A 56,382-nucleotide genomic window follows, 5' to 3' on the forward strand; every position below is an offset into this window, starting at 1 on the left:
ACTTTGGTCAAACTGGGCGCCGATGGCCCCGAACAGGTTGCTTTGAAAGACCTGACTGCAGGACGCAAAGTTGTGATCTTTGCGGTGCCTGGCGCATTTACAGGCGTCTGCCATTCTGCCCATGTCCCAAGCTTTATCCGCACCAAAGATCAGTTTGATGCAAAGGGCGTGGATGACATTATTTGCATTGCTGTGAATGATCCCTTTGTCCTGAAAGCATGGGGTGAAGCCACGGGTGCCACAGATGCAGGTATTGCCATGCTAGGCGATGCCGAAAGTACATTTACCAAAGCGATCGGAATGGACTTTGACGCACCACCAGCAGGCTTGATCGGACGATCAAAGCGCTATGCCATGATTGTCGAAGATGGCAAAGTCACGCTTCTGAACGAAGAAGCAAACCCCGGCGAATGCGAAGTGTCTGCGGGCGAAGCGTTGCTGGAGGCGCTGTAGGTTATAAGAAAGGCCGCAGTGATATGCGGCCTTTCTTGATGATCATGCGACATTTTCTCCGTCTTGATCATCATTTTCCGTTTCATCCAGACCCGTGCGATCTTTCACTTGGCTTTGTCCAGTATTGTCTGTTGGCGTTTCCTGAACAATTGTACGTGTCGGAAAGGGAATATTGACATCGTTGGCATCCAGCGCCTCTTTTACCTTACGCTTCATATCGGCCTGATACTGAAAGTAATCTACGGATTTAACCCAAACCCGCACCAGAAAATCAACCGAGCTGTCGCCAAGATTGTTCACTTGAATAAAGGGTTCGGGATCTGACATGCTTCGGTCATCCGTCATGATCGCATCGCGAATGACATCTTCGGCTTTTTTCAGATTAACGCCGTACCCCACGCCAAACGTCCACTGGGCGCGACGCGTCTCGTACCCATTATAATTCTTTATGATGTTTCCCCAGACTTCAGAATTTGGGATGATAACCTGCACATTACCAAGATCTGCCAATTCCGTAAAATTCAGGGAAATGCTTTTGACGGTTCCCGTTTTGTCAGCAATTTCTACAAAATCACCCATTTTGAACGGGCGGAACAGAACGATCATGACACCGGCCGCAACGTTGGAAAGTGTTCCCTGCAAGGCCAAACCAATCGCAAGACCTGCAGCACCGATCACGGCCACGACAGATGTTGTCTGTACTCCAAAGGTGTTCAGAATGAATAGTACTGAAAAGGCAAGAACAACATATCGGGTGATGTTCCCTAAAAATGTGAAAAGCGTATCATCCAGATGCGCGTGCTTCTGACCAAGTTTGATGATCCGTCGCCGCAACCATCCCGAAATTATGAATCCCGCAAGCAAAATCGCGATTGCAGCAAGAACTGATCCGGCGAGAGTTGCAAGAAAATCCAGTGTCAAAAAATCCGCAACGGTCTTTCCGTTCCAGATTTCGGTATTTAAAAACTGTTCCATTCTACCCTATTAATTGGTCCATTTTACGAGCCAGCTTCAGATCAAGTGTGCTTAACCCACCAACATCATGGGTCGTCAGTGTCACCTCGACCGTCTTATAGACATTCGACCACTCAGGGTGGTGGTTCCACTTTTCGGCCCATATTGCCGCACGGGTCATGAACCCGAAAGCATCGATAAAGTTCCCAAACTCAAAGGTTTTTGCAATGGCGTCCCGGTCAGCGTCGTGCGTCCAGCCGTTATCCAGTAGGGTTGGTAAATCACTGTCACGTTCGGGTTGGGTTAATTTTTCGGTCATTCCTGTTCCTCGATATTGGTTTTCTTGAAGGGGCCGTATTGCGTTAGAATTTCGATTTCTTCGTTAACGGCAGCGCGTTCGGCGCGAAGATATTGTTCGATGGCATCGCGAAAGCCATCATCCGCGATCCAATGCAACGAATGGGTCGTTACAGGAACATATCCGCGTGCCAGTTTATGGCTGCCCTGCGCGCCTGCCTCAACGCGCGACAAGCTATGGGTGATCGCATAGTCAATCGCCCTGTAATAGCATAATTCAAAGTGAAGACAGGGATGATCTTCGCTGCAGCCCCAATAGCGCCCATAAAGCACATCGCGCCCAATAAAGTTTAATGCCCCTGCCACATAACGGCCATTGCGTTTAGCCAGAACCAGCAAGATATCATGGCGTAGTGTTTCTTGCGCACACTCAAAAAACCGCCGCGTCAGATAAGGTGTGCCCCATTTTCGGGCGCCAGTGTCCTGATAGAAATGCCAAAAAGCCTCCCAATGTTCAGGCTGAATATCATCCCCGGTCAGCGCAAGAATGTCACCACCAAAATCTTGGGCCCGTTCACGTTCTTTGCGAATGTTCTTGCGCTTTCGCGAACTAAGCGATGCCAGAAAGGCGTCAAAATCGGCATACCCTGCATTTTGCCAATGAAATTGTTGGCTAGCACGGGGCAAAAGACCCATTGCCTGGCCGGCCAAAGCCTCGTCTTCCGTGCAAAATGTAATGTGCAGGGATGACAGGCGATTGTCTGCGGTTAATTGGACTGCTCCTTGTACCAGCGCCGATTGGCCGACCGTGCCGTATCCTGGACGCACCAAAAACCTGCGGCCAGTTGCGGGTGTGAATGGCACGGCAATTTGCAGTTTTGGATAATACCGCCCACCGGCCTGTTGATAAGCACCGGCCCAATTGTGATCGAAAATATATTCGCCCTGACTGTGGTTTTTTGCATAAAGTGGAGCGACTGCGATTGTCTGCCCCTCTGACACGGCTGCCAGATATTGCGGCTGCCAACCTGTTCCAGTTCCAACAGAACCGCTGTCTTCTAGTGCTTTCAAAAACCGATAGGTTGTGAAGGGATCAAAGGCGCGTTGTCCATCCGACACCTCAGGACAGGCGCAGGCATCCCAGTCGCTTGCACCAATATCGGCCAGCGATCCATGCACATTTATTTCAATAGGGGTGCCGTCCATCATCAGGTTCCTTTGTTAACCCGTTACTTGGGTTGGGCTATGGTCTGGTCAAGCCAGATAGCCTTCAAAGGTTATATTATCGGCAATTTTGCGGGCTTCGGCCTCTTGTTCGGGGGACCTTATGGTCCAACACAGGATTGGGATGCTTTTGGTCTTCAGCGCAGCAACCTGGGACGATGCCAGATCATTCACAGCATGTGATATGAACGACGCGCCGACACGATGAAAATCGCCGATTGTAGCTAATTCTGTACGGCGATCTGTGGAAACACCCGGCCAATCTTCGGATTTGAAATCACATGTCACCAATCCGCGAGGAATATCTGGCGCAAGTTTTGACATGCGCAGAATGGAATGTGGGTTAAACCCCATCACCGCAACATCGCCGTGATATCCATCAAGTGCTTGCGTCACGGCGTTTTCCAAAGGCCCGATCTTGTCGCCCAACAGCCCATCCTGATCCTTGATTTCGACCAGTAATGGCACTTTGCCTTGTACAATTTCTAATACTTCCGGCAGATCGGGGATCGTTTCATCACTGTTGCGCAGCTGAATGTTTTGAAGGTCTTTCAGCGGACGGTTTCGTACAGGTCCAATGTGGTGTGTTAGCCGATCTAAAACATAATCATGAAACACTATGGCATGATTATCTGCGCTAAGTTGCACGTCAATTTCAATACCATAGCCTGCGTCAACAGCGACTTGCATAGCTGCGCGTGTATTTTCAGGCCGTTCCGCTGACCGATCATGCAGGGCACGGTGGGCAATGGGACGATCAAGAAAAGCCTTTGGCAACATCATTTAATCTGAAAAATGCCTTCGATTTCCACGGCAACGCCAAGGGGCAAGGCGGCTGCGGATACGGCGCTGCGCGAATGGCGACCCGCATCGCCCAATGCTTCGACCAAGAAATCCGAGGCGCCGTTGATGACCTGCGGTTGATTCGTGAAATCAGCGGTGGAATTCACAAAACCTGTTAATTTCACAACGCGTACCAATTTGTCCAGATCACCTTCACATGCAGCTTTAACCTGCGCCAACAGGCTGATCGCACAAAGCCGCGCGGCTGCTGCTCCGTCTTCTATGGACATAGTATCGCCCAGCTTACCGGTGACCAAGCCATCGGCCCCATTTGAAATCTGGCCAGACACAAACAACATTTCGCCCATTTTCACGAATGGTACGTAATTCGCCGCCGGTGCAGGTGCATTGGGCAATGTCACACCAAGGTCGGCTAGTTTTGCTTCAAATCCACTCATTTTTTGTCCTCCACTGAATTTGCTGTGACGCTAGCGGGGCGCAGCCAGAAGCGAAAGGGGCAATTAGCTTTCGCGGAACGCTTTGTTGAAATAATCAGCCAACGGTTTGATCAAATAAGCCATGGGTGTGCGGTTATCTGTGCGGATATATGCCTCGACCGGCATACCGGGGATTAGCGTTGCGCCAACGGGCAACCGTGCGATTTGCCCTTCGGTTAAGACGATTTCGGTGCGGTAATAGGGAATTTGCGTCGTCTCATTCTGAAAGGCATCTGCCGAGATTTGTGTTACACGGCCAATGAGTTCGGGTGTTTGGTTTGCATCCAAAGCAGACAAGCGCACTGTGACCTCTTGGCCGACATAGATCTGGTCGATGTGAACAGGTTCAACCTGTGCCGCAATAACCAAGGGCCGATCTTGTGGGATCAGAAAAAGCACCGGATCAGCTGCGCGGATCACCGAACGCGGCGCGAAAACCTGAAGACCATAAACAATGCCTGATACGGGCGCACGAATATCCAGACGCGACAGTTGTTCCTTAAGGCCGATGCGTTGTTCGGCCAACTCCAGTTCGCGAAATTGCAGATCGCGCAGCTGCGATATCGCTTCTTCGCGACGGCCTGTTCCCAATTTCAGGATTTCGATATCGATCTCGGTGATGCGTCCTTCGGCTTGGGCACTACTGGCGATCAATTCGCCCACCTCTCCTGACAAAGACGCTTCTTCGCGTTGTAAGGATAGCAGACGGCTGACCTGTGCCAGGCCGCGGTCAAACAGGGATTGCTGGCTGACAAGTTCTTGCTGGATTAATTCAAGCTGTCGGATCAAAGCCGTTTGCTGGGCGGTGATCCCGTCTATCTGATTGTCAATCTGTCCACGCCGTTTCTCAAGTTGTTCAATTTCATTTTCAAGTGAGGCATTCCGCGCGTTGAATAACCGGGTCTGACCCTCCATCAGTGATTTCGCATTGGTACCGCTTTCGGCCTGTTCGATCAAAATGGGATCGAATTCAATTTTATCCAAGCCATCGCGCTCAGCCTCAAGTCTGCCACGTCGGGCCATGATTTCGAAAAGCTGGCCTTCGGTCACAGTAAGCTGAGATTGCAAAATCGTAGGATCAAGCTGGATCAACAGATCGCCGGCACTGACCAGATCGCCTTCGTCCGCAATGATTCTCGCAACAATGCCACCATCAGGATGCTGAACGATCTGACGGTTCTGATCCACTTCAATTTGACCAGTTGCAATAATGGCCCCTGCAATCTGCGCGGTGAAACTCCAGGTGCCGAAGCCGCCGACAAGCAAAGCCAATGCGGCAAACCCGATAAACAAATGCCGTCGGGCAGACCAGGTTTTCGTACTCACGACACACCTCCAGGCGCTTTGCCGCCTTTGATTTGCTGATGATTGGTTACCATTTCACGCAGCACGTCATCTTTCGGACCAAAGGCCCGTTTGGCCCCGCCTTCCAACACAAGCAGCATGTCGCATTCCTGAATCGCGGCCGGACGATGTGCCATAATCAGAACAGCACCACCATTGGCTTTGGTTTGACGAATTGCGATGTTCAGCGCCTGATTGCCATCATTGTCCAGATTTGAATTAGGCTCGTCCAGAACAAGCAGCACAGGATCGCCATACATCGCACGGGCCAGTCCGATACGCTGAATTTGGCCCCCGGAAAGACGCCCACCATTTCCGCTGACCCGCGTATCATAGCCGTCGGGCAGCTTAAGAATCATATGATGCGCGGCCGCTTTCTGTGCAGCCTGCACAACTTTTTCGGCATCCGGGCTTGCAGCCATACGCGCGATATTTTCTGCGATAGTGCCTTCAAGCAGTTGGACGCGTTGCGGCAGGTATCCGATGTGACTGCCTAAAATATCTGGGTCATATTGATCAAGCGAGGCCCCATCCAGGCGGATTTTTCCACCAGCCGTGCGCCATACACCTGTCAAGGCCCGTGCAAGTGTTGATTTGCCTGATCCAGATGGCCCGATGACCCCCACAGCTTGGCCCGGTGCCACGCTAAAGCTGACCATACGCAGTGATGCCTGCTGTTCCCCAGGGGGAACAACGGTGGCCTGTTGAACATCCAGCTGTGCTTTTGGCGGGGGCAGTGCCGTTTTGGTCTGGCTCGGGGGAACCTCGGTTAGTAGTTCGGAAAGATTATCCCATCCCTTGCGTCCGCGTTGAACAACGGCCCATTGACCGATTGCCTGTTCGATTGGCGACAAAGCCCGCCCCATAAGGATAGACGCTGCAATCATAGCGCCGGGATTAAGGCCGTCTGTCAAAACAAGATATGCACCAAGGGCCAGCATGGCAGATTGCAAAAACAAGCGAAATGATTTGGTCGTTGAAGTGAAACCACCCGCCAGATCGCTGGATTTGATGGTTTGCTCAAGTGATTTGTCGCGTGCGATCTGCCAGCGATCAAATGTAGCACCCCGCATCCCCAAAGATTGGACCATTTCAGCCTCATTCCGGATCTGCTCTGACATCATTTCGGCGTGATAAGATGCGCTGTTCGCCTGATTGATCGGTTTTTGCGTCATAAACTGGTTCAGGATCGTGACGGTTATCAGAATAACACCCCCAAAAACAGCCAACATCCCAAGCCAAGGGTGGAAAATCGTGATGCCAATCAAAAAGACAGGCGTCCAAGGAATATCGAACACAGCCGTTAACGCGGGCGAGATCATGAACCGCTGCACTGCCTCAAGATCACGTAACCCTGTTGCGGCTGAACCGGATGTTTGCCCAAGGGATGATTTATGCATCACCGCCGAAAAGACACGACGATCCAGATCAGATTGAAAGCGTGCACCAACGCGCGCCATCACGCGACCGCGCGTGTAATCCAAAATACCCATGATGCCGTAAAGAAATGCAACAAGCAGGGACAGCGCGATCAGCGTTTCCTCGGACCGGCTGCTAAGAACGCGGTTATACACAGCAAGCATAAACATTGGCCCTGTCAGCATCAGCATATTTGCAAAAAAGCTGAAAATGCCGACCATCCAATACAAGCTGCGGCTGCGGCTGCGTGCCTGCCGCAGTTCTTCCAGACCGGGTGCGTTATCTTGTTTTTTCATCCATACTCGCTTGTGTTGCGCTAAGATTTTGCCGCTAAATGTCGCCTATTTGCCACATTATCAACGGCGAAAGGTTTCCTATACTTTGTTCCCGCTCTATGTCACCTACCTGAACAAAGTCACAACGATTGGGTTTTCACGATGCAATTCATTGATTTTAAAGCGGGGCGTGTATTTTTTGCCGCTATTTTAGGTTTGTCTGTGGCTGGATGTTCAGTCCCGGATCAGCCAACTGAGATACATGATCCTTATGAAAGTACCAACCGCCGTGTGCATGATTTCAACCGTAATCTGGATCGTACCATCGTACGCCCGATTTCTGAAGTCTACGGCGAAGGTGTTCCCGGCCGTGCGCAACAAGGCATCAGCAACTTTGCCGCAAACGCAAGTCTTCCAAGCGCATTCGTCAATGCGATCTTGCAGGGCGATATTGAAGGGGCAGGCCAAAATGGATTTCGCTTTGTTGTCAACACATTGATTGGGTTTGCAGGCATTCTTGATCCTGCAACTGAAATGGGTATTCCCGAAGAAAGTGCTGATTTCGGTGAAACTTTGGCCGTCTGGGGCGCCGCGGAAGGGGCCTATGTTGAACTGCCCGTTCTTGGTCCATCTACGCAACGTGATGCTGCGGGTCGTATCGTAGATATTTTTACAAATCCGCTAAGTTATGCCCTTGAAGCGCCGGTTAACGCATTGCCACCGATTGCGGGTGCTGCTTCAAGATTTGGTGATCGCTATAGATTTTCTGATACAATAGACTCAGTTCTATATGAAAGTGCCGATAGCTATGCGCAGGCAAGATTGTTATATTTACAGTCGCGCCGGTTTGAGGTTGGCCAAACAAATGATGATGCATTAATTGACCCTTACGAGGATCCCTATGACACAGTTTACGATGAATAATATATCTCGGCGTGCAATGCTGACCGGTGTGGCTGCAAGCTTTGCAGCGTTTGGCCTGCCGGGCATTGCGCGGGCACTGACGCCGGCGTCGGCATCGACATTGGTGACCAGTGTTGTCGACGACATCAACAGCATCATCAACTCAGGTCGATCCGAAGCGGCAATTTTGCGTGATTTCGAACGCATTTTTCTGACCTATGGCGATGTGAACACGATTGCACGTTATGCATTGGGCGCCGATGGGCGCAGTGCATCACGGGCGCAAATGGCAGCATTTACAGATGCCTTCACGCATTACATATCACGCAAATATGGTCGCAGGTTTCGTGAATTCGAAGGTGGTCGCATCGAAGTGAATGCTGCACGCGAAGTGAAAAACTTCTATGAAGTTCGCACCACCGCAAGGCTGCGAGGCGAAGCACCGTTCAGTGTTGTTTTCCTGGTTTCAGACAGATCTGGCCAAGGCAAGTTCTTCAATATCTTTATCGAAGGTATTAACATGCTGGCCAGCGAACGGACTGAAATTGGTGCAATGCTTGATCGTCGTCGTGGCAATCTTGATGCACTGATTCAAGATCTGAAACGCGCATAACACATCAATAAAAGCCGCCCATTTAATTGGGCGGTTTTTGTTTTTGCGAAAAACGCCCGCAAGGGCATGATGAGCATTAGGGGCGTCAGTTACGCCCCCCGCCCAGAATTTCATTTAGAACATCAAGCAGAACGCGTTCTGTATTATTGTTGCGATTGTTTCTGCGAGACGGCTGTTGCGTTTGAACGACGCGGGGTGGTTCAGGGTTGCTCATCGGTAATGGGTTTGCTGGCAGTCCTGCATGCACACGTTTCATCGTTTCATGCCATATTTCCGCAGGTAAACCACCGCCTGTCACGCCGCGTAAAGGCGTATTGTCGTCATAGCCCATCCATACGCCTGCAACATAATCCGCTGAAAAACCGATAAACCATGCATCCCGCAATGCGGTTGTCGTACCAGTCTTTCCTGCGACTTGCCGGCCGTCCAAAGCTGCGCGTCGTCCGGTGCCGTTTTCAACCACCTGATTCATCATGAAAATCAGATCTGCGGCAGCCCGTTCGGAAATAACGCGTTCGCCGATACCGCCTTCTGCGTTGTCCATCAAAGGCTCATTGTCGCCCTTCAGACGAAGCTGCACCAAACCGTAAGGTGTCACCGATGATCCGCCATTCAAAATGCCAGCATAGGCCCCTGTCATTTCGATCAAGGTGGCCTCAGACGTGCCAAGTGCGATGGCGGGTCCTTCGGCAAGACTGCTTTTGATCCCGAAATCACTTGAAACTTTTGCCACATTTTCACGACCGACAGCTTCGGATACGCGTATGGCAGGGATATTCAGGGAATCTTTCAGTGCATGGGTCAATGTCACCACACCGCGAAATTGACGGTCATAGTTTTCCGGTTTCCAAGGATCTGATCCGGGGATATCCATGACAAGCGGTGTATCTTCCACCCGGTCATAAGGGCCGTAACCAAGTTCCATGGCAGTCGCATAAACAAAAGGTTTAAAAGCCGATCCGGTTTGGCGCATCGCTTGTGTCGCGCGGTTCCAGCCGCCCGGAACATTGCTTTTGCGTCCACCCACCATGGCCCGCACCGCGCCATCCGCTGACATGACAATAATGGCAGCTTGTGCTTCTGATCCTTCTTTCACTTTATTTTCAAAGATATATGCCATTGCTTCTTCTGCAGCGCGTTGCATGTTCTGATCCAGCGTCGTGCTGATAATCACATCTTCGGTGGTGTCGCGGGTAAAGAATTCGGGCCCACTTTGCATGACCCAATCAGCAAAATATCCCCCTGCGCGGGCCTGTGCAGCTTGTGACAAGATCGCAGGGTTATTTCGCGCGGTATTGGCTGCACTGGCCGACAAATATCCCTGATCTTCCATCAGACTAATAACCACAGCAGCCCGGTTTTGGGATCGGTCCAGATTGTTGGTGGGGGCAAAGCGGGTGGGTGCCACTAGCAGCCCGGCCAACATCGCCGATTCCGCAGGCGTGACTTCTGCGGCTGATTTTCCGAAATATCGCTGGCTGGCAGCTTCGAAGCCACGGGCACCTGCACCCAGAAACGCGCGGTTCAGATAGATCGTCAGGATTTCGTCCTTGGTGTATTTGACTTCCATCGCCATGGCGTAAGCAGCCTCTTGTGCCTTGCGTGATAGTGTCCCACGGCGGCAGTCGGCCTCGTACTCGGCCTCAGTCATACCGCTGGAGGGGTCAAAAGGCACACCAAGACAAAGCAACTTGGCGGTTTGCTGGGTTAAGGTGGATCCACCGTGGCCCTGCCAGGGCTTGCGCCCTTCACGAATGTTGATCTTGATCGCACTTGCGATGCCGCGCGGATCAACGCCTGGATGCCAATAAAAGCGTTTATCTTCGGTTGCGATGACGGCGTGTTTCAGATGTTCGGACACACTGTTGGCGGTGATCATTCCGCCAAACTGATCGCCACGCCAGGCAAAGATCTTATCTTCGCGATCAAGCAGCGTCACCGATCCGCGCACGCGTCCATCCACCAGATCAGAGGCGTCTGGTAGGGTTGTCGTATAATAGCCCACAGCGATGGCCACAATCAGCATGACCACAACAGCGGACCGCCAGAACAGTTTCCAAATCAGGCGCAGAACAAAAAGTGCAATATGCTTAAGCCAGCCCAAAGGTCCCTTTGGCGCAACTTTTTTAGGCCGCGCCTTTCGTTTGCGCGGCTTTGCGGCAGGTTTTGATGCCGAATATCTTTTATCGGCCACAAGGGCCGGACGTTTTGTTCTGTTTGTGCTCATCTGCTCTGCCGCTGGCTTATTTGTTTAAGCAATCATATCCAATCTACATGGAAATGTAGAGTGCCAATACTGAGACCCGCCGACTTTTTAGTATGCACAATATTTAAACAACACTGCTTAATTGTTCAAATTTTGAGCAGAAAACGTGCAAACATCCTTTGAAAGACCCGATGTGGCGCTTGTTTCAGCGTCGTACCTGCGCCCCTTTGCAAGCGAGAAGCCGCGTAAAGGCTTCGTGAAATAGACTGCCACGGGGAAGGAAGGGACAACTGTGAAACTTATCATTGCAGCAATCAAGCCGTTCAAGCTGGAGGAGGTCCGCGAAGCACTGACCGCCATCGGTGTGCGCGGCATGATGGTGACGGAAATCAAGGGCTTTGGCTCGCAATCAGGCCATACCGAAATCTATCGCGGGGCTGAATACGCCGTGAACTTCGTGCCAAAGGTCAAGCTAGAGCTGGTCGTCAGCGCGGCCATGGTCGACCAGGTGGTCGAGACCATCGCAACGACGGCCAAGACCGACAAAATCGGTGACGGCAAGATCTTCGTGCTGGACGTGCAAAGTGCGGTTCGTGTGCGGACCGGCGAAACGAATGAAGAAGCGCTTTAAGGCGTGTCTGAGAAGGAATAAATCCGAATGAAACTTCTGAAATCACTCCCGCTTGCTGCTGCCGTGATCGCCGCACCAAGCCTGGGCTTTGCGCAAGATGCGGGTGCGGCGGCTGCCGAAACCCAGTTTATTTTCACAACCCTGCTGTTCCTGATGGGCGGTTTTCTGGTGTTCTGGATGGCCGCAGGCTTTGCCATGCTGGAAGCCGGTCTGGTCCGGTCGAAAAACGTGACCATGCAGCTGACCAAGAACATCGCGCTGTTTTCCATCGCCGCGATTATGTTTTGGTTGATTGGCTATAATATCATGTATCCGGGCGATTACGGCGATGCACTTGGTGATGGTGAAACCAGCAAATGGCTGATTGATGGCGTTCTGGGTAACTTCATGTCACCCAAAGACATCAAGACCGAAATTGACGCGGGCGGTTATTCCAACGCCTCTGACTTCTTCTTCCAGCTGATGTTCTGTGCAACGACGGCCTCGATTGTGTCAGGAACTCTGGCCGAGCGGATCAAGTTGTGGCCCTTTCTGCTGTTCGTCGTCGTTCTGACAGGCATCATCTATCCGATCGAGGCATCCTGGCAGTGGGGCGGTGGCTGGTTGGCCAACATGGGCTTCTCTGATTTTGCCGGGTCGACGCTGGTGCACGCCGCAGGTGGTTTTGCAGCCTTGGCCGGTGCGATCGTACTGGGACCGCGTCTGGGCAAGTATAAGGACGGTCGCGTCAATCCAATGCCTGGTTCGAACCTTGCGCTGGCCACACTGGGGACTTTTATCCTGTGGCTGGGTTGGTTCGGCTTCAATGGCGGATCGCAATTGGCCATGGGCACGTTGTCTGATGCCAACGCTGTCGCCGAGATCTTTGCCAACACCAACATGGCCGCGGCTGCTGGTGCTGTAACAGCGCTGATCCTCACGCAGGTCATGTACGGCAAGGTCGACCTGACCATGGTGCTGAACGGTGCGCTGGCCGGTCTGGTGTCGATCACAGCAGAACCTCTGGCCCCGTCGCTGTTCGACGCGCTGTGGATCGGTGCCGTGGGTGGTTTGATCGTTGTGTTCACTGTACCGCTGCTGGACAAGCTGAAAATCGACGACGTCGTTGGCGCGATCCCGGTTCACCTGATTGCAGGTGTCTGGGGCACGCTGATCGTGGCGTTGCATACGCAGGCGACATTGACCGACGCAGATGGCAACCCGGTCCTGGATGCCGAAGGCGCGGAACAAACCGTTGGCTTCTTTGCACAGCTGATCACACAGGCCATCGGTGTGATTTCAATCGGGCTGTTTGTTTTCGTCGTCAGCTTTGTGGTCTGGTATCTGATGAAACTGACTGTGGGTATCCGTGTCAGTGAAGAGGCCGAAGTAAACGGTCTGGACGTGTCCGAGCTGGGCATGGAAGCGTATCCTGAATTCTCAAAAGGCTGATTTTCCTTCCTTTCAGCTGACCTGAGATCACGACCCGGGCGTCCGCGCCCGGGTTTTTCATTGAGCATCGGCCGCGATCTGCGTACGGATGTGGTTAATGCATCGACCGTTGCGTAAGAGCGGCCAAAATACCCCCATCGTCACGCAGTTTTGTAAAATTTGCACACTGCTTTTGTACAAACTATTTTGTACAAAACTTCCGATCTGACCGAATATTCATGGAAAATTCAGACCTGTGACGACCGCACCCGGCATGTTCTGTTAAAGGATGCGATCGTGTTTACCTTTATGAAAGAAAGGTAAACAATATCTGATTTGTTACCACGACAGATTAGTTTTTACTGGTTACCAACTGGTATAATACAATCTGCATCTATCCGGTTGGTCTGCTTTGACTTCGGCCATCATGGCATCCCAGTCTGCTTCTGTCTTGATGGTGTCGCGTGCGCTTTTGACCCGGGCTTGCAGCGTTTCGCAGAGTTCCTTGTTGGCGGTGACTGCCATCAGGCGTTCTGTGACCGCGGCTTTGGTGCTGTCAGTGTCAACGCGGGCATAGGATTGATCGCCGAACACAACGATGGCATCCTTGTCTTCCTGATACAGGACGGGAACCGGATTGTTGGGAACTTGAACGGTAAATACACCATTGTCATATGTTCCGGGAAACTCGGTTTTTTCAAATGTACTGTCCCAGCTGCTGGGACGATAAACGGCGACCATATAGGCGTCGCCATTTGCTGTAATCTCAATATAATTTCTGTCGTCAGCCTTCCAGAAGCCGATTTGTGAGATTGCTTCATCTTTGCAGGCGGACAGGCCCAATGCAATGAACAGGATGAAGAACAACTTAGAGAAGGATGTCATGGAGTGCCCCCGTATTTTATAAAACCCGGCAACAATAGGCATTTTTTAAGTGATCTGTAAACTGATCATGCCGCAGCGGGCAGGGGACGTTCTTTGATGGGCAGGTGCACGATGGCCGAGAATGCGCCGACGCCGACTCCGATCCACCAGACAAGGGTGTAATCGCCATAGATGTCATACAGCCGCCCGCCCAGCCAAACGCCCAGAAAGCTGCCAAGCTGGTGGCTGAAAAAGACGATGCCGTACAGCGTGCCCATATAACGCAGCCCATAGATATGAGCGACCAAGCCACTGGTTAATGGGACAGTGGCCAGCCACAGCGACCCCATGGCGATGGAAAAGATGATCACGGACATGGGCGTGATTGGCATCAAAATGAACGCTGCCGCCACGACCGTACGGGCGACATAGATACCCGCCAACAGGTATTTTTTGGAATAGCGTTTGCCAGCCCATCCTGCGGCCAATGTACCGCCGATGTTGGCAAGACCAATCAGCGCGATAGCTGCCGCCCCAAGCGCCGAGGTTGTGGTGATGCCCATCGTATGCAACACGCCGCCGGGCGCGATGGGGCCGCACATTTCTGTGACAAAGGCGGGAAAGTGCGCCGTAATAAAGGCCAGTTGATAGCCACAACTGAAAAAGCCCAGAAAGATCAGTGTATAGCTGGGGTCTCGAAAGGCTTTGATCAGGACCTGGCCCAGACTTTCTTCTAGTTCTGCGCGCGTGGCAACGACGTTTGTCCGCATCATGGGCAGCATGAAAAGCGACAACAGGATGATCGTGGCAAAGGTGATAAAGACCATCTGCCAGCTCATCAATGTCATCAGAAATTCGGCTGTGGGCGCACCGACGATCTGGCCTGCGGACCCTGCAGCAGTGGCGATGGCCAACGCCATGGACCGGTTTTCGTCACTGGCCGCGCGTCCGACAACGGCCAGAATGACGCCAAAGCCGGTGCCAGCGATGCCGAAGCCCACCAGGATTTCAAGGAACTGATGGGCCAGCGGGGTTGTGGCGAAGGACGACAGCATAAGCCCCAGCGCATAGGTAATGGCCCCGATCACAATGGCTTTGCGGTCACCGATCTTTTCGGCAATGGCGCCAAAGATCGGTTGGCCAATGCCCCAGGCCAGGTTCTGGATCGCGATCGCCAGCGAAAATTCCGACCGCAACCAGCCGAATTCTTCGGCAATCGGGATCTGGAAAACGCCAAAGCTGGCGCGGACTGCGAAGCTGATCAGCATGATCACGCAACCTGCGATCAGGATCGGAGTGATAAGGGGCGTTTTGGCCATTGGGCAACAGTGGATAAGAAGTTGCAGCAGGTCAATTCAGTCTTTTTGATGTGTCGGATTATAGATTTTGATGTCGGCTCATTTTGACGGTATGGCGATGGCATGGATTTGATTGAGCTATATGACACCAAGGTTGCGGCAGGACAGTTAAACGCTGACCCCGCGCAACAGGCTGTTTTGCCCGAGCTTGAGCGTATTCGCGCGGCTTTGGCCCAGCCTGTGAAAAAGGGTCTGTTTCGCAAACCGCCTGCGCCGCCCAAGGGTCTGTATCTGTGGGGCGGGGTTGGACGTGGCAAGTCGATGTTGATGGATCTTTTTGCCGATCATGTGGGCGCGGGCTCTCGCCGGGTGCATTTTCATGCTTTCATGCAAGAGGTGCATCAGGGCATGCACGAGGCGCGCAAACGTGGTGTGGATGATGCGATTGTCCCTGTGGCGGATGCCGTGATTGCCAAGGTGCGGTGTTTGGCCTTTGATGAAATGCAGATCACCGATATTACCGATGCAATGATCGTTGGCCGGTTGTTTGAAAAGCTGTTTGAAGGGGGCGTCGTTGTGGTGACGACGTCAAACCGGGTGCCGGATGATCTGTATAAAGACGGGCTGAACCGGCAGTTGTTTTTGCCATTTATCGATCTTTTAAAGGATCGCATGGTCGTGATGGAATTGGCGTCACCTAAGGATTATCGTCAGGACCGGCTGGCGGGGGCGCAGGCCTATTTCACGCCGATAAACGCACAGGCCCGCGGGCAGATTGATGCGATCTGGGACCAGATGACAGGCGGGCAGGGCGCGCCGCTGGTGTTGCGGGTCAAGGGCCGCGATGTTGAGATACCAGCGTTTCATAACGGTGTGGCGCGGGCGGCATTTTATGATTTATGCGGGCGGCCGTTGGGGCCTGCGGATTATCTGGCGCTTGCGGATGCTGTGCGGGTGCTGATTTTGGAAAATATCCCCTGTCTGGGGCGGTCAAATTTTAATGAAGCCAAGCGGTTCGTGACGCTGATTGATGCGCTGTACGAGGCACGCGTGCGACTGATCGCATCGGCCGAAGCCACACCCGAAATGCTGTATCTTGAGGGCGAGGGGACGTTTGAATTTGAACGCACCGCCAGCCGCTTGCGCGAAATGCAGGCGGACGGTTGGGGGGGGCAAACGAATAAAGCGCGTTAAAGTGGTAATGAGGTATCTGATCATAGCGGTTCAGAATGTCGCGATTTAGAAGTGTTGATATGTTGAATTATGGCGTCCAACTGAAGAGAGAAGTATGACTTTGTTAAGTTCTGCAATGAACGATATGTCGAACAATGTTCATATTTACAGAGAATTGTTTGACACTGTGCCAAATGACAGATTTTCAGTGCTTGAGGTCAATTCTGGAGAAGAATTGCAAGGTTTTGCTTATGCTGCTGTGTTGGAAAAGCCGGTTCGCCTGTCTTTAAAGCGTGTTTTATCGCTTCTTTGGTCCCGTATTTTTGTTTTTAGCGAAGAATGGGACATGGATGGATCGAAGGATCTAGACAGGGTTTGGGAGTACGCATTGAGCGGAAACTATATGAACCAGGCGTTTCAGCGCTTTGTAACTAGGGGAAGGTTTTCTTCGATTGAGCCCATTTCAGCAAGAAAGCAAATCAGAAACCTGATGCATAATCTTCGCTTTGATGAGTCGACCAAGCAAAGCAGGCCGCGCCGAGGTTTTTCCGAACATTGTTTTGGTCAAATATCGTCTATTTGCGAATTTCATGACAGGTTGGCAGGAGCTGAATTTTTACAAGCTTTTGAGATTACAAACGATTGGAATGACGTCTCTTATTTTTTTGAAACGCCCAAGCATTTTGGATACTTTGAGTGGGGAACGTCAGCTTAAAGGCGCGCGCAGGAACATTGTTGTTTTGTACAACTATCAGACGTGGGCAACATCACGTTCCAGAGCGGGATAGCGGCTGCCCAGCGTGATGCCGCGGGCGATAAAGCTGATTAGTAGTGCGATCCACAGCCCGTGATTGCCGTACCAGGATGTCAGCACGATGGCGCTGGCGAAATAGATGACGGTCGTGATGATCATCATATTACGCATGTCGGCGGTGCGGGTGGCACCGATAAAGATGCCGTCCAGCATCCATGCGGCGACACCTAAAATTGGGGCCAGCACCATGTAGATCAGATAATCCCGCGCCAGTATGCGCACAGGTTCGGCGGTGGTCATGATGTCGATGATCGTCCCGCCTGCAATATAAAATATTGCGGCCATGCCGACACATATGCCGAGCCCCCACAGCGATGTCATGCCCGCCGCGCGCCTGAGTGCCAGGCGGTTGCGCGACCCAAGGGCGCGCCCCACAAGCGTTTCGGCGGCAAAGGCAAAGCCATCCAGCGCATAGGCCGTGATATGCAGAAATTGCAGCAGGATCTGGTTAGCAGCCAGTTCCAGATCGCCAAAATCCGATCCCCAAAACGTAAAGGACACAAAGATCGATAACAGCAAAACCGACCGGATCAGGATGTCGATGTTGACCAGCATCATGCGTGTCAGACGCTGGGCCTCAAGGATCTGATCCCAGTTGCGCCATGCGGTTCCGAGAAATGCGCCGCGACACAGCCAAATGGCCAGCGCCAACCCCGACCATTCTGCGATGAAAGTGGCCCAGGCCACGCCTTCTACGCCCCAATCGAACCCCAGCACAAAGACGAAATTCAGCACGATGTTCAGCACATTCATGCCCACCTGCAATACCAGAACGCCGCCTGTGCGTTCCTGCGCGATCAGCCAGCCGGTGACGCCGTAAATGGCAATAGCGGCGGGGGCGGAAAAGATACGGATGCCCATATAATCGCGCGCCAGGGTTTCGACTTCGGCGCTGGCAGGTGCGATCGAAAGCGCCTGATGGAAAATCGGGATCTGGAACGCAATCAAGACAGCGCCAGCGGCCAAGCCGATCAGCAGGGCGCGGGATAAAAGGGCCACTACTTCGGCCTGATCATCTGCGCCAAGGGCCTGGCTGGTCAGCCCGACGGTACCCATACGCAGAAAGCCGAAAATCCAATAAATCGACGTCAGGATGATTGCGCCGATCCCGACAGCGCCGATGGGGGCGGCCTGACCCAATTGCCCGACAACGCCTGTATCAACTGCCCCTAACAGGGGCACCGTGGCGTTTGACAGCACAATGGGCAGCGCGATTTTCAGCACGCGCCGGTGGGTCAATATATCAACCATCGCGGCTGGGCATCAGGAAATGCCCGGTGGCCTGTGCGAAGAGTTTGCTGCGATTGTCTTGCCACGCTTCGACATGCACACTGGCATAGCGGCGACCAGATCGGTTCACCCGCGCGCGGGCATAGGCATCGCGGGGCAGGCCGGACCGCAGATAATCCACTGTGAAATCAATGGTTTTCGGCAAGCGCGGCAGGGTGTCGGGCCCCAGGGTGTCAACATCAATCGTACCATTTTCGATATCGGTCCATAAGCTGGCCCAACTAAGTTCGATCACGGCTGTGACCTCAAGAAACGCTGCGGTGGCGCCGCCATGCAGGGCAGGCAGCATCGGATTACCGATCAGCTTGTCGTCATATTTCAGGGTCGATGTCAGTTCATCGCCGCGGCGTTCAAATTCGATACCCAGAAATTGCGCATAGGGGATGCTGGCGGCCAAAGCGGTCAGTGCACCATCGCGACGTTGTTTGACGACCTGCATCGGTTCAGGCTTTTTGCGGTTCATTCTGCGTGCTCCACAGTGAATGTTCCGGTTGCGGTTGCGACGGGGTTATCGCGATCATCGTCGGTTGCCGTTGCCCGGATAAAAGCCACAGTGCGCGTGACGTGATAGCATTCTGCGCGGGCGCGGATCGTTTGGCCGGGCGTGGCTGACCGCATGTAATCAATGCGCAGATCAATCGTGGCGGTACTGACCGGGTTTGATTTATGTGCGATCACGGCGGTGCCGCTGCTGGCATCCATCAGTGCATAGACGACACCCCCATGGATCACGCCGGTTTTGGGGTCACCGATAAAGCGTTCATCATAAGGCATTTCGGTTTCGACAACGCCATCCCCGACAGAAATCAGCTTCATGCCCAGGGCGTTATTGTGGGGAACGGCCTCCATAAACACTTTTGCGAATTCCGGTTTGTCTATCATGGATCTGCCTTTTGATTTGTTGGCACTGTTATTCGCCCTTGCAAAGCTGGCTTCAAGTGCTATCTTCTGCATTTGAGAACTATTCTCAATATCAAGAGTTGACGCACAAATGGCAATGACCCCCGATACCCTTTCCAAGACAAGTCCTGCACGGGCTATCTTTGGGTTGCCGGAAAAGCTGGGCCCGCTGCGCACCAATAGGCTGATTTTCACGCTGTTGATCATGATGGCCGCGGCAATGCCGGGGCAGTTTGGTGAGGTGACGCAAGGCACGCTATATGATGCCTATATCGGTGTGACTGTGTTTGTCGCAGGCACACTGCTGTTGTTCTATGGTGCTGAAAAGATTTTCAAATTCGACATTGGGGCCAGTTTGCGCAATGCAAAATGGGCCCAGGTTCCGGCTGCAGCCCTGATGGGGGCGATGCCCGGATGTGGTGGTGCTGTGGTTGTCGTTGCAGCCTATTCATCGGGCAATGTCGGCATGGGTGCCGTTGTGGCAGCGCTGACGGCAACGATGGGTGATGCGGCGTTTTTGCTGATTGCAACGCGGCCGGATGCGGCGTTAGTTTTGTTGCCGATTTCGCTGTTTGTCGGCGTAATCACAGGATGGATCGTGGATCGATTTGATCACACACATCTTCAGCGCAGTGCTGTAAAATCCGGCGATATCGCGCCGATTATCGGAAATACGCCCCGCAAGCGCGATTATCTTTATGCAGCACTGGTTTTGCCGGGCATTGTCTTTGGGATTATGGATTTGGCGCAGGTCGAGCTGACTGCGGCGCTATCCACAGGTGTGCATATCATGGCGATGGCCGCGATTGCGATTGGTCTTTTGATCTGGACGGTTTCACCGGTCAAAGCGACAACAAACCCGGCAGACGGCGCGATTGCGCGGATGACAGAAGAAACCAGCTTTATCACTGTTTGGGTGCTTGGTGCTTTTCTGGCCTATGAATATCTGGTGGTCTTTGGCGGGCTGGATTTACAGACGATTTTTTCATCCGTTGCGATGTTGTTACCACTGATCGCGATCCTGATTGGATTTATCCCGGGATGTGGCCCGCAGGTCCTGGTGACGACGCTTTATATCAACGGATTGGTTCCATTCGCGGCACTGATCGGGAACGCGATTTCCAACGATGGCGATGCGCTGTTCCCCGCGATTGCCCTTAATCCCAAGGCTGCGGTCGTCGCGACGGTCTATTCGGCGATACCTGCACTGATCGTTGCTTATGGTTTCTTTTTCCTCGCACCCGGCTTCATGAATTGATTGACTTGCCCCTAGGTTAGATTTGACGTTATCTTTCCTATGGGAGTGACCAATGACAGAAACTCGTCTTAATTTCAAAGAGATGTGCGCAAAGTTCGACGTAACACCGCGTACGTTGCGGTATTATGAATATATCGAATTGCTGACACCGGATCGCGAAGGTCGGTCGCGGTTTTATGGCGCGCGTGAAATTGCGCGCATGACGCTGATCTTGCGAGGTAGGCGTTGGGGCTTTTCACTGGAAGACGTCAGACAGTGGCTTTTGATCTATGAAAAAGAAGGCACAGACGCGCAAATGCGTGCTTTTGTCGAACTTGCAGACCGTCAATTGGCGGATTTAACAGAACAGAAAAAGCAGCTGGAAGAAACGATGGATGAGCTTCAATCGCTGCGCGACGACACCATCAAATCCTTGGGCTGATCGTGGTACGCCAAGATGTTTTGGCGAAAGTGTGGAACCAACTGACCCCGTATCGGGTTTATTTCCACGAAATAGATTAAAAGATTGGTTTCATGGCAAAACTAAAACCCCGGAATTTCGCAGTTATTGGGTTGGGCACCTTTGGCACAACCGTCGCCGAAGAACTGGCACGTTTTGGAAATTATGTCGTTGGGATCGACCGCGATGAAAAGGCGGTCAACCGACTGGCTGATACGTTATCACAGGCGGTGATTGCCGATGGTAAAGACGAAGATGCGCTGAAGGAACTGGGCATCGGCGATTTTGATGTCGTGATTATCGCGATGGGCCAGGATCTGGAAGGCAGTATCGTGTCTGCGATCACGGTCAAGATGACCGGCGTCAAGGAAGTCTGGGCTAAAGCTGTCAGCAAGATGCATCACCGCATTTTATCGAAAATTGGTGTTGACCGTGTGATCCACCCCGAAAAGGAAATGGGCCAGCATATTGCGCAGATGCTGCACAATCCGCTGGTTCGCGATTACGTCAGTCTTGGAAATGGGTTTCATGTGGTGAATATCGTCGTGCCCGAAAGACTTGCGGGGAAATCCTTGGACCAGCTTGACCTGCACGCCAAATTTGAATTGCGCTGCGTTGGCGTCATGAAGGGCAGTGAATACAAAGGCAGCGATTATGCCAGCTGCGATTTGGAGGAAGGCGACAGGCTGCTTATTCTAGGCGAACGCAGCAATTTGCGTCGCTTTACAGACAGCATCTGATCGCATGTCGCGTCGGGCACAATCTGCCAGTTTTTTTCTGGTCGCAACCATCAGCAGATTACCTGCGCCCGCTTTGTTGGCGTCGCTGTACGCGATCCTGATCGGTGTCGGCACGATATTACTGCGTCTGCCGTTTTCGCATTATGGCGATGTTGGCTGGATGGATGCACTTTTTACATCGACCTCAGCTGTGACGGTGACCGGGCTGGTCGTGGTTGATACCGGGTCGGCTTTTACCTTTGCCGGACAAGCCATCGTCGCTGTGCTGATCCAGATGGGTGGGCTGGGTCTGATGACTTTTGCAGTGCTTTTGTTGTCAGCACTTGGCATCCCCATCGGCATGCCGCAGCGGATCATTCTGCGCGAGGATCTGAACCAGACGTCGCTGTCCAATCTGGGTGTGCTGGTTCGGCGTATTTTCAAGATTGCGTTGGTGGTGGAAATTATTGGTGCGGCACTTTTGGCGATTGTTTTTGTGCCGCAGTTTGGCTGGGCTAATGGTATATGGCAGTCCGTGTTTCATTCGATATCTGCCTTTAACAATGCCGGATTTTCGCTGTTTTCAGACAGTTTATCGGGATGGGTGACGCATCCATTGATCAACTTTGTGGTCCCGATGATGTTCATTGTCAGCGGGCTTGGGTTTGTCGTCGTGGGCGACATAATGAAACATCGTACATGGCGACCGCTTAGCTTGCACACCAAACTGATGATCGTGGGCACTGTGTCGCTGATTATCTGGGGCACGGCCAGTTTTGCGGTGTTGGAATGGACAAACCCTGGAACACTTGGTGCGATTGATGGCTTTTGGGGCAAGCTGACGGCTGCATGGTTTCAGGGCGTGACACCGCGTACGGCAGGTTTCAATACGCTGGATACTGGCGCGATGCGCGATGAAACGACGCTGATGACGATATCGCTGATGCTGATCGGTGGGGGCAGTACATCCACGGCAGGTGGTATCAAGGTGACGACATTTATCGTGCTAATCCTGGCGACGATTGCGTTTTTTCGCCGTCGCACACAATTACACGCATTCGGGCGCAGTATCGAAAAAGACGAAGTAATGAAGGTCTTGGCCCTGACGATGGTCAGCATGTTTCTGGTTTTCGTGGCCTTGTTTGTGCTGTTGGTCGTCGAAGATCAGGATTTTATGGTGCTGGGCTTTGAAGTGGCATCGGCCTTTGGCACAGTCGGTCTGTCCATGGGCGCCACTGGGGAATTGGGGACGGTCGGCCAGTTTATCATCATCTTTGTGATGTTTTTGGGCCGTGTCGGGCCACTGACGCTTGGCTTTTTTCTGGCAACTCGCAGCATCCCCCGGGTACGTTATCCCGAGGGTCAGATTTATCTGGGTTAACGTGCTGCCGGGCGAAGGTGATATGCCATTTTGATTAGTCTTCGAGGTTGCAGATTGCGTTTAGTTGTATCAAGCCGTGACCGTAAATTTCGTCTTGACCTTCGTCCCCCAGATCCAATGCGCTGAATGTAATTTTTTCCCTGATTTCTTGTGGTGTGAGTTCGGGGTTTTGTGCTTTCAGAACGGCGGCAGCTGCGCTGACGAAAGGCGCTGCGAAAGACGTTCCGGTTTTGGGGCGCGCGCCGCGGATTGAGGCGGCTGTCCAAACCTCGACCCCGGGTGCAGCCATGGCAATATGTGCACCACGTCCGGCCCGGCGATAGATGTTGCTGTTGCGGTCTACGGCGGTCACAGCGATGACCTGATCATAGGCACCGGGATAGGCGGGTTCGGCGCGTGGGCCGCCATTTCCAGCAGCCGCAACAATGACGATACCGGCATCGGTCAGCTTTTGAACCATTTCTTCCAGCAGATCATTCGGTGGACCGGCAAGGCTCATGTTGATCACAGATACACCTTCGTCTGCCAAACGCTCCATCGCGTCGATTAGCATGAAGACATCACTGCGTTCGTCTTGGCCTGCGCGGTAAAAAGCATCGACAGCAATCAAATTGGCACCGGGCAAAATGCCTGGGGATCGGCTTTCGGGATTGCCGATCAGCAGCGCAGCGACAGCTGTGCCATGCTGGGCGCTGGATGGCGTGAGATTTTCAGGCGTTTCCGATATCAATTCCAGGTTTTGACCAATAAAGGTTTCATGATCGGGATTAATCGAAGTGTCGATCACACCAATTGTGGCGTTTGCCCCGCAGATACTGCGGCTTTGGGCGGGCGTATTCAGGGCAATCATCGTCAACTGATTGCAATGAAAGCCATCGCATTTCCAGTTATCCTGTTCGGTACGGTAAAAGTGATTGAAGTCAGCAACGGCAGTATTGTTCAGCGTGCGAACTTGTGCGCGGGCGGTTTCAAGCGTTGTGTTTGCAGGAACCTGAAGGCGGACAGATCGACCATTCACGACATCGATGTTACGGCTTTCGATGATGGTGTAGCCTTGCAAAGATAATGCCGTCAGATCTTCGGCCTGAAGACCAAGGGCCACAATTTCGTTACGGGCCTGCTTTGGGGCAGGGGCGGCATTGCGGACCTGACGATTTCTTAGACGTTGACGTGTTGGCGCCGGACGAGTGGCTGCGTCGTTGTCATCATTGGATGTGCCGCGCTGGTTTCTGATATTGCGATCATTTCTACTGTTGCCTTCGACATCGTCGTCGTCTTCCTGATCATCATCATCATCATCATCATCATCATCATCATCATCATCATCGTCGTCATCGTCGCCATCGTCATCATCATCATCATCATCGTCGCCATCGTCATCGTCGTCACCCCCGCCATCGTCACTGTCGTCATCGTCACTATCATCGTCAGCATACGCTGTTTGTACAAATGCAAGATCAGGTCGTATGGTCTGCAACAGCAAACCGCTGATCAGCAGAACGGCCAGTGCAAGGCAGATGTGACGAAGAAAACGAGGCATTTGATGCTCCAACAACACGAAACTATAGCTTAGAGGAATAAGAGGGGGGGTGGTCAAGTCTAGAGTTTTAATGAAGTTTTAATGTTGACTTATCCCCGGAATATTGGATTGAGCGATAGTATGTCAGATAGCTTTGCCGATGATATCATTGCCTTTTTGCCGAACCTGCGTCGGTTTGCCTTGTCGCTGTGTCGTCAAGCGGATCTGGCTGATGATCTGGTGCAGATTACGGTTGAACGTGCGTTTCGGGGGCGTGATCAGTTTGATCCGGCAACGCGGTTGGACGCGTGGCTGTTCCGGATTTTGCGAAATGCCTGGATCGATATGGTGCGTCGTAAAAAGACCCAAGGGATCGAGATTGATATTGATGACGCTGCTGATGCGCGCGTGGTAGACGGGACGCAGACGGTCGAGACATCGCTGATGTTGCAGTCTGCGAAACAGGCCATGGCGGAATTGCCTGATGATCAGCGCGAAGTGATGATGCTGATCTGCGTCGAAGAGATGAGCTATAAAGAAGCGGCGCAGATTTTGGATGCGCCGATTGGAACAGTGATGAGCCGACTGTCCCGCGCCCGGATTACAATTGCGAAAAAGCTTGGAATAAACGCGGCGCCCGCGCGTTCATCTGATAGTGAACAGGAGTAACTGATATGGCCGATGCCATGTTTACCGACGAAGAATTGATGGCCTATGCCGATAAAGAGTTGCCTGACGACCGCGCGGCGTTGATTGATATGGCCTTGCTTGAGGATGCCGCACTGTCTGACAGGCTGGCTGTGTTCACGGGCAGCAAAGAGGCTGTGGCTGAAGCCTATGGCGGTGATCTAGGCGATGGCGTACCTAATTATCTAGTCGCACATGTTCGCAAAGTGCAGGCGGAACATGCAGGTGCCGGTGACGAACCCAGCAATGTTCAAAAGATGCCTGTGGATGTACCGCAGCCCGCAAATGCGGATCGCAGGCCGCTTTGGCAGTTGCCTGCCGCCGCCGCTGTTGCATTGGCGGTTGGGCTGGGTGCTGGCATGATGATCATGCAACCAATAGAGCAGGCGCAACAGAATGGTTTGCAGGTTGCTGCGTTTGATGATCCTGAAATTATGGATGCTTTGGGTCGCATGGCGTCGGGTACTGATATCACTTTTGAAAGCGGTAACCGTTTTTCGGTCATTTCCACGTTTCAGGATGGCGATGGATCGCTGTGTCGCGAGTTTGAGTATGATCAAGCATCAGGTAAAACGGTGGTGTCTGTTGTTTGCCACGAAGGTGGGGTCTGGGATGTACAGTTTGCAGTTACTGCGACTGCCGCAGATGACAGCGGATATGCGCCCGCGTCATCTTTGGAAACGCTGGATGCCTATTTAAGTTCAACTGGGGCGCAGCTGCCAATGTCACCCGAGGCAGAAGCCGCAGCCTTGGCGGCAATCAGGTAGTTTGACCAAATTGAGCGCTTGCGCGCGCGTCTTCTGGCACTGCGTGCAGTGGGTGCCCCGCGGCGGTCAGCGTTCTTTTATATAAGGTTCACCGCCTGCTTTGGGTGGGGTCGCTTTACCCACAAACCCGGCCAAAATAACAACTGTCAGGACATAGGGCAGGGATTGCATCAGTTGTCCCGGAATGACCACGGATCCTGCCAAGCCATTTGTTGTCCAGATCAGGATGGCGATGGCGGCTGAGATGGTGCCAAGTGTGCCTAAAACGAACATATCCAACCTGGATTTGCGAGCGGCAAAGAACAAAAGGGCCGCGATCAGGATCAGCAGTGCGATAGCAAGCCACGCGTAAAGGCTGATGTTCTGAAACCGGTTGTCGATGGCGAAGAAGAACCCGAACAAAAGACAAGCTCCAAGGGCGTACCAGGGTCTCCATTTTGCGAAGATCAGCGCGGCCAGGGCGATATAGCCGCGATTTGCGGTCATGTTATCGGTAAAACCGGCTTGGATTGAGGTTGACAGATACGTGCCTGCGATCCCACACAGAACGCCGCAGATCATCACGGCGGCATAGCGCAGCCAGATGACAGAAATGCCGGCAGTATCCACAGCGGCCGGGTTTTCGCCCACGGCACGCAGGCGCAGGCCGAAACGGGTGCGGTACAGCACCCACCATGTCACCGGCACCATTAAAAATGCGATATAAACCAGGATTGAATGACCCGAGATGAGTTCTTTGTAAATCGGGCCCAGGATCGGGATAACGGACAGAGTTTCGGCGAATGGCAGCGTCAGTGAAGTAAAACGCGCATCCCCGATCAATGTGGGCGTACGGCCTGCCTGACTGAACCAGCCCTGGGCAATCAAGACTGTCAGACCAAGCGCCAGCATGTTCAACGCCACGCCCGAAATCAGTTGGTTACCGCGAAATGTGATCGAGGCAAGCCCGTGGATCAGGGAAAAGACCAGCGATGCACCGATACCAGCGGCCAGGCCGATCCAGGCCGAACCTGTGACAAATGCGATGGCGGCTGACATAAACGCTGCGGCCAGCATTTTGCCTTCGAGCCCGATATCGAAAATGCCCGCACGTTCTGAAAAAAGCCCCGCAAGACAGGCCAGCAGCAAAGGTGTTGCAAGCCGCAGTGTGGAATCCAGAATTTGTAGAATGGTGATGAAGATATCCATGGGCTACTCGGCTGGCTTGGGGGCTTTGGGGGTGGCCTCGGGTTTTCTGAACATCAAGAACATGGATTTCAGCGGTGCGCGCACCATATCGTCCAGCGCGCCGGTAAACAGGATCACAAGGGCCTGAATGACAACGATCAGATCGCTGGGGATCGATGTTTCAAGCGATAATTCGGCCCCGCCCTGATACAGGAACCCAAATAGGATTGCGGCCAGAAAGACGCCGATGGGATGGGACCGGCCCATCAGGGCCACGGCAATGCCGATGAAACCCGCCCCTTCGACAGCGTTTTGAACCAGCCGTTCCGCTTCGCCCATAACATTGTTGATGGCCATCATGCCTGCCAGACCGCCAGATATCAGCATCGTGACCATAATGATTTTTTCAGGTGAAATACCTGCGTATTTGGCGGCTGATTCAGATTGGCCAAATGCACGGATCTGATAGCCAAGGCGCGTATGCCAGATCAGAACCCAGATCACGATACAAGCCAGAATGGCGATGAAGAAACTTATATTTGCCGGCGCCGCGCGGGAAAACGGGATGCCGACGACCGACAGAACGTCGTGCAGGCTGGGCAGATTGGTGGCGTCAGGAAACCGGGCAGTGGCGGGGTTCATTGAGGTGGGCGGGCGTAGAATATCAACCAAAAGATAGTTTAGGATAGATGCGCCGATAAAATTGAACATGATCGTAGTGATCACCACATGCACGCCTAACCGGGCCTGCAGATAGCCGGGGATCATTGCCCAGAATGCTCCGAAAATTGCAGCCCCCAATATGGCTGCGGGCAAGGCCATCGTCCAATGAGGAAAGGGAATATAAAGGCAGATCAGCGCCACACCAAGACCACCAAGGGCCGCCTGGCCTTCGCCGCCGATATTGAACAGACGCGCCTGAAACGCGACGGCAACGGCCAGCCCTGTAAAGATGAAATTCGTGGCGTAATACAGCGTGTAGCCCCAGCCATAAGTTGACCCAAGCGCACCTGAAATCATGATCTGTAATGCACGGATCGGATTTTCACCGATGGCTAGAATGACCAGGCCAGACAGGAAAAACGCCAATATCAGACTGATCAGAGGGATCAAAATAACTTCGGCCCATTTTGGCATTGCATCCATCAGGCGGCCTGTCCTTTCATGCCCGCCATCAGAAGGCCAAGTTCCTGTTCATTGGTCTGATCGGGCAGACGTTCACCCATGATTTGGCCGTCGAACATGACGATGATCCGGTCGCTGAGCGACAGGATTTCTTCCAGCTCGACGCTGACAAGAACGATGGCTTTGCCTTGATCGCGCAAGGCGACGATTTGTTGGTGGATAAATTCAATCGCGCCGATATCTACGCCGCGGGTTGGCTGGCCGATCAGCAAAAGATCCGGGTTGCGCTCAATCTCGCGCGCCAGAACAATTTTCTGCTGATTTCCACCAGAAAAGCTTTTGGCAGGCTGCCAGCAATTGGGGGGTCGCACATCAAAACGCTGCATTTTCTCTTCGGTATCGCGTCGCAAGGCGTCGTTGTCCATCAACAAGCCTTTGCTGTATTTCGGATCATTATGATAGCCGAATGCGGTATTTTCCCAGGCCGTGAAATCCATGATCAGGCCTTCGCGCTGGCGGTCTTCGGGAACGTGGGCGATGCCCCTGGCGCGGCGCGACTGGCCATCGGAAAAGCGACCCGTCAGGTCGATATCCTGCCCGTTGACACGCACGGTGCCGGTTGCGGACTGATAGCCGCCCAGAACTTCCAGAAGTTCAGATTGCCCGTTTCCCGAAACACCTGCAATGCCCAGAATTTCGCCAGCCTGCACATTGAATGACACGCCTTTGAGCCGTTCGACTTTTTTTTCGTCAATGACACGCAGGTTTTCAACTTCAAGCACTTTTGCACCGGGCTGGGCAGGGCGTTTTTCCACCCGCAGCAAGACTTTGCGGCCCACCATCAGTTCCGCCAGTTGTTCGGGGCTGGTTTCGGACGTTTTGACGGTGGCGGTCATTTCGCCGCGTCGCATGACGCTGACGGTGTCGGTGATATCCATGATTTCGCGCAGTTTATGGGTGATCAGGATGATGGTTTTGCCTTCGTCTTTCAGGCCGTTCAGGATGCGAAACAGGTGGTCGGCCTCGGACGGTGTCAGCACGCCGGTGGGTTCGTCCAAAATCAGGATATCAGCATGACGATACAGCGCTTTCAGAATTTCAACACGCTGCTGCATGCCCACGCCGATATCTTCGATCAAGGCATCAGGATCAACGTTCAGTTCATATTCTTTAGACAATTCACCTAGCAATTTACGGGCCTTGGCCAGCGATGGCCGCAATAGTCCGCCATCTTCTGCCCCAAGGATCACGTTTTCAAGAACGCTGAAATTTTCGACCAATTTGAAATGTTGGAAGACCATGCCGATGCCTGCGGCGATGGCGGCCTGGCTATCGGGGATCGTGGTGGGTTTGCGGTTGATGATAATCTCGCCGGCGTCCGCTTTGTAAAATCCATAAAGAATCGACATCAGGGTCGATTTGCCAGCGCCATTTTCACCGATAATGCCATGAATGGTGCCGGGCATAACACGCAGGGTGATATCCTTGTTAGCCTGCACAGGCCCAAAGGATTTCGAAATACCGCGCAGTTCAATTGAAGGAACGGCCCCGTCAGGCCGCCCCTTTGTTTCCGGATTTGCCATCGGTGCTTAGTTCACCGGGCAAGAGTTATCGGACATATAGTCGTGTACGGTGATTTCGCCGGATACGATCTTGGCTTTGGCTTCTTCCACGGCTGCTGTCATGTCAGCTGTGACCAAGGTTGCGTTGTTGTCATCAACGGCATAACCGACGCCATCGTTGTTCAAACCCATGACTTGAAAGCCTTTTTCCAAGCCGGGACCTTCGGTAAAGGCGGCATAGACAGCGTTATCCACACGCTTGACCATGGATGTCAGAACCTTGCCTGGGTGCAGGTGGTTTTGGTTGCTGTCCACACCGATCGACAGGATGTTTTCGTCCGCGGCGGTTTGCAGAACGCCAACGCCTGTACCACCAGCGGCAGCATAGACCACGTCAGCGCCTTGGGAAATTTGTGCCTTTGTCAGTTCGGATCCTTTAACCGGGTCGTTCCATGCGGCAGGGGTTGTACCGGTCATGTTCTGGATCACTTTTGCATCTGGATTTGCCGCTTTGACGCCTTGGACATAGCCACAGGCAAACTTACGGATCAGCGGAATGTCCATGCCACCAATAAATCCAACAGTGCCGGATTCAGATGCTTTGGCCGCCATCATGCCAACCAGATACGATCCTTCGTGTTCGTTGAACACGACCGAACGGACATTGGGTTTGTCGACCACCATGTCGATCAGCACGAATGACGTGTCAGGGTAATCATCAGCCACTTCGGTCAGCGCGTCGGCAAAGGCGAAACCTGTCATTACGATGGGGTTTGAACCGCCTTCGGCAAACCGGCGCAAAGCCTGTTCGCGTTGGGCTTCGGATTGCAATTCGATTTCGCGGAATGTGTTACCGGTTTCTTCGGCCCAACGGGTGGCGCCCCCAAAGGCGGCTTCGTTAAAGGACTTATCGAATTTACCGCCAAGGTCGAAGATGATTGCAGGTTCGGCCAGCATGGCACCTGTGCTAAGCGCCAATGTCGCTGCCGCACCAAGCATTTTTTTCATCAGACTCATGAAACTCTCCCAGTTTTTTTGTTGTTCAGGATGTGCGGGGTATACCGCATTTCCCTTGTCTTGAGCAGACCCCTTAGACAAGATCTTGTGCAAATTAGGCCGCAGTGAGCCAGAAGGGTCAACCGCTTTTTCGGTTTGAATGACCCTTAGGTTGTGTAAATGGCTATCTGTTAGGCAAAAGCGCCGCTACGTCAACGTCTTGGTAAGGATCAAGGCGTCGATCCGGGCGCCATCGGGTGTGCGATAATAGTTCGGACGCCGACCAGATTCGCTGTATCCATGACGGGCGTAAAGCGTACGTGCCGCAGTGTTCGGAGCGGCAACTTCCAGATATACCCGGGTACAGCCATGCATTTGGCTGTGGGTATGCAGTTGCGACAGCAGATCTGCGGCTAACCCGCCACGCCGATGATGCGGGTGTGTGACCAATGTCAGGATTTCGGCTTCATCCGCGATGATGCGGGCCAGAACGATCGACTTTTGATCACCGAACAGAATGGTTCCCGGCAAATTCAGCAAAGATTGAAATTCCTGCGCGGTCCACGGACGGGGTGTGTCAAATCCGAGCGCATGCAGATCGGCAAGCTGATCCGGCGTCATGGCAGGATGATGGGCGCAGATGTCTTGGGCGGGGCTGCATCTGCTGCGCGAACATAAAGTGGTTTGGGGCGATCAAAACTTTCGCCATTTTGCCACCTGCTGTTCGCGATCCACGCGATGGTTTCGGCAACTGGCGGCATGTCACATTCGTCAAAGCTGGCCTGAAATTGTGCAGCGATGTCCTTGGCCTGATGTCCGACGACGTGCATATCAGGCAGTTGCAGATCTTTAGGGGCGTTAGCAGGGTCAATCTGTATGGGAATGCCATCTTCAGAGCTTTTTACAAAGGCGGTATCGCGCGGGCCTGGCAGCGAAACCAGCGTGCCTTTTTTGCTTTTCATATACCCCATCACCTGAAAGTTCGTGACCCCGATTGCCGGAATGCCAAGACCAAGCACCAATCCGCGTGCTGCAGAGACCGAAATGCGAATGCCGGTGAAATTACCAGGGCCGACTCCGACCGCGATGGCATCAAGGGTTTGCCAACTTTGCCCTGCGTCGGTCAGCATGGTTTCAAGCATCGGCATCAGATGTTCGGCTTGTCCTTTAGACATTGGATCTGTGCGGGTGGTTTGAATGGCCCCTTTTGCTAGTAAAGCTGCCGCGCAATATGGGTTGGATGTATCAAATGCCAAAATGATCGGATCTTGGTTTATGCGTTTCGTCATTTTTCTTTGTGGCTGTTCGCTAAAGCTGTGCGGGCGCTGGCATCTGCTTTTGGCATGTCATCATGAATATTCAGCCATGACAGCTTTTCACCCCAATGGCTGTGCAATTGCGGTGGCAGGTCAGGTGCCTGATCCAAAAGGCCAAGCGGCACATAGATCTGACCGGGCAAATAATCAAAGCACGCGGCCAACGGTGATCCACAATTCACGCAAAACCAGCGTTTGGTGGTTGCGGTGTGATGTGTTGGCACGCCAAGTGCGGGGGCAAAACTGATGTCATCCAGCGCAAAGGCTGTGAAAGCTGCGACGGGCGCGCCACTGACGCGCCGACAGTCAGAACAATGACAGTATGAGATAGCATGCGGTGGCACGTTGGCCGTCAGGCTGCTTGCCCCGCAATAACATCGCCCTGTGATAGGCAAATCACCCGCATAATTGCCTTTAGACGGCAACCGGGCGCACCTCGACCACCTCGGGGATGTAATGACGCAGCAGGTTTTCGATACCCATTTTCAGCGTCAATGTGGATGACGGGCAGCCCGCGCAGGCCCCTTGCATGTGCAGATAAACGATCCCGCGATCAAAGCCGTGGAATGTGATATCGCCGCCATCTTGCGCCACGGCCGGGCGCACACGGGTATCCAGCAATTCCTTGATCTGACCAACGATTTCGCCGTCTTCGCCAGTGTGTTCAGCATGGCCCGAGGATTGCGGTTGATCCCCTTCGATGATGGGTTGACCAGATTGGTAATGTTCCATGATCGCACCCAGAAGGGCGGGCTTGATATGATCCCAATCTATGGCATCGGCCTTGGTCACGGTTATAAAGTCATTGCCGAAAAACACACCCGTGACGCCATCAACGGCGAAAAGGCGTGTGGCCAAGGGGGATTTGCCCGCAGTATCAGCGGATGGAAAATCTGCCGTGCCGGTTTCAAGCACGGACTGACCGGGCAGAAATTTCAGCGTGGCTGGGTTGGGTGTGGATTCAGTTTGAATGAACATGGGCGATACTCCTGCTTGGATATGGATATGCGCCCGAGCGGCGAAAGTGTCAAGGTTTAGAACAGTTCTAAATCGATCAAAGGTGCGCTTATCAGTCCTTGGGGCCTTCTTCGCGTTGTCTGTCCCTCAGGTAATCGCCTCAAGCCGTTCCTTGGACAGGTCCCCGGGTACGATTGTGATGGGCACTGGTAATGTACCTGAGCTGCGGGTTAGCTGAGTGACCAATGGTCCAGGCCCTTTGTTGGCATCACTTGCACCCAGAACCAGAACGCCGACTTCATTATCTTCTTTGATCTGCGCTACAATTTCGGGGATGGTTTCGCCTTCGCGGATCACCAGTTCTGGGTCAACGCCCTGACGGTCCCGCATCCATTTTGCGAAAACCTCAAAATGGGCATGAATGCGTTCGCGGGCCTCTTCGCGCATGATGTCACCGACACCGATCCAATGATTGAATTCCTCGGGCTGGATGATCGACAGAATTTTCACGCCGCCGCCGGTCTTGGCCGCACGCATCGCCGCAAACCGCATGGCGTTCAGACACTCGCGGCTGTCATCCAGAATGACCAGAAATTTGCGCATCATCGTCTCCCTTTAACCGATGTGATCATGACGCAGGCAGAGGCGGCTGGCAACAGATGTTAAATGGGTCGCAGCATTCTGCGAATGATACCCGCTGCAAAGACCAGGACTTGCGTGACCAATGCGGCCAGCAAAGCATAGGTTGCCATAAGCAAATCGCTAAGCCTGTGAATTGCGCGAAAGGTGCGGGCTTTGCCAAGTGCATAAAAAGTGGCGCGGGTGGCAGGCCCTTGTGCACGGGCAACACGGGCCAGACTTGCGGCATCTTCGGCACTGTCGACATGGCGCATCAGTCCAAGTGTGTCGCCCAGTGAAGTATGTTTGCGCACTTCGCCCAGATTTCCGGCCAGCCGTTGCAAGCGTACAAGCTGGGCAGCATCAACGACGTCGTCCAGCCCTTTGGTCCCGATAGTATAGGCTGGAACCGCAGACCAATTCACGTCAATATCAGCCGTTTTGCGCAAGACACGCGTAAACGCAGGCGTGACAGAACCAATGCGCCGCCCCAGTCGCAACAGCGATGCACCGGCTTTCACAGTCAGACTGCTGCCACCTGAATGCAATGTCGCTGCCGTGGCGCCCAGCCCGACAATTGCAAGACCTGCATCCAGCATATCGACCGGTTGGCCCATAATCACGTTTGTTTTAGCACGGTTCAGGGCGTTCAGATCGCCAAGTGGCGTTAGTTCGAACGGAACTGCGCAGGCAGCGATCTGGCTTAGCCGTTTACACTGCTGAATATCCACGGCACAGATCGCGCAATCGGCAATTTGCGCAGTCATGGTGTTGGCGTCGTCGATTACTTTTTGTGCCGCGGCGCGCTGATCTGCGGGAATGATAACATCATGCATATCGGCCAGTTGAAACAGCATTTCTATGTCGTCGATATTGCCGGACACCGTCGCCTGATCCAGTCGTGGTGCGATCCAATCAACTGTCACAGTGCGTTTCAGTGTAAGGGTCAGCGCGCGTTTGGCGTCTTCGGTCGTGCGGGCCACAATTGGATTGGCAAACGGGTTTTGTGACAGAGCATAAAAATTGGCCCCGCTTGTCGCAAAAATTCCGACGGTCAATGTGCGGTAAAGCCAAAGGCGCATATCAGGCGTCCGATAGGGCCCAGTCCCAATACAGTTCCCGCGCCCGCCGTGCCACCGGGCCGATCTGATACTGGGTGTCGTCAAAGGCGGTAACGGGCGTGACCTTGGTCATATTGCCGGACAGAAATACTTCATCCGCGTTGTGAAAATCATCAAAGGTCAGAACTTTTTCCGTGATTTTGTGGCCGTCTGCTGCCAGGTTTTTCATGTGCCGCGCACGCGTGATACCCGCCAGAAACGTGCCGTTGGGAACGGGTGTCAGCACTTCGCCATCCTTGACCATAAACACGTTCGCTGTGGCGGTTTCTGCTACATTGCCCATCGCATCAGCGGCCAGTGCGTTGCCGAAGCCTTTTGCGCGCGCTTCAGCCAGCATGCGGGCGTTGTTGGGATAAAGGCACCCGGCTTTGGCATTCACAACGCTGTCTTCCAGAACGGGTCTGCGAAAACGCGTGGTGGTCAGCGTGGTCGCGGTTAACTGCGGGGCCATTGGGATTTCTTCCAGACAAATGGCAAAGCCTGTGGCGCCGGGTTTCGGCACCACACCAAGATCGCCACCATCCAGCGCCCAATACATTGGACGGATATAGATGGCTTTGTCTTTTGGGATGTCGTTCAGGGCGTCCCATATAATCGCAACCATGTCGGCGGCTTTCACGGTGGGCGTGATCATCAAAGCTTCGGCTGACCGGTTGACCCGTTCACAGTGGGCCAAAAGATCAGGCGCTACGCCATCAAAATAGCGCGCGCCGTCAAACACCGAACTACCCAGCCACATCGCATGATCCGCCGCCCGCATCACAGGGATATCCCCTTTGTGCCACTGGCCGTTGAAATAGGTCATGATGTTTATGCCGGTCGCCATGCTATACCTCTTGGTATTTTGCAGAAACGGTAGAAGGGTCAGGCGAAAACGTCCAGATTTAATGCGGCGGGTGGTATGAAGGGTAGATTTGTTGCTTATATGTCTGTGACCATTTGCTGAACAGAGGAGGCATATAGCAAAATGCACGGTAAAACGGTTGTTTGCATTGGCGGTTCTGGCGGTATGGGACGGGGTGTTGCAATTGCAGCCCTGGAAGTGGGTGCTGATGTTATTGTCACGTCACGCTCAAAGTCAAAAGCCGACGAAGCAGCCCGTCAGATTGGGTGCCGCGGTGAAGCGATTGATATTTACAACAGCGAAAGTGTTTCGGATTTTTTCACCCGCGTTGGTCCCTTTTCGCATTTGATGATCACGGCTGGGGCTATAGGTCGATCCAGTTTTAGCGAAACCCCGCCTGATGAAGCTGACCGCTTTATGCAGGGTAAGTTATGGGGCACACATCGTTGTCTGTGGCATGCAAAAGATCAGATGGAAAAAGATGGATCCATTACATTGATAACGGGTGGATATTCCCAGGTTATCGACGATAAGGCGGGGCATGTACACGCTGCCTTCAAGGCCGTTGAGGCCATGGCGCAGGTCGCTGCCGTTTCGCTTGCTCCGATCAGATGCAATGTGATCCGCCCCGGCTTCATAGATTCTGATCTTTGGGGAGATATGAACGATGAAGATCGTGATATGCTTCGAAAGACGGAAAGCGAAAAAACGACAATTGGCCGTATCGTTGAGCCGGTTGAATTTGGTCGCTTTGCCGTTGCATTGATGCAGACAAATGTTGTGACGGGCGCAATTATCCCGGTCGATGGCGGTCGTCATTTGAAAGTTGCAAGTTAGGCTTTGGGCCAAAACTCAGTCTAACGCACCATCCCTACAATCTTATACGTCTTTTCCAAAATCGGGGCGGCAATAGCGTGGGCGCGGGTGGCGCCGTGGGCCAGGATGCGGTCGATCTCGGCGGGATCTTGCATCAAGCGGTCCATCTCGTTGGCGATAGGGGCCAGTTTTGCCACGGCCAGATCGGCCAAGGCGGGCTTGAAATCACCAAACTGCTTGCCTGCGAATTGTGTTACGACGGCTTGCGGTGTTGCTTCGGATAGGGCGGCATAGATATTGACCAGATTACGCGCCTCGGGGCGATCGGCCAAACCATCCAGATGATCGGGCAGGGGATCAGGGTCGGTTTTGGCCTTGCGGATTTTCTTGGCGATCGTGTCGGCATCGTCGGTCATGTTGATCCGGCTCATATCCGATGGATCGGATTTCGACATCTTTTTCGACCCATCACGCAGACTCATCACGCGGGTTGCGACGCCTTCGATCACGGGTTCAGTGATAGGAAAGAAATCCACACCGAAGTCGTTGTTGAACTTGGCGGCAATGTCGCGCGTCAGCTCAAGGTGTTGTTTTTGATCTTCGCCCACGGGCACATGGGTCGTGTGATACAGCAGAATATCAGCGGCCATCAACGTGGGATAGCTGAATAACCCCACACTGGCTTTTTCGCGATCTTTACCTGCCTTGTCCTTGAATTGTGTCATGCGGTTCATCCAGCCCATCCGCGCCACACAGTTGAAAATCCAGCCCAATTGCGCGTGTTCGGCCACTTGTGACTGATTGAACAGAATGGATTTTTCAGGATCAAGACCTGACGCGATATAGCCTGCTGCCAGTTCGCGTGTAGCACGCTGCAGGTCGGCAGGCTCCTGCCAAACGGTGATTGCGTGCAGATCTACGATACAGTAAATCGTTTCGATCCCACTGTTCTGCATCTCGACAAAACGTTTTACGGCCCCCAGATAGTTACCCAGCTGCAAATGGTTGGTCGGCTGGATGCCTGAAAAGACGCGTGGGGTGAATTTGGTCTCTGACATGGGGCCGCTCCGGCTGGATTTCTTAGCGTTGCTGGCTTAACGATGCACCACGCCCGCGTCAAGGAAGCCCTTTATGAATAGACCGTCGAACATCAGCCCCGTGAACCCGCTGCCACCCGTTGTGATCGCACTTGTGCTGATCATGATATTGAACGAAGCGATCTTTAGCTTGGGATCAACGGGTATGCTGCCGTTTGCTGGCGCAGAAGGCTGGCGTATTCAAGCCATTCAGGATTATGGCTTTTATGGTCAGATCATCGATGATTTTCTGGCACGTGGCACCATGGATCTTGACCGTTTGATCCGGTTTTTCACTTATCCCTTTATCCATTATTCTTTTACCAGCGCGATTTTTGGCTGCGTTTTTGTTGTGGCCTTGGGCAAATATGTCGGCGAAATCTTTCACCCCGTATCTGTTTTGATCATCTTCATAGGTTCTGCTTTGGGTGGGGCGATTGTTTATGGGCTTGTTTTGAATGCGCCACGCCCTTTGGCCGGTGCGTTTCCTAGTGCTTATGGGCTGATCGGGGCGTTCACATATATTCTGTGGCTGAAATTGGAACGGTTGGGTCAAAACCAGTTGGCCGCTTTTCGACTGATCGGATTTTTGATGTTTGCGCAACTGTTGTTTGGGCTATTGTACGGCGGTCACGTGCGCTGGGTTTCGGATGTGGCAGGGTTTGCGACGGGCTTTTTGCTGTCCTTCATCGTCAAGCCCGGTGGTCTGGCTGAACTGCGCGCCCGGATCAGACGGAATTGAGTTCGCATGGGCAGGCAAACCAATCGGTCAACTGGGAAAAAGCCAACCGAATAATGTTTGATTTATTCCCGCAACACCAATTCGACGCGACGGTTTAAGGCGCGGCCCGCTTCTTCTGAATTATTGGCAACTGGCGAAACTGGCCCCACACCCAACCCGGTCAGACGCCCGGTTTCTATGCCGCGTTCCTGCAAGGCCATCACAACACTTTTGGCGCGGGCTTCGGAGAGGGACATATTCATATCATACCCCCCAACCCAATCCGTGTGGCCCACAATAAAGAATTGCTGCTCTGGGTTGGCGGCCAAATAGGCCGCTGCTGTATCCAGTGTTTCATTGGATTCACTGGTTAAATCGGCGGTGCCGGTGTCAAAGTAAATGCCTTCCAAGACGACTGTTCCTGTTTCAACCAGCTTGGCGGACACATCTTCAATACTTCCAATCCCGATTTTATCAACCTCTAACGTTCCGCCGGTCACGATTGTCTGAAATATGCGGCGACTGTTGCTTGTGTTTGCAGACATCACCAGCATGATGTGCGCCTGTTGTCCGTTCTGTTCAGCCTTGGCGGTGATAATTCCAAAGTCGTTAAAGAAATCGATCCGCGATCCGCCAAACAACCCGTTATTATTAACGCTTTTGTTATAAAAATCGTTTCCTTTGGCGCCGCATTCATCCTCTCCAAAACAGGTAAAGATAATATCTGCATTCAGATCCTGCATGGCTTTTTGGTAATTGGCATAAAGCTGAAAGCCCGAAATCGAGCCGTCTTTGCTTCTGTATTCGATATTCGTGACCTGCCCGTCGACGGTCATCATTTCATAAGTTCCATCAATCATAGCAGAGCTGATCATTTGCGCCCGGTCGAATTCGCGGGATTTATAGTCATCAATGTAAAATCCGGGATAGCGCGATAAAAGAGGATGATCTGATGATCCTGTTTTATCTGTTTCAGCGGTTGCAGGTGCAGCCACGCTGAATGATATTAGGTAAATGCACGCAATTATTCTTTTGAATAACAATGAAATAGCCCCCACTTAGTTCAATATTATAATTGATTTTGTAAACCGTAAGATGTCAACACATACCACGCAATGCATCTGTAATTTCGTGCAAAAAGGCGGTGTAAACCGCACATCATTTTCAGACGAACACAAACCAAGGTCTATGTATTTTCCGTGGCATATTCTTTCAGCTTATCCAGTGATACGTATTGTAGCGTTTCAACATGGGTTGCCGCCAGATTAACTGAGGGGGCCATTCCGGCAGCTTCAGCATCTTTCCAGCGTGACACGCATAAACACCACCAGTCACCTGCCTTAAGGCCCGTGAACCCGTATTCTGGGCGCGGTGTGCTTAAATCATTGCCTTGCGCTTTTGAGAAAGCCAGAAATGCATCCGTCATATGCGCGCAAACCACATGCGTACCGCCATCTGTTGGATCGGTATTACAGCATCCATCGCGGAAGTACCCAGTCATAGGGTCGGTCGAGCAGAGCTGCAATTCAGTACCAAGTACATTTCTGGAAGCAGGTCGTGCCATTACCTATCTGCGCCGGTCGCGGCGCGAACTCATGGGTTGAAACGCCACGCCGACGTGGGCCTCGCAATAGGGTTTGCCTGCCTGAACCGGCAAACCACAAAACCAGAAATCTTCTGTTGCAGGATCACCAACAGGCCATTTGCATGTACGTTCGGTCAGCTCCATCAGGCTGATTTTCTTGGATTTCTTTTCAATTTCATTAACCTTGGCCAATGCCTCTGGGCTGATCTCATTCGCGGATGGCTGCGGTGGCAGGGGTTGCCCTGCGGGAATGATCGCCTTGCGCATTGGGATAATCGTTTTCGCCTCTGACGCTGGTTCTTTGGGCTTTGCGTCGGCCGGTTTGGCGCGCGGTGGCGCCTTGGCTTTGGCCTCGACTTTGGGCGCTTCTTTTTTGGCTGCGGCTTTTCCGCCACCAGATCCCGCGCGGTTCGACAGGCCCAAACGGTGCACTTTGCCGATCACAGCGTTACGCGTAACCCCGCCCAATTCCTTGGCAATCTGGCTTGCGGACTGTCCTTCGCCCCACATTTTCTTCAGGATTTCGACGCGTTCATCGGTCCAGGACATGACATTTCCTTCGTATAAAACAAAAACAGGCCGATCGGGGTTGAGTTTGCGGCCAAGACCCTATTCTAGTCACGCAGATCAAAGTTACAAGCGACAGAGGCGGGAAACATGGCAGAATCGACACAGATGGGCGTCAGACGCTTTGGCCGCGTTAATTGGATGGGCCTTTACACACTGTCTGAACGCGAAGTGCGACGCTTTCTAGCGGTCTGGACGCAAACTTTGGGGGCGCCGCTGGTCACCGCCGGATTGTTTTTGCTGATATTCAATCTGGCCATCGGCCCGCGTCGCGGGGATGTGATGGGGCAGCCGTTCATCGCGTTTCTCGCACCTGGCATCTTGATGATGACCGTGATCCAGAATGCGTTTGCCAATACATCATCATCGATTGTGATTGCTAAACTGCAGGGCAGTATCGTTGATACACTGATGCCACCCTTATCCCCGCTTGAGATGGTTCTGGGTTATATCGCAGGTGGGGTGATGCGTGGGTTTTTCGTGGCCGTTGCAATCGGTGTAGGAATGCTGGTGGTTCTGGGCGTTGGTATTCAATACCCGCTTTGGGCGCTGGTTTTCGTGCTTTTAGGGTCCATCATGTTGGCCGCACTTGGTATTGTAGCGGCGATCTTTGCAAATAAATTTGATCAGATGGCGGCAATCACCAATTTTATCATAACGCCTTTGGCTTTTCTGTCCGGTACGTTTTATTCCATAGAAAGCCTGCCGCTGGTCATGCAAACGCTGACCCATTGGAACCCGATCTTTTATCTGATTGATGGGGCACGATACGGTGTCCTTGGTGTTTCCGACAGTTCGCCCTGGTTGGGGCTGGCTGTTTGCACGACGACGACGTCGGCGCTTGTGATTTTGTGCTGGTATTGGTTCAAGCGCGGCTATCGGCTGAAAGCCTGACACGCCCTTCACGCCACGCCAGCAATAATGCGCCCGTCAAAATCGTACAGGCCCCGATGATCGAAATATGATCGGGGAATACATCAAAGATCAGCGCATCATAAAGTGCAGCAAAGATCAGTGTGGCATAGCTGAAGACCACAACAAAACTGGCATCGGCCCGCTTCATTGCGTTGACAAAACAGATTTGTGCACAGGCCATCAACACGCCAACACCCACCATTGCGTACCACTGATGCAGGGTTGGGGCCTGCCAGACGAATATCACAGCGACACTGATCAGGCATAAGCCCATCGAGTTATTGATCAACAGGATCTGAAACGGTGCCTCGCGCCCGGACAGCTTTTTTATAAAGATCAGCTCAAGCCCCAATGCCAAAGCGGCACCCAATGCCAGCAATGCTTCGGGCCTGAAGCTGTCGGGGTTGGGCCGTAACAGAATCATCGCCCCGATCAACGCAATCGCCGCGGCCGCCCATCGCCAAGGCCCGACGCGTTCGCTTAGGAAAAAGACCGCAAAAATCATACCGAAAATCGGGTTTAGAAAACTGATCGCTGTTGCATCTGACAGCGGGATAAAGGCCACAGCTGCAAACATCAGCGTGACACCGCCAGCCCCGCATGTTGTGCGGGCCGCATGCAGTCCCAGATTGGGCCGCATATTCAGGTGGCGATAAAAGACAGGCAGCATCGCAACCAACGCCAGCCAGGCAAACGCAAACCGCCCAAAGGTAATCTGAATGGGATGCGTGGGCGGACCTAATGTGTCCGTTCCCAGTGTCTTGGCCAGTAACGTTGTTCCCGCAATGAAAACGGTTGCCGTCAGCATCAGTGCAATTGCCATAGGTGGGTTGTGTGGTGTGGGCTCCATAAAGATCGCTATGACGGTGGTTTTGACGGGATTCAATTGCCCAAATGTGATTTCTTTGATCTGGACACAATAAAAGAAAGCGGCTACGTCAAGATCATGATCAAAACTGCGAACATCCTGACGCTTCGACGTCTTCGCCGACGCGCACGCTAAGCCTGCGCCTTTGATCCACCCTGTGCGTTGCACAGAAAACCTTCGTAAAACTTGACTTGGCCTTATCGCTCCGGCACTTAAAGGCTTCTAATTAAAGGACCATTCCCATGATCCCGTCTGTTCTGCCCACCTATAATCGCGCGCCGCTGACATTCGTCAAAGGCGAAGGATCCTGGTTAATTGAAGCGGATGGAACCCGATATCTGGATTTTGGGGCGGGTATTGCCGTGAATGCTTTGGGACATGCGCATCCGACTTTGATAAAAGCACTGACCGAACAGGCAGGCGCGCTTTGGCACACGTCAAACCTGTATCATATCCCGCAGCAACAGGCGCTGGCTGATAAACTGGTCGATACGACTTTTGCTGATACTGTCTTTTTCACCAATTCCGGAACTGAGGCTTGCGAGTTGGCCGTAAAAATGGCTCGAAAGTATTTTCACGAAAAAGGCCAACCTGAAAAAGTTGAAATTATTGCCTTTGATGGATCATTTCATGGCCGTTCCGCCGCTGGCATTGCAGCTGCCGGATCAGAAAAAATGACCAAGGGTTTTGGACCTTTATTGCCCGGGTTCACGCATCTGCCTTTTGGGGATCATGATGCGCTGACAGGCGCTGTGTCGGATACAACTGCGGCTATTTTGATTGAACCGATCCAAGGTGAAGGCGGTATTCGCCCGGTTCCGGATCAATGCCTGAAAGGACTGCGCGATCTATGTGATGAATATGGTATCTTATTGATTTTGGATGAAGTTCAATGCGGCATGGGTCGCACCGGTAAGCTATTTGCCCATGAATGGGCGGGCATCACCCCTGATATTATGATGGTGGCCAAGGGCATTGGCGGCGGTTTTCCATTGGGGGCCGTTCTGGCCACCGAAAATGCGGCCAGCGGTATGACGGCAGGCACGCATGGATCAACCTATGGCGGCAACCCTTTGGGCTGTGCCGTGGGCTGTGCGGTGTTGGACCAGGTGGCAGACCATGCTTTTCTGGACCAAGTCAATCAAACGGCAGGTTTCTTGCGACAAAAACTTGAAAGTCTTGTCGCCAGTCACCCGGATGTCTTTGAAAACGTACGCGGCAGTGGTTTGATGCTGGGCCTGAAGTGCAAAGTCACAAATACTGACGTTGTCAACGCGGGCTATGATCAACACATCCTGACCGTCCCGGCAGCTGATAATGTTGTGCGTCTTCTTCCAGCGCTGAACATCACATCAGATGATATTGGCAAAGCGATCACGCGTCTGGACAAAGCGGCAAGCAGTTTGAAAGTCACCGCATAGCCTTCATTTTATTCCAAAATACCGTCGTTTTGCCGTGCAGACAGCCGCATTCGACGTCAGAAAAAAGCGACAAGATATGAACCATTTTCTTGATATCCATAAAACAGAAGCATCCGATCTGCGGTCTATTATCGATAATGCAGGTGCAATGAAGGCCGCGCGCTCAGGTCGCCCCAAGGGTACACCTGATGATGACCAGCCTTTGTTAGGCCACATAGTGGCGCTGATTTTCGAAAAGCCGTCAACCCGTACACGCGTCAGCTTTGATGTAGGTGTGCGCCAAATGGGCGGGCAAACGATGGTTTTATCAGGCAACGACATGCAGCTTGGTCATGGTGAAACCATCGCCGACACAGCGCGTGTGATGTCACGCTATGTTGATCTGATCATGATCCGTACATTCGATGAAGCCGTCCTGACCGAGATGTCTGAATATGCCACCGTGCCTGTGATCAACGGTCTGACCGACCGTACGCACCCCTGCCAGATCATGGCTGATGTCATGACCTTTGAGGAACATCGTGGCCCGATTGCCGGTAAAAAGGTCGTCTGGACCGGCGACGGCAACAACGTCTGCGCCAGCTTCCTGCATGCCGCGGGGCAGTTTGGTTTTGATCTGACATTTACTGGCCCCGAAGTCCTTGACCCTGAACAGGAATTCGTTGATTTAGCCCGGTCCAAGGGCGCCAATATACAGATTGAACGCGATCCGATCAAAGCTGTTGAAGGTGCAGATCTGGTGGTGGCGGACACATGGGTCAGTATGCACGATGCCCAGTCTGCCCGCGAAAGACGCCATAATCTGTTGCGCGGCTATCAGGTCAATGACCACCTGATGGGGCATGCAAAACCTGACGCATTGTTCATGCACTGCCTTCCTGCCCACCGCGAAGAAGAGGCGACAAGCTCTGTCATGGATGGCCCCAATTCGGTGATTTTTGACGAGGCCGAAAACCGATTGCATGCCCAAAAAGCCATCATGCGCTGGTGCCTTGGGGTTTAAGTCAACTTAGTGAATAGTAGAATGATATCTTAGGCGGTGAAATCTGCCTAAGGTTTAATCAAAAACTTGATCCATATACTGATCGGGATGCCAAACCCGCCGGATAAGCTGTTTCAGCAAAACCCAAAACAGCAATAAGTTTGTCAGGATCGATAGAATACAAATCACGATCAAAAAGACGGTTACTGATGTAATCAGTAAGACTGGAAGTAGTTTTGATATGTCGAAAAACATAGTCGTTATCAGGAATGCCGCAGAAATTTGCCCTAGGAATATAACTATGGTCGCTGGCAGCATAATTACGAATGCAACCCAAAACGATATTGGCCTGTCTTGCATGATGCGCTGTAAAAATAGCCACGCTAGCCCCAAACATAGCGGCGCAAATGGGGCTAGATAATATGAAACTGGCACAACAATTTGTAGCCATTCATAGATTTTGTTGAACCGGAAACGGTCTGATAGTGCGTCAATGACAAAGACGTCTGTCAAGTAGCCGATCAATGCGATTAGAACGGGTGTTGCTATGCATAAAAGACAATTGTGACAGAACCTTAGTGCCTGTCTTTGGTCAGGGGTGATCGCAGAAAAAAGGGTCATGTGCTAAGGATTTCCGTATTAAATCTATCATGATCTTGTAGCATAAAATTGCGTACATGAAGCCTAATCAGGGCTTGATAAGTGGCTATTCCAGTTCGATCAACAAATCCTTGGCGTCGATTTGGCCGCCGGGTGATACATGAACGGCTTTGACCACAGCATCGCGTTCGGCGTGAATACCGGTTTCCATCTTCATCGCTTCGATGGTTAACAGCAGGTCGCCCTCTTTTACTTTTGCGCCCATTTGCACGGCGACGCTGGCCACCACGCCGGGCATGGGGGCGCCGATGTGGTTGGGGTTGCCGGGGTCGGCCTTGGGGCGGGCGGCAGTTTGGGATTTGACCATGCGGTTTGGCACGCGGATATTGCGGGGCTGGCCGTTGAGTTCGAAAAAGACTTTTACGTCGCCTTCCTCGTTCGTTTCGCCAATGGCCTGCAGGCGGATTTCAAGCGTTTTGCCGGGGTCGATTTCGACCGAGATTTCATCGCCCGGGTGCATTCCATAAAAGAAGTTCTTTGTCGGCAGGGTGCGCACGGGGCCATAGGTGCGGTGGCGGCCCATGTAATCCATAAAGACCTTGGGATACATCAGATAGCCGTTCAGGTCTTCGTCGTCGATGTCTTTGCCGTCCAGTTCGGCGCTGACCTCGGCGCGGACCTTTTCCAGATCGACGGGGGGCAGGGACTTGCCGGGGCGGTCTGTGTTGGGTTTTTCGCTTTTTAGCACTTTTTTCAGAATGCCGTCGGGCCAGCCACCGGGGGGTTGACCGAGGTTGCCGCGCAGCATGTCGATGACGCTGTCGGGGAAGGCCACATCGGTTTTGGGGTCTTCGACCTGGGCGCGGGTCAGGTTTTGGCTGACCATCATCAGGGCCATGTCACCGACCACCTTGGACGACGGCGTGACCTTGACGATATCGCCGAACATCTGGTTGACGTCGGCATAGGTCTGGGCGACCTCGTGCCAGCGTTCCTCCAGCCCCAGACTGCGCGCCTGTGCCTTGAGGTTCGTGAATTGTCCGCCGGGCATTTCGTGCAGATAGACCTCGGACGCGGGGGCCTGCTGGCCGGTTTCGAACGCGGCATAATGGCCGCGGACAGTTTCCCAATAATTGCTGATTTCACGAATGGCGGCGATGTCCAGACCGGTGTCGCGGTCGGTGCGGGCCAGGGCTTCGACGATCGACCCGAGCGTGGGCTGAGAGGTATTACCCGACAGCGCGTCCATCGCCGCATCAGCAGCATCCACGCCAGCTTCAGCCGCGGCCAGAATGGTGGCGCCTGCGATACCTGAGGTGTCATGGGTGTGGAAGTGGATGGGCAGGCCGATCTCATCCTTCAGAGCTTTGATCAGAACCCTCGCGGCGGCGGGTTTCAAAAGGCCCGCCATGTCTTTCAGGCCCAAAACATGCGCACCGGCGGCCTTCAGATCCTTGCCCATGGCGACGTAGTATTTCAGGTCGTATTTCGCGCGGTCAGGGTTCAGGATATCGCCGGTATAGCAGATGGTGCCTTCGCAGACCTTATCGGCTGCGATCACCGCATCCATGGCGACGCGCATGTTTTCGACCCAGTTCAGGCTGTCGAACACGCGGAAGACATCGACGCCGGTTGCGGCGGCCTGTTTGACGAAAGCTTGCACGACGTTGTCAGGGTAGTTGGTATAGCCGACGCCATTGGACGCGCGCAGCAGCATCTGGGTCATCACATTCGGCATGGCCGCGCGCAGGTCACGCAGGCGCTGCCAGGGGCATTCCTGCAAGAAACGATAGGCCACGTCGAACGTCGCCCCGCCCCAGCATTCAACGCTGAACAGTTGCGGCAGATTGGCGGCATAGGTCGGTGCGACGCGGATCATGTCGATGGACCGCATGCGGGTGGCCAGCAGCGACTGGTGCCCGTCGCGCATGGTGGTGTCGGTGATCAGCAGCTGTTTTTGCGCAGCCATCCAGTCGGCCACAGCCTGAGGGCCTTTTTCGTCCAGCAACGTACGGGTGCCGGGGGGCGGTGTTTCAACGCGCAGCGCAGGGGGCTTGGGGTCTTTGACATCGGCGGCGGGCTTGGGGCGGCCATCGGTTTCGGGGTGACCGTTCACCGTGATGTCGGCCAGATAAGTCAGGATCTTGGTCGCCCGGTCGCGGCGTTTCTTGAAATCAAACAGCTCGGGCGTCTGATCGATGAATTTGGTATGGTATTCGTTGTTCAGGAAGGTCGGGTGTTTCAGCAGATTTTCGACAAAGGCGATGTTGGTCGACACACCCCGGATGCGGAATTCACGCAGGGCGCGGTCCATGCGGGCGATTGCGGCCTCGGGCGTAGGGGCCCAGGCGGTGACTTTTTCTAAAAGGCTGTCGTAATAGCGTGTGATCACGGCGCCTGAGTACGCCGTACCGCCGTCCAGCCTGATGCCCATACCGGTTGCACCCCGATAGGCGGTGATGCGGCCGTAATCGGGAATGAAGTTGTTCTGCGGATCCTCGGTCGTGATCCGGCACTGGATCGCATGGCCGTCGAGTTTCACGTCATATTGGCTGGATGTGCCTGTCGCGTATTCCAGACTGCGCCCTTCGGCGATCAGAATCTGGGCGCGGACGATGTCGATGCCGGTGACCTCTTCCGTGACCGTGTGTTCGACCTGAACGCGGGGGTTGACCTCGATGAAGTAGAACTCACCCGTGGCCATATCCATCAGGAATTCGACGGTGCCTGCGCATTCGTAGTTCACATGCTGGCAGATTTTCTTGCCCAGACTGCAAAGCTGTTCGCGCTGCGTGCCGGACAGATAGGGGGCGGGCGCGCGTTCAACAACTTTCTGATTGCGGCGCTGGACGGAGCAATCGCGTTCATAAAGGTGATAGATATTGCCCTGCTTGTCGCCCAGGATCTGAACCTCGACATGGCGGGCCCTTTCGATCATCTTTTCCAGATAGCCTTCGCCGTTGCCAAAGGCGGCTTCGGCTTCGCGACGGCCTTCCAGAACTTTTTCTTCCAGCTCATCTTCGGACAGGATCGGCCGCATCCCGCGCCCACCGCCGCCCCAGGACGCTTTCAGCATTAAGGGATAGCCGACTTCAGCTGCTTCTTTCTTAATTGCCTTCATGTCATCACCCAGCACTTCGGTCGCAGGAATGACCGGAACGCCAGCTTCAATGGCGACTTTGCGTGCGCTGGCCTTGTCGCCCAGGGCGCGCATGGTTTCGGCTTTGGGTCCGATGAAGGTGATGCCATTCGCGGCGCAAGCGTCAACGAAATCGGGGTTTTCGGACAGCAGGCCATAGCCCGGATGGATCGCATCGGCGCCGCAGGCCTTGGCCACGCGGATCATTTCATCGATGCTTAGATAAGCCGCGACTGGCCCCAGACCCTCGCCGATGCGGTATGCCTCGTCGGCCTTAAAGCGGTGCAGGCACAGTTTGTCTTCCTCGGCATAGACGGCAACGGTGCGTTTTCCCAGTTCATTGGCCGCCCGCATCACCCGAATTGCGATCTCGCCTCGGTTGGCGATCAGGATCTTGTTGAATTCGGGCATGATGGTGTCCTTACTTTGCACTTGCAGCAAATGTGTATGAAGAAAATGTGAACAGGTAAACACGTAGTTCTGGGTAGATTGCGGTAACTTATCAGAAAATGCGCGGAACAACACCAACGGGCAAAGGGTTCTGTATGAAACCACTATAGAAAAAGGGAACAGGTTTCATGAAACGATTTGAAAACAAACGCATTCTGATTACTGGCGGTACCAGCGGGATCGGGCTTGCCACGGCCAAACGCATTGTGGACGAAGGCGGCGAGGTCGCAGTGACCGGAACTACGCAAGAGCATTTGGATGATGCAGGGCGCAGTCTGCCATCTGGCAGTTTGGTCTTGCGCAATGATGCCAGCGACCCGGATGCCGCTGTTGAACTTGCTGAAAAGATCAAGGATCAGATGGGCCAAATCGATGGCGCTTTTTTGAATGCGGGGTTTGGCGAAAACTATGCCACAGAAGATGTGACAGCCGAAGCTTTTGATACGATGATGAACGTCAATGTGCGCGGTCCTGCGTTGCAGATGGCCAAACTGAAACCCCTGATTGCGGAAAATGGTTCGGTTTTGCTGACAGCGTCAGTGGCGCCTTATCTTGGGGGACCAAAAGGGGCGATTTATGCGGCAACCAAAGCATCTTGTCTGGCAATGGCGCGCAGTTGGGCCAAGGATATGGCAGATCGGGGTATTCGTGTGAACGCAGTCGCGCCTGGTCCGATTGAGACGAATTTTTTCGATGCGCTTGGCAAAGGTGGCGATGACGCTGATGATATGAAAAAACAGATATCAAAAGCTGTTCCATTGGGGCGCATGGGTAAAGCAGAGGAGGTGGCTGCCGTTACAATATTCCTGCTGTCTGACGATGCAGCCTATGTCACCGGATCGGAATACATGGTCGATGGCGGCATGACCCTGCGATAAAACACCTTAGCCAAATTTACCTGTGCGCCACTGCAAAGATGCGGCATATAGACCGACCAATGTTAAAAGCAATCCACCTGTAACAAAGGCGGCGCCGATGGACAGCCAACTTGCAATGATCGCACCCAAAAACGGTGCGGTCAGCAGTGCGGTGGTGTTGGCGGCTTCGCTTAATGCGGTGACCCGTGCCATGTGATCCTGACGTGTTTCAGTTTGGATAATCGTTCTTATTGGTACCACGCTCATTGCTGATGTCAGACCCAGAAAAAAGAAAACGATAAGAAATATTGGGAATAAAACTTCGGTTTTCAGCATTTCAGATATACCAAGCCCTGTGACCAATACGCCTGCGATTGCCGATGCTAGGCTGACCAGACCGAAAGGCCTCCGGGTCGTTACGCTCATCCCAAAATAAATTGCGCCGATTACGCCACCAGCGCCGACAGCGGACAGGGCAAGACCAAGATCAGTTTGATCAAATCCCAGATCGCGGGTAAGCGGTGCGATCAGGGTGTCATAGAAAAACATGCCAAAATATCCACCTGCCATCAAGATAAGTGCACCGCGCAAAAGTGGCTTGCCGCTGATCTCTTGCCAGCCATCGCGGAGACCCGCAAAAAGGGACCCGGTATCGGTGATTTCGATGCCCTGACGGATAATCGGTTTTAGTCCGATCAAAATCGAAACAGTAACAAGCGAGACGACGGCATTCAGCAAAAAGACCTGACTTGGCGCGAATACAATCAATAAGGCACCGCCCAATGCAGGAGCAACGATTTTTGAAGTCTGATTTATGGCGTGGCTAAACCCATTGGCGACCATTCTTTCATTTGGTGTGGTCGTTGCTTGAATTGCTGACTGCTTTGCCGGCGTGAAAAACGCATCGACGGCACTTCTTATAAAGACCAGAATCAACAAAATTTGCCAGTTTGGTGCTAAAGCCAAGCTTGCTGTCATGATGGCACGACCAAGGTTGCTGAAAATCAGCACAGTTTTAAGGCTTGATTGATCTATCAAAACGCCCGCAAAAGGCCCGACAATCACATATGGTAGTCCAAGCGCCACAGCCAAAAAGGCGAATACAATAGGGTCTGCAGACCACGTAAAGGTCAATAGCGCCCCAATCGCCACGACATCCAGCCAGTCAGCAAAGTCCGCGGGTAGTTGCGCGATCAGAATACGGCGCAGTTGCGGTTTTTTGGAATATTACCAAGTGGTTTCATGGCTAATTCGTTACCGCTATACCAACCTAATGACCAACACGTGCCATGCGGTCGCACCTAGGGTGTCACTCGTCCATCCTAACATATATACATATCAACAGAAATACGCTGAGGTTATTATGGATACCCTAATCCTGTCGCGCATTCAATTTGGCGCAAATATATCGTTTCATATCCTGTTTCCCACGATTACGATCGCATTGGGTTGGGTCTTGCTGTTTTTCAAACTGCGTTTCAGCATGACAGGCAATACAAAATGGATGGAGGCCTATCGCTTTTGGGTTAAAGTCTTTGCGCTGAGCTTTGCGATGGGTGTCGTATCCGGCATCACTATGTCGTTCCAATTTGGCACAAACTGGCCCGGTTTCATGGAGGCCGTGGGCAATATCGCAGGCCCGCTTTTGGCGTATGAAGTGCTGACCGCGTTTTTTCTGGAAGCCGTTTTCCTGGGTATCATGCTGTTTGGCTTTTCCAAGGTGCCAGGCTGGCTGCATACCACGGCGACGTTTTTGGTGGCCTTTGGAACTACGATGTCAGCCTTTTGGATATTGGTGTTGAACAGTTGGATGCACACGCCTGCGGGCTTTGAAATGCGCGATGGCGTGGCCCATGCAACCGATTGGTTTGCTATCATCTTTAACCCATCCATGCCGTATCGCTTGGCGCATATGTTGTTGGCATCCGGTCTGACGGTTGCATTTCTGATTGCGGGTCTGTCTGCCTATCGTTGGCTGATCGGGGATCGCAGTGATGGCGTTCGTGCAACTTTACGTACGGGTCTTACAATTGGTGCGCTTTTGATCCCAGTGCAGATATTTATGGGTGATTTGCATGGGTTGAATACGCTGGAACATCAACCACAAAAAGTGGCCGCGATGGAGGGGAATTGGGAAACTGGCACTAATATTCCGCTGGTTTTGTTCGCAATTCCGGATGAAGAGGCACGCGAAAACCGGATGGAGATCGCAATTCCAAACGGGGCCTCATTGATTTTAACGCACTCTACTGATGGTATTGTGCCTGGGCTAAATAACTTTGTGGCCGAAGACGGCACGGTGCTTCATCCCCCTGTCGCGCCTGTATTTTATAGTTTCCGAATTATGGTTGGTACGGGCATGGCCATGCTGCTGTTAAGTTGGGCAGGGATCGGACTGATGATGTATAAACGGCGCGGTGTTGAAGGGCTGCCCAAGCCACTGCTTTATATATTGGTTCCAATGGCCTTTTCGGGTTGGGTTGCCACGCTGGCAGGTTGGTACACCACAGAAATCGGTCGTCAACCTTGGCTTGTGCAAGGTGTTTTGACCACCAAACAAGCCGTGGCAGATGTGCCAGCACCCTTTGTTGCATCAACTCTGATTGCGTTTTTGGTCATCTATGTAGTTTTACTGACAGCCTATATCGGGGTCTTGTTCTATCTTGCGCGCAAAGCGGCCAAGGGCGAACCGATTGGCACGCGCGTTCCGCAATCACAACAAGCAATGGTCCCGGCGGAGTAAGCTCATGTATACTTTTGGCGATCCAGCCCTTTGGCTGCCCATAGTTTTTGCCGCTCTTATGGGGCTTAGCATTTTGATTTATGTGGTTCTGGATGGGTTTGATCTAGGCGTTGGGGTCTTGTTTCCCTTTGCGACACCGGATGAAAAAGACCGTATGATCGCATCTATCGGCCCGTTTTGGGATGCAAATGAAACATGGCTTGTGCTGGCAATAGGATTACTGCTGGTGGCGTTTCCTGCGGCCCACGGCACCATTCTGACTGCGCTATACTTACCTGTAGCGATTATGCTGATCGGTTTGATCCTGCGAGGTGTGGCTTTTGAATTCCGCGCCAAGGCGCCAACCAATCACAAGGCATCCTGGAACTTTGCCTTTTTCACAGGCTCAATGATGACGTCATTGTCACAGGGTTTTATGCTGGGCATGTACATCATGGGGCTTGAATACACCTGGGCCACATTTGCGTTCGCCTGTCTCACAGCTGTATTCCTGACGGTTGGTTACAGCTTTATCGGTGCGACTTGGCTGATCATCAAAACAGATGAAGAACTGCAATTGAAGGCCGTGAAATGGGCCAAGGGCGGCATTTGGGGGCTGGTGTTGGGCCTTGGGGCAATTTCGCTTGCGTCCCCGATCGTCAGCTCGCGTATTTTTGACAAATGGTTTTCTTTCCCCGAAGCAATCTTGCTGGCACCGTTACCATTGATGTCAGGGGCCTTGGTCGTTCTGGTGTGGCTTGCACTAAAGCGGTTGCCTACTAAAGATGACAGTTGGGCCTGGTTTCCGTTTGCAGCGTCGGTGGTATTGTTCACGCTGGCTTTTTTCGGTTTGGCGTACAGCTTTTATCCGTATGTTGTTCCCGAAAAACTGACAATTTACGAAGCTGCAAGCGCACCGGAAAGTCTGTTCATTATTTTGATCGGGACATGTTTCGTGCTGCCAACGATTATAGCCTATACAGCACTTGCCTATACGGTGTTCCGCGGCAAAGCGACCGAACTGACGTATGATTAAGGGTGCGCGCACCAAAGGACTTAGCTTTGATTTGCAGAAAAAGTATCTAACATTTGGACAGTTTTGTTCATTTCAAAAAGAAAACTATCCATTGTCATGTTGAACTTAATAACATCTGCTGTCTCTGGGAGTGCACCCGCAGCGACTGATTTCGCGACAGACGATACAGCATCCCAATGGGTTTTGGTCAATTCAAGCTGCGCCTTGATTTCAGGTGAAGGCGCAGGTTTGATGCCCGCATTCGGATTACCATTTATGAATGCGTCCAATGAGGCTTCGAAAATATAAATCGTCTCTTCAAGCTCGGCGCGAATTTCTTCGTGGCCACTATGCGCGAAGCAGACTTGTTTCGCCACTTTTTGCGACAGCATCCGTTGACGACCATACATATCGATCAGTACGGCATCCGCAAACCCACCACCAATATGATCTGAATAAGCTGAATTCATCATGACAACCAAATTGTTGTTCAAATTAAGCAATTCAGGTGTCATGTTGGCAACGACGCTTGCAGCGTCTTGCGCTGCAATATTGCCATCAAGTGTTCCTTCATAAATCTTATTAAGAACGCGCCACTTTTCGTCAACTTCATTCCACGCTTGTATAACGATCTGTTTTCTTTCGACAAAAAGTTTCAAATCAGGATTTCCCTGACGCATACCAATATGAACAGTACGATAATCGTTTTCTGCCGTTTTCAGTACTTCACGGTTCTTTTCAACATTGATCCCACTTTCGATAAAGCAAAACGCTTTGGCCATGCGTTGTGTCAGCATCCGTTGTCTGCCGCCCAGATCAAGACGGGTGGTGACAGTTTCGGATGACACCAGCGTATCTTCTGCATGGGCCTGATGAGTTGCAATAAAAGCAGGGGATATAAGCGCTGCTGTCAGCGCGACAATTTTTACATAATTAGGCATTGTTTCACTCTTTCATTAAACACACATACAAAGGATCGGCATCCCACTAGCGGCTGTCCCCCTAACAAACCACTAAGTTGACTCATAGCCTTAGACATTATCAATTGGACTTTTTTACGGAAAATTCACGCAATACTTTAGGCTAATTTACTTTAGGTAATGATTTTAGTAGTGCGAATGATTAGGATGTAAAAATGTATGAAAATACGGGAAATCACTTATATTATAGGGAGGTTACGAAGATATGTAATTTTACTTAACTGAGTTGAGTTTAAACAAAACACAAAAATTCATAATCCCATTACAGTGAAAAATAACATATTTTTGCAATATCCACATTTCAAATTTTAACTATTTTCTAAAACTTGGAAAGTATGTCCAGGTATTAATTACGGCTGATCACACGATGCGTGACCGCTTTCCAATCCAACGCGTCAGTCAACGCGTCTTCCATGCTTAGCGTATGTTTGAATTTACCATTTTCAAGAAATTGAGCCACTTGTGCAATCACCAGCGGGTTATTCATCATAAAGGTATGGCTGGTTTTCAAGACAATATGATCCGTCATCCCATCTAATATGGTGCTTTGGACGGACACTTTACCATCGTTTTCACCTTTAATCATTGATCCCAACACAGGGTTCAGTGAAACTGTTCCCGCGATGATGCCCACTTCATAATCAGGCGAGGGTAATATGTTCGGGGTGCTGGACGTATCAGTACCCAATTCCATACCCGCAGGACCATTTATCCACTCAAATGCACTATAGTTACCCAAAGTATCAACGATTTCAGACCCTTGGTTCGGGGGCGCTAGCATCACAACACGGCCAAGGGCAGCTGGCTTTTCATCGGCAAGCCATGCGCGGATCAGAATGCCACCCATTGAATGAGTTACAAAATTAACTTGGTCGTAATCTTCGCATTTCGAAATAGCTTCGGGGATTGTTTTACTGGCAAGGTCATGAATGTTGCCTTCGGTCGAGGGATAGTTTTGGTTTACAACGTTGTAACCCGCTTCGCTAAGTGCTGCTTCCATAATGGTGAAAGAGGCGTCGGTGCGGGCAAGTCCATGCAGTAGAACAACGCAATTTGACGCAGCCAAAGATGCCGTAGCTGACAGAATAAAGATAATAAATCCAAGTTTGAACATAAGGGTATACATATTACCAAATCGCAGAACCGTAAGGTGCGGAAAACCTTACCTTGCGTCACGGAAACACGTAGTTTGAAAGAATGTCAGAGTTCTTGCAATGACATGCATAAACAGACCTGACGCACACGCCGTGCATCAGGTGTGATGTCTTTGGGGATCAAAGGGCTTTTAATTCGCCTGCAGACTCGCGGCCATCGCGACCTTCGACCATCTCGTATTGAATTTTCATGTTATCAGCCAAACCGGTCATACCGGCACGTTCGACAGCCGAAATATGTACAAAGATATCATTACCTCCATCGTCAGGTGCAATGAAACCATATCCCTTGGTCGTGTTGAACCACTTCACGGTTCCTGTCGGCATTCGTCTTCTCCTTCAAGTCGTCCGCCCACGGTATTGTGGCGGGGTGGTGCAGCCTAGCCTTCCGTCGTCAGCTGTCTCAAAGAAAGAGGGCGGTCGTCAGGAATTAGTCTTCACATTTCTAATTTTATGTCGCTAGTTTGAAAGGCAAGTGAAACACTGTTTTAACACGCTTAATTGGCGTTTTACTGCCGATTTGATGAAAAGGGATGCTATGAAATTGTACATGCTGAAGGCTTGCGACACCTGTCGCAAGGCGATGAAGGAACTGCAATCTGCGGGGCATTCCATTACGACAACAGATGTCCGCGATGATGGTATATCACAGCAAGATCTTGAGCGGTTTTTGCACGCATTTGGGGATGA

General features: G+C 52.5%; 58 protein-coding genes (2 of these 58 cut by a window edge). 22 read left to right on the forward strand and 36 right to left on the reverse strand.

The features are described from left to right. Positions 1-453 carry the 3' portion of a peroxiredoxin gene (locus tag HRQ87_RS06350; protein ID WP_174136454.1) on the forward strand. 36 nt of this gene lie to the left of the window's left edge, so only the last 453 of its 489 coding nucleotides appear in the window; its start codon lies beyond the left edge, outside the window; its stop codon occupies positions 451-453. A 42-nt stretch (positions 454-495) separates the two neighbouring features. Here HRQ87_RS06350 and HRQ87_RS06355 read toward each other — a convergent pair whose 3' ends face one another. The 7 genes from HRQ87_RS06355 to HRQ87_RS06385 all read right to left on the reverse strand — a co-directional run bounded on the left by HRQ87_RS06355 (position 496) and on the right by HRQ87_RS06385 (position 7,267). After that, positions 496-1,428: a mechanosensitive ion channel family protein gene (locus HRQ87_RS06355; protein WP_174136456.1), complete on the reverse strand. Its 933-nt coding sequence runs from the start codon at positions 1,426-1,428 to the stop codon at positions 496-498. A 1-nt stretch (position 1,429) separates the two neighbouring features. Continuing rightward, positions 1,430-1,726 (reverse strand): 4a-hydroxytetrahydrobiopterin dehydratase, encoded by a 297-nt coding sequence (locus HRQ87_RS06360; RefSeq protein ID WP_174136457.1) that lies wholly within the window; start codon positions 1,724-1,726, stop codon positions 1,430-1,432. After that, entirely contained in the window at positions 1,723-2,910 is a 1,188-nt protein-coding gene (locus HRQ87_RS06365) for a GNAT family N-acetyltransferase (protein ID WP_174136458.1), read from the reverse strand. The genes HRQ87_RS06360 and HRQ87_RS06365 overlap by 4 nt, the downstream gene beginning before the upstream one ends. A 48-nt stretch (positions 2,911-2,958) precedes the next feature. After that, entirely contained in the window at positions 2,959-3,711 is a 753-nt protein-coding gene (locus tag HRQ87_RS06370) for a glycerophosphodiester phosphodiesterase family protein (protein WP_174136460.1), read from the reverse strand. Further along, on the reverse strand, positions 3,708-4,169 hold the full coding sequence (locus HRQ87_RS06375; protein WP_174136461.1) for a RidA family protein: 462 nt from the start codon (positions 4,167-4,169) through the stop codon (positions 3,708-3,710). Before HRQ87_RS06375 ends, HRQ87_RS06370 begins: the two co-directional genes overlap by 4 nt. A gap of 63 nt (positions 4,170-4,232) precedes the next feature. Next, the gene (locus HRQ87_RS06380) at positions 4,233-5,534 is read right to left on the reverse strand and encodes an HlyD family type I secretion periplasmic adaptor subunit (protein WP_174136463.1); all 1,302 of its coding nucleotides are present in this window, start codon (positions 5,532-5,534) and stop codon (positions 4,233-4,235) included. Beyond that, the gene (locus HRQ87_RS06385; RefSeq protein ID WP_174136464.1) at positions 5,531-7,267 is read right to left on the reverse strand and encodes a type I secretion system permease/ATPase; all 1,737 of its coding nucleotides are present in this window, start codon (positions 7,265-7,267) and stop codon (positions 5,531-5,533) included. Before HRQ87_RS06385 ends, HRQ87_RS06380 begins: the two co-directional genes overlap by 4 nt. A gap of 141 nt (positions 7,268-7,408) precedes the next feature. Between HRQ87_RS06385 and HRQ87_RS06390 the strand changes: the two genes are divergently transcribed. Then, on the forward strand, positions 7,409-8,170 hold the full coding sequence (locus tag HRQ87_RS06390; RefSeq protein ID WP_174136466.1) for an MlaA family lipoprotein: 762 nt from the start codon (positions 7,409-7,411) through the stop codon (positions 8,168-8,170). Continuing rightward, positions 8,148-8,762: an MlaC/ttg2D family ABC transporter substrate-binding protein gene (locus HRQ87_RS06395; RefSeq protein WP_425501518.1), complete on the forward strand. Its 615-nt coding sequence runs from the start codon at positions 8,148-8,150 to the stop codon at positions 8,760-8,762. Before HRQ87_RS06390 ends, HRQ87_RS06395 begins: the two co-directional genes overlap by 23 nt. 85 nt (positions 8,763-8,847) lie before the next feature. Here the strand turns inward: HRQ87_RS06395 and HRQ87_RS06400 are convergent, their stop codons facing one another. Beyond that, positions 8,848-10,989: a transglycosylase domain-containing protein gene (locus tag HRQ87_RS06400; protein WP_174136468.1), complete on the reverse strand. Its 2,142-nt coding sequence runs from the start codon at positions 10,987-10,989 to the stop codon at positions 8,848-8,850. Between the two features lie 271 nt (positions 10,990-11,260). On the opposite strand from HRQ87_RS06400, the gene HRQ87_RS06405 reads away from it, so the two are divergent. Beyond that, positions 11,261-11,599 (forward strand): P-II family nitrogen regulator, encoded by a 339-nt coding sequence (locus HRQ87_RS06405; protein WP_174136470.1) that lies wholly within the window; start codon positions 11,261-11,263, stop codon positions 11,597-11,599. Between the two features lie 27 nt (positions 11,600-11,626). After that, positions 11,627-13,030, forward strand: coding sequence for an ammonium transporter (gene amt / locus HRQ87_RS06410; protein WP_174136472.1), 1,404 nt, complete (start codon positions 11,627-11,629; stop codon positions 13,028-13,030). A 345-nt stretch (positions 13,031-13,375) separates the two neighbouring features. On the opposite strand, the gene HRQ87_RS06415 is transcribed toward amt, so the two are convergent. Both HRQ87_RS06415 and HRQ87_RS06420 read right to left on the reverse strand, forming a co-directional pair. Continuing rightward, positions 13,376-13,894: a hypothetical protein gene (locus tag HRQ87_RS06415; RefSeq protein ID WP_174136474.1), complete on the reverse strand. Its 519-nt coding sequence runs from the start codon at positions 13,892-13,894 to the stop codon at positions 13,376-13,378. A 65-nt stretch (positions 13,895-13,959) separates the two neighbouring features. Further along, positions 13,960-15,192, reverse strand: coding sequence for an MFS transporter (locus HRQ87_RS06420; RefSeq protein ID WP_174136476.1), 1,233 nt, complete (start codon positions 15,190-15,192; stop codon positions 13,960-13,962). A gap of 102 nt (positions 15,193-15,294) precedes the next feature. On the opposite strand from HRQ87_RS06420, the gene zapE reads away from it, so the two are divergent. Further along, on the forward strand, positions 15,295-16,365 hold the full coding sequence (gene zapE, locus HRQ87_RS06425) for a cell division protein ZapE (RefSeq protein ID WP_174136478.1): 1,071 nt from the start codon (positions 15,295-15,297) through the stop codon (positions 16,363-16,365). Between the two features lie 94 nt (positions 16,366-16,459). Then, positions 16,460-17,059, forward strand: a complete 600-nt coding sequence (locus tag HRQ87_RS06430) for a hypothetical protein (protein ID WP_174136480.1) — start codon at positions 16,460-16,462, stop codon at positions 17,057-17,059. Between the two features lie 36 nt (positions 17,060-17,095). Here HRQ87_RS06430 and HRQ87_RS06435 read toward each other — a convergent pair whose 3' ends face one another. From HRQ87_RS06435 to HRQ87_RS06445, 3 genes are read right to left on the reverse strand one after another with little or no spacing between them, the layout of a single operon-like run. Continuing rightward, positions 17,096-18,409: an MATE family efflux transporter gene (locus HRQ87_RS06435; RefSeq protein ID WP_174136482.1), complete on the reverse strand. Its 1,314-nt coding sequence runs from the start codon at positions 18,407-18,409 to the stop codon at positions 17,096-17,098. Beyond that, positions 18,402-18,911 (reverse strand): PaaI family thioesterase, encoded by a 510-nt coding sequence (locus HRQ87_RS06440; RefSeq protein ID WP_174136484.1) that lies wholly within the window; start codon positions 18,909-18,911, stop codon positions 18,402-18,404. Before HRQ87_RS06440 ends, HRQ87_RS06435 begins: the two co-directional genes overlap by 8 nt. After that, positions 18,908-19,330 (reverse strand): PaaI family thioesterase, encoded by a 423-nt coding sequence (locus tag HRQ87_RS06445; protein WP_174136486.1) that lies wholly within the window; start codon positions 19,328-19,330, stop codon positions 18,908-18,910. Before HRQ87_RS06445 ends, HRQ87_RS06440 begins: the two co-directional genes overlap by 4 nt. A 109-nt stretch (positions 19,331-19,439) precedes the next feature. On the opposite strand from HRQ87_RS06445, the gene HRQ87_RS06450 reads away from it, so the two are divergent. From HRQ87_RS06450 to HRQ87_RS06465, 4 genes are all read left to right on the forward strand, one after another. After that, positions 19,440-20,606, forward strand: coding sequence for a putative manganese transporter (locus tag HRQ87_RS06450; protein WP_246251834.1), 1,167 nt, complete (start codon positions 19,440-19,442; stop codon positions 20,604-20,606). A 52-nt stretch (positions 20,607-20,658) separates the two neighbouring features. Next, entirely contained in the window at positions 20,659-21,027 is a 369-nt protein-coding gene (locus tag HRQ87_RS06455) for a MerR family transcriptional regulator (protein ID WP_174136488.1), read from the forward strand. 92 nt (positions 21,028-21,119) lie between these two features. Then, the gene (locus HRQ87_RS06460; RefSeq protein ID WP_174136490.1) at positions 21,120-21,785 is read left to right on the forward strand and encodes a potassium channel family protein; all 666 of its coding nucleotides are present in this window, start codon (positions 21,120-21,122) and stop codon (positions 21,783-21,785) included. A 4-nt stretch (positions 21,786-21,789) separates the two neighbouring features. Then, a complete protein-coding gene (locus HRQ87_RS06465; protein WP_174136492.1) occupies positions 21,790-23,145 on the forward strand; it encodes a TrkH family potassium uptake protein in 1,356 nt (451 codons plus the stop codon). A 34-nt stretch (positions 23,146-23,179) separates the two neighbouring features. Here HRQ87_RS06465 and HRQ87_RS06470 read toward each other — a convergent pair whose 3' ends face one another. Further along, positions 23,180-24,685, reverse strand: a complete 1,506-nt coding sequence (locus HRQ87_RS06470) for a S8 family serine peptidase (protein WP_217430401.1) — start codon at positions 24,683-24,685, stop codon at positions 23,180-23,182. A 108-nt stretch (positions 24,686-24,793) separates the two neighbouring features. On the opposite strand from HRQ87_RS06470, the gene HRQ87_RS06475 reads away from it, so the two are divergent. Together HRQ87_RS06475 and HRQ87_RS06480 are read left to right on the forward strand one after the other, a co-directional pair. Beyond that, complete coding sequence (locus HRQ87_RS06475; RefSeq protein WP_343035155.1) at positions 24,794-25,333, forward strand: RNA polymerase sigma factor; 540 nt, start codon at positions 24,794-24,796, stop codon at positions 25,331-25,333. Between the two features lie 5 nt (positions 25,334-25,338). Further along, the gene (locus tag HRQ87_RS06480; RefSeq protein ID WP_174136494.1) at positions 25,339-26,118 is read left to right on the forward strand and encodes an anti-sigma factor; all 780 of its coding nucleotides are present in this window, start codon (positions 25,339-25,341) and stop codon (positions 26,116-26,118) included. 66 nt (positions 26,119-26,184) lie between these two features. Here HRQ87_RS06480 and HRQ87_RS06485 read toward each other — a convergent pair whose 3' ends face one another. The 11 genes from HRQ87_RS06485 to HRQ87_RS06535 form a co-directional block, all read right to left on the reverse strand. Further along, complete coding sequence (locus HRQ87_RS06485; protein WP_174136496.1) at positions 26,185-27,306, reverse strand: ABC transporter permease; 1,122 nt, start codon at positions 27,304-27,306, stop codon at positions 26,185-26,187. A gap of 3 nt (positions 27,307-27,309) precedes the next feature. Beyond that, positions 27,310-28,431 carry an ABC transporter permease gene (locus tag HRQ87_RS06490; protein ID WP_174136498.1) on the reverse strand — a complete coding sequence of 374 codons (1,122 nt, stop codon included), beginning with the start codon at positions 28,429-28,431 and terminating at the stop codon, positions 27,310-27,312. Then, complete coding sequence (locus HRQ87_RS06495; protein ID WP_174136500.1) at positions 28,431-29,993, reverse strand: ABC transporter ATP-binding protein; 1,563 nt, start codon at positions 29,991-29,993, stop codon at positions 28,431-28,433. The genes HRQ87_RS06490 and HRQ87_RS06495 overlap by 1 nt, the downstream gene beginning before the upstream one ends. Positions 29,994-29,999: 6 nt before the next feature. Beyond that, the gene (locus HRQ87_RS06500; protein WP_174136502.1) at positions 30,000-30,989 is read right to left on the reverse strand and encodes a BMP family lipoprotein; all 990 of its coding nucleotides are present in this window, start codon (positions 30,987-30,989) and stop codon (positions 30,000-30,002) included. A gap of 186 nt (positions 30,990-31,175) precedes the next feature. Continuing rightward, a complete protein-coding gene (locus HRQ87_RS06505; RefSeq protein WP_174136504.1) occupies positions 31,176-31,589 on the reverse strand; it encodes a GNAT family N-acetyltransferase in 414 nt (137 codons plus the stop codon). Then, positions 31,586-32,257, reverse strand: a complete 672-nt coding sequence (gene tsaB / locus HRQ87_RS06510; protein ID WP_174136506.1) for a tRNA (adenosine(37)-N6)-threonylcarbamoyltransferase complex dimerization subunit type 1 TsaB — start codon at positions 32,255-32,257, stop codon at positions 31,586-31,588. The genes HRQ87_RS06505 and tsaB overlap by 4 nt, the downstream gene beginning before the upstream one ends. Next, positions 32,254-32,709 (reverse strand): GFA family protein, encoded by a 456-nt coding sequence (locus tag HRQ87_RS06515; RefSeq protein ID WP_217430402.1) that lies wholly within the window; start codon positions 32,707-32,709, stop codon positions 32,254-32,256. The genes tsaB and HRQ87_RS06515 overlap by 4 nt, the downstream gene beginning before the upstream one ends. Next, positions 32,699-33,262, reverse strand: a complete 564-nt coding sequence (locus HRQ87_RS06520) for a NifU family protein (RefSeq protein ID WP_174136508.1) — start codon at positions 33,260-33,262, stop codon at positions 32,699-32,701. Before HRQ87_RS06520 ends, HRQ87_RS06515 begins: the two co-directional genes overlap by 11 nt. 126 nt (positions 33,263-33,388) lie before the next feature. Then, positions 33,389-33,844: a universal stress protein gene (locus HRQ87_RS06525; RefSeq protein ID WP_174136510.1), complete on the reverse strand. Its 456-nt coding sequence runs from the start codon at positions 33,842-33,844 to the stop codon at positions 33,389-33,391. Positions 33,845-33,903: 59 nt separating this feature from the next. After that, positions 33,904-34,941, reverse strand: a complete 1,038-nt coding sequence (locus tag HRQ87_RS06530) for a hypothetical protein (RefSeq protein WP_174136512.1) — start codon at positions 34,939-34,941, stop codon at positions 33,904-33,906. Between the two features lies 1 nt (position 34,942). Continuing rightward, entirely contained in the window at positions 34,943-35,806 is an 864-nt protein-coding gene (locus HRQ87_RS06535) for a branched-chain amino acid aminotransferase (protein WP_174136514.1), read from the reverse strand. Positions 35,807-35,947: 141 nt separating this feature from the next. Here HRQ87_RS06535 and HRQ87_RS06540 point away from each other — a divergent pair, with 141 nt between their 5' ends. Then, entirely contained in the window at positions 35,948-36,661 is a 714-nt protein-coding gene (locus HRQ87_RS06540) for an SDR family oxidoreductase (RefSeq protein WP_174136516.1), read from the forward strand. Positions 36,662-36,681: 20 nt separating this feature from the next. On the opposite strand, the gene trpS is transcribed toward HRQ87_RS06540, so the two are convergent. Continuing rightward, a complete protein-coding gene (gene trpS / locus HRQ87_RS06545; RefSeq protein WP_174136518.1) occupies positions 36,682-37,698 on the reverse strand; it encodes a tryptophan--tRNA ligase in 1,017 nt (338 codons plus the stop codon). Between the two features lie 73 nt (positions 37,699-37,771). On the opposite strand from trpS, the gene HRQ87_RS06550 reads away from it, so the two are divergent. Further along, on the forward strand, positions 37,772-38,458 hold the full coding sequence (locus HRQ87_RS06550; protein WP_174136520.1) for a rhomboid family intramembrane serine protease: 687 nt from the start codon (positions 37,772-37,774) through the stop codon (positions 38,456-38,458). 62 nt (positions 38,459-38,520) lie between these two features. Here HRQ87_RS06550 and HRQ87_RS20560 read toward each other — a convergent pair whose 3' ends face one another. The 3 genes from HRQ87_RS20560 to HRQ87_RS06565 form a co-directional block, all read right to left on the reverse strand. Beyond that, positions 38,521-39,432 carry an OmpA family protein gene (locus HRQ87_RS20560; protein ID WP_174136522.1) on the reverse strand — a complete coding sequence of 304 codons (912 nt, stop codon included), beginning with the start codon at positions 39,430-39,432 and terminating at the stop codon, positions 38,521-38,523. A 191-nt stretch (positions 39,433-39,623) separates the two neighbouring features. Next, the gene (locus tag HRQ87_RS06560) at positions 39,624-40,001 is read right to left on the reverse strand and encodes a DUF2237 family protein (RefSeq protein WP_174136524.1); all 378 of its coding nucleotides are present in this window, start codon (positions 39,999-40,001) and stop codon (positions 39,624-39,626) included. Between the two features lie 3 nt (positions 40,002-40,004). Continuing rightward, complete coding sequence (locus tag HRQ87_RS06565) at positions 40,005-40,571, reverse strand: GcrA family cell cycle regulator (RefSeq protein ID WP_174136526.1); 567 nt, start codon at positions 40,569-40,571, stop codon at positions 40,005-40,007. 108 nt (positions 40,572-40,679) lie between these two features. Between HRQ87_RS06565 and HRQ87_RS06570 the strand changes: the two genes are divergently transcribed. Next, positions 40,680-41,483: an ABC transporter permease gene (locus HRQ87_RS06570; protein WP_174136528.1), complete on the forward strand. Its 804-nt coding sequence runs from the start codon at positions 40,680-40,682 to the stop codon at positions 41,481-41,483. Here HRQ87_RS06570 and HRQ87_RS06575 read toward each other — a convergent pair. Further along, entirely contained in the window at positions 41,455-42,354 is a 900-nt protein-coding gene (locus tag HRQ87_RS06575; protein WP_174137171.1) for a DMT family transporter, read from the reverse strand. The two genes, HRQ87_RS06570 and HRQ87_RS06575, sit on opposite strands and share 29 nt — an antisense overlap. Positions 42,355-42,614: 260 nt before the next feature. On the opposite strand from HRQ87_RS06575, the gene HRQ87_RS06580 reads away from it, so the two are divergent. Beyond that, positions 42,615-43,793, forward strand: a complete 1,179-nt coding sequence (locus HRQ87_RS06580; protein ID WP_174136530.1) for an aspartate aminotransferase family protein — start codon at positions 42,615-42,617, stop codon at positions 43,791-43,793. Between the two features lie 76 nt (positions 43,794-43,869). Continuing rightward, a complete protein-coding gene (gene argF, locus HRQ87_RS06585) occupies positions 43,870-44,796 on the forward strand; it encodes an ornithine carbamoyltransferase (protein ID WP_174136532.1) in 927 nt (308 codons plus the stop codon). A 58-nt stretch (positions 44,797-44,854) separates the two neighbouring features. On the opposite strand, the gene HRQ87_RS06590 is transcribed toward argF, so the two are convergent. Both HRQ87_RS06590 and HRQ87_RS06595 read right to left on the reverse strand, forming a co-directional pair. Then, positions 44,855-45,157: a hypothetical protein gene (locus HRQ87_RS06590; protein WP_174136533.1), complete on the reverse strand. Its 303-nt coding sequence runs from the start codon at positions 45,155-45,157 to the stop codon at positions 44,855-44,857. A gap of 324 nt (positions 45,158-45,481) precedes the next feature. Further along, positions 45,482-48,925 (reverse strand): pyruvate carboxylase, encoded by a 3,444-nt coding sequence (locus HRQ87_RS06595; protein ID WP_174136535.1) that lies wholly within the window; start codon positions 48,923-48,925, stop codon positions 45,482-45,484. Between the two features lie 167 nt (positions 48,926-49,092). Here HRQ87_RS06595 and HRQ87_RS06600 point away from each other — a divergent pair, with 167 nt between their 5' ends. Next, on the forward strand, positions 49,093-49,842 hold the full coding sequence (locus HRQ87_RS06600; protein WP_174136538.1) for an SDR family oxidoreductase: 750 nt from the start codon (positions 49,093-49,095) through the stop codon (positions 49,840-49,842). Positions 49,843-49,848: 6 nt separating this feature from the next. Here HRQ87_RS06600 and HRQ87_RS06605 read toward each other — a convergent pair whose 3' ends face one another. Next, complete coding sequence (locus HRQ87_RS06605; RefSeq protein ID WP_174137173.1) at positions 49,849-51,030, reverse strand: MFS transporter; 1,182 nt, start codon at positions 51,028-51,030, stop codon at positions 49,849-49,851. Positions 51,031-51,184: 154 nt separating this feature from the next. Between HRQ87_RS06605 and HRQ87_RS06610 the strand changes: the two genes are divergently transcribed. Together HRQ87_RS06610 and HRQ87_RS06615 are read left to right on the forward strand one after the other, a co-directional pair. After that, entirely contained in the window at positions 51,185-52,564 is a 1,380-nt protein-coding gene (locus HRQ87_RS06610; RefSeq protein ID WP_174136540.1) for a cytochrome ubiquinol oxidase subunit I, read from the forward strand. Between the two features lie 4 nt (positions 52,565-52,568). Continuing rightward, entirely contained in the window at positions 52,569-53,579 is a 1,011-nt protein-coding gene (locus tag HRQ87_RS06615) for a cytochrome d ubiquinol oxidase subunit II (RefSeq protein ID WP_174136542.1), read from the forward strand. Between the two features lie 20 nt (positions 53,580-53,599). Here HRQ87_RS06615 and HRQ87_RS06620 read toward each other — a convergent pair whose 3' ends face one another. The 3 genes from HRQ87_RS06620 to HRQ87_RS06630 all read right to left on the reverse strand — a co-directional run bounded on the left by HRQ87_RS06620 (position 53,600) and on the right by HRQ87_RS06630 (position 56,019). Beyond that, positions 53,600-54,499 carry a type IV pili methyl-accepting chemotaxis transducer N-terminal domain-containing protein gene (locus tag HRQ87_RS06620; RefSeq protein ID WP_174136544.1) on the reverse strand — a complete coding sequence of 300 codons (900 nt, stop codon included), beginning with the start codon at positions 54,497-54,499 and terminating at the stop codon, positions 53,600-53,602. Between the two features lie 385 nt (positions 54,500-54,884). Beyond that, complete coding sequence (locus tag HRQ87_RS06625) at positions 54,885-55,652, reverse strand: alpha/beta hydrolase (protein WP_174136546.1); 768 nt, start codon at positions 55,650-55,652, stop codon at positions 54,885-54,887. Positions 55,653-55,812: 160 nt separating this feature from the next. Then, positions 55,813-56,019 carry a cold-shock protein gene (locus HRQ87_RS06630; RefSeq protein WP_174136548.1) on the reverse strand — a complete coding sequence of 69 codons (207 nt, stop codon included), beginning with the start codon at positions 56,017-56,019 and terminating at the stop codon, positions 55,813-55,815. 211 nt (positions 56,020-56,230) lie between these two features. Here HRQ87_RS06630 and HRQ87_RS06635 point away from each other — a divergent pair, with 211 nt between their 5' ends. After that, positions 56,231-56,382: the 5' portion of an arsenate reductase family protein gene (locus HRQ87_RS06635; RefSeq protein ID WP_174136550.1), read on the forward strand. 172 nt of this gene lie beyond the right edge of the window; only the first 152 of its 324 coding nucleotides appear in the window; its start codon is at positions 56,231-56,233; the stop codon falls past the right edge of the window.

Origin of the sequence: Parasulfitobacter algicola (assembly GCF_013315265.1) — a bacterium.
GTDB classification, from domain to species: Bacteria; Pseudomonadota; Alphaproteobacteria; order Rhodobacterales; family Rhodobacteraceae; genus Parasulfitobacter; species Parasulfitobacter algicola.

Bases quoted from the DNA above. Each gene is read 5' to 3' on its own strand.
- HRQ87_RS06480 (WP_174136494.1), top strand. From the start codon at position 25,339: ATGGCCGATGCCATGTTTACCGACGAAGAATTGATGGCCTATGCCGAT.
- HRQ87_RS06620 (WP_174136544.1), bottom strand. From the start codon at position 54,499: ATGCCTAATTATGTAAAAATTGTCGCGCTGACAGCAGCGCTTATATCC.
- HRQ87_RS06455 (WP_174136488.1), top strand. From the start codon at position 20,659: ATGACAGAAACTCGTCTTAATTTCAAAGAGATGTGCGCAAAGTTCGAC.
- HRQ87_RS06520 (WP_174136508.1), bottom strand. From the start codon at position 33,262: ATGTTCATTCAAACTGAATCCACACCCAACCCAGCCACGCTGAAATTT.
- trpS (WP_174136518.1), bottom strand. From the start codon at position 37,698: ATGTCAGAGACCAAATTCACCCCACGCGTCTTTTCAGGCATCCAGCCG.
- tsaB (WP_174136506.1), bottom strand. From the start codon at position 32,257: ATGACGAAACGCATAAACCAAGATCCGATCATTTTGGCATTTGATACA.
- HRQ87_RS06465 (WP_174136492.1), top strand. From the start codon at position 21,790: ATGTCGCGTCGGGCACAATCTGCCAGTTTTTTTCTGGTCGCAACCATC.
- HRQ87_RS06355 (WP_174136456.1), bottom strand. From the start codon at position 1,428: ATGGAACAGTTTTTAAATACCGAAATCTGGAACGGAAAGACCGTTGCG.
- HRQ87_RS06505 (WP_174136504.1), bottom strand. From the start codon at position 31,589: ATGACGCCGGATCAGCTTGCCGATCTGCATGCGCTCGGATTTGACACA.
- HRQ87_RS06370 (WP_174136460.1), bottom strand. From the start codon at position 3,711: ATGATGTTGCCAAAGGCTTTTCTTGATCGTCCCATTGCCCACCGTGCC.
- HRQ87_RS06615 (WP_174136542.1), top strand. From the start codon at position 52,569: ATGTATACTTTTGGCGATCCAGCCCTTTGGCTGCCCATAGTTTTTGCC.
- HRQ87_RS06600 (WP_174136538.1), top strand. From the start codon at position 49,093: ATGAAACGATTTGAAAACAAACGCATTCTGATTACTGGCGGTACCAGC.
- HRQ87_RS06525 (WP_174136510.1), bottom strand. From the start codon at position 33,844: ATGCGCAAATTTCTGGTCATTCTGGATGACAGCCGCGAGTGTCTGAAC.
- HRQ87_RS06560 (WP_174136524.1), bottom strand. From the start codon at position 40,001: ATGGCACGACCTGCTTCCAGAAATGTACTTGGTACTGAATTGCAGCTC.
- HRQ87_RS06530 (WP_174136512.1), bottom strand. From the start codon at position 34,941: ATGCGCCTTTGGCTTTACCGCACATTGACCGTCGGAATTTTTGCGACA.
- HRQ87_RS06400 (WP_174136468.1), bottom strand. From the start codon at position 10,989: ATGAGCACAAACAGAACAAAACGTCCGGCCCTTGTGGCCGATAAAAGA.
- HRQ87_RS06435 (WP_174136482.1), bottom strand. From the start codon at position 18,409: ATGGTTGATATATTGACCCACCGGCGCGTGCTGAAAATCGCGCTGCCC.
- HRQ87_RS06485 (WP_174136496.1), bottom strand. From the start codon at position 27,306: ATGGATATCTTCATCACCATTCTACAAATTCTGGATTCCACACTGCGG.
- HRQ87_RS06610 (WP_174136540.1), top strand. From the start codon at position 51,185: ATGGATACCCTAATCCTGTCGCGCATTCAATTTGGCGCAAATATATCG.
- HRQ87_RS06595 (WP_174136535.1), bottom strand. From the start codon at position 48,925: ATGCCCGAATTCAACAAGATCCTGATCGCCAACCGAGGCGAGATCGCA.
- HRQ87_RS06440 (WP_174136484.1), bottom strand. From the start codon at position 18,911: ATGAACCGCAAAAAGCCTGAACCGATGCAGGTCGTCAAACAACGTCGC.
- HRQ87_RS06460 (WP_174136490.1), top strand. From the start codon at position 21,120: ATGGCAAAACTAAAACCCCGGAATTTCGCAGTTATTGGGTTGGGCACC.
- HRQ87_RS06575 (WP_174137171.1), bottom strand. From the start codon at position 42,354: ATGGAGCCCACACCACACAACCCACCTATGGCAATTGCACTGATGCTG.
- amt (WP_174136472.1), top strand. From the start codon at position 11,627: ATGAAACTTCTGAAATCACTCCCGCTTGCTGCTGCCGTGATCGCCGCA.
- HRQ87_RS06390 (WP_174136466.1), top strand. From the start codon at position 7,409: ATGCAATTCATTGATTTTAAAGCGGGGCGTGTATTTTTTGCCGCTATT.
- argF (WP_174136532.1), top strand. From the start codon at position 43,870: ATGAACCATTTTCTTGATATCCATAAAACAGAAGCATCCGATCTGCGG.
- HRQ87_RS06430 (WP_174136480.1), top strand. From the start codon at position 16,460: ATGACTTTGTTAAGTTCTGCAATGAACGATATGTCGAACAATGTTCAT.
- HRQ87_RS06500 (WP_174136502.1), bottom strand. From the start codon at position 30,989: ATGAGTCTGATGAAAAAAATGCTTGGTGCGGCAGCGACATTGGCGCTT.
- HRQ87_RS06365 (WP_174136458.1), bottom strand. From the start codon at position 2,910: ATGGACGGCACCCCTATTGAAATAAATGTGCATGGATCGCTGGCCGAT.
- HRQ87_RS06630 (WP_174136548.1), bottom strand. From the start codon at position 56,019: ATGCCGACAGGAACCGTGAAGTGGTTCAACACGACCAAGGGATATGGT.
- HRQ87_RS06375 (WP_174136461.1), bottom strand. From the start codon at position 4,169: ATGAGTGGATTTGAAGCAAAACTAGCCGACCTTGGTGTGACATTGCCC.
- HRQ87_RS06385 (WP_174136464.1), bottom strand. From the start codon at position 7,267: ATGAAAAAACAAGATAACGCACCCGGTCTGGAAGAACTGCGGCAGGCA.
- HRQ87_RS06535 (WP_174136514.1), bottom strand. From the start codon at position 35,806: ATGGCGACCGGCATAAACATCATGACCTATTTCAACGGCCAGTGGCAC.
- HRQ87_RS06490 (WP_174136498.1), bottom strand. From the start codon at position 28,431: ATGGATGCAATGCCAAAATGGGCCGAAGTTATTTTGATCCCTCTGATC.
- HRQ87_RS06570 (WP_174136528.1), top strand. From the start codon at position 40,680: ATGGCAGAATCGACACAGATGGGCGTCAGACGCTTTGGCCGCGTTAAT.
- HRQ87_RS06495 (WP_174136500.1), bottom strand. From the start codon at position 29,993: ATGGCAAATCCGGAAACAAAGGGGCGGCCTGACGGGGCCGTTCCTTCA.
- HRQ87_RS06580 (WP_174136530.1), top strand. From the start codon at position 42,615: ATGATCCCGTCTGTTCTGCCCACCTATAATCGCGCGCCGCTGACATTC.
- zapE (WP_174136478.1), top strand. From the start codon at position 15,295: ATGGATTTGATTGAGCTATATGACACCAAGGTTGCGGCAGGACAGTTA.
- HRQ87_RS06625 (WP_174136546.1), bottom strand. From the start codon at position 55,652: ATGTTCAAACTTGGATTTATTATCTTTATTCTGTCAGCTACGGCATCT.
- HRQ87_RS06550 (WP_174136520.1), top strand. From the start codon at position 37,772: ATGAATAGACCGTCGAACATCAGCCCCGTGAACCCGCTGCCACCCGTT.
- HRQ87_RS06395 (WP_425501518.1), top strand. From the start codon at position 8,148: ATGACACAGTTTACGATGAATAATATATCTCGGCGTGCAATGCTGACC.
- HRQ87_RS06415 (WP_174136474.1), bottom strand. From the start codon at position 13,894: ATGACATCCTTCTCTAAGTTGTTCTTCATCCTGTTCATTGCATTGGGC.
- HRQ87_RS06450 (WP_246251834.1), top strand. From the start codon at position 19,440: ATGGCAATGACCCCCGATACCCTTTCCAAGACAAGTCCTGCACGGGCT.
- HRQ87_RS06540 (WP_174136516.1), top strand. From the start codon at position 35,948: ATGCACGGTAAAACGGTTGTTTGCATTGGCGGTTCTGGCGGTATGGGA.
- HRQ87_RS06470 (WP_217430401.1), bottom strand. From the start codon at position 24,685: ATGCCTCGTTTTCTTCGTCACATCTGCCTTGCACTGGCCGTTCTGCTG.
- HRQ87_RS06445 (WP_174136486.1), bottom strand. From the start codon at position 19,330: ATGATAGACAAACCGGAATTCGCAAAAGTGTTTATGGAGGCCGTTCCC.
- HRQ87_RS06360 (WP_174136457.1), bottom strand. From the start codon at position 1,726: ATGACCGAAAAATTAACCCAACCCGAACGTGACAGTGATTTACCAACC.
- HRQ87_RS06420 (WP_174136476.1), bottom strand. From the start codon at position 15,192: ATGGCCAAAACGCCCCTTATCACTCCGATCCTGATCGCAGGTTGCGTG.
- HRQ87_RS06565 (WP_174136526.1), bottom strand. From the start codon at position 40,571: ATGTCCTGGACCGATGAACGCGTCGAAATCCTGAAGAAAATGTGGGGC.